This window comes from Streptomyces sp. NPDC039424 (genome assembly GCF_055639495.1).
In genome coordinates this window covers 293,839-350,024 of sequence record NZ_JBVKAI010000001.1, presented here as the reverse complement: position 1 = coordinate 350,024, position 56,186 = coordinate 293,839, and the positions used below count along the sequence as shown (strand labels likewise).

Annotated in this window: 48 protein-coding genes, 3 tRNA genes and 1 pseudogene (1 of these 52 running past the window's edge); 22 read left to right on the top strand and 30 right to left on the bottom strand. The window is 72.6% G+C overall.

The genetic code is table 11. From position 1 onward, the window contains the following. The 4 genes in view from ACZ7L0_RS01685 to ACZ7L0_RS01670 are tightly spaced (at most 53 nt apart) and all read right to left on the bottom strand, a layout consistent with a single transcriptional unit that may run on beyond the window. Window positions 1-27, bottom strand: the beginning of a protein-coding gene (locus ACZ7L0_RS01685) for a carbohydrate ABC transporter permease (protein ID WP_471240375.1). It extends 837 nt beyond the left edge of the window; the window shows 27 of its 864 coding nt (coding positions 1-27); it begins with the start codon at window positions 25-27; its stop codon lies beyond the left edge, outside the window. Window positions 28-41: 14 nt separating this feature from the next. After that, window positions 42-1,004, bottom strand: a complete 963-nt coding sequence (locus ACZ7L0_RS01680) for a carbohydrate ABC transporter permease (protein ID WP_471240374.1) — start codon at window positions 1,002-1,004, stop codon at window positions 42-44. Beyond that, on the bottom strand, window positions 1,004-2,290 hold the full coding sequence (locus ACZ7L0_RS01675; RefSeq protein WP_471240373.1) for an ABC transporter substrate-binding protein: 1,287 nt from the start codon (window positions 2,288-2,290) through the stop codon (window positions 1,004-1,006). Before ACZ7L0_RS01675 ends, ACZ7L0_RS01680 begins: the two co-directional genes overlap by 1 nt. 53 nt (window positions 2,291-2,343) lie before the next feature. After that, window positions 2,344-3,399: a carbohydrate kinase family protein gene (locus tag ACZ7L0_RS01670; RefSeq protein WP_471240372.1), complete on the bottom strand. Its 1,056-nt coding sequence runs from the start codon at window positions 3,397-3,399 to the stop codon at window positions 2,344-2,346. A 129-nt stretch (window positions 3,400-3,528) separates the two neighbouring features. Between ACZ7L0_RS01670 and ACZ7L0_RS01665 the strand changes: the two genes are divergently transcribed. Genes ACZ7L0_RS01665 through ACZ7L0_RS01650 form a run of 4 tightly spaced genes read left to right on the top strand, consistent with a single transcriptional unit; the run spans window position 3,529 to window position 9,988 of the window. After that, window positions 3,529-4,293 carry a DeoR/GlpR family DNA-binding transcription regulator gene (locus ACZ7L0_RS01665; protein ID WP_471240371.1) on the top strand — a complete coding sequence of 255 codons (765 nt, stop codon included), beginning with the start codon at window positions 3,529-3,531 and terminating at the stop codon, window positions 4,291-4,293. Beyond that, complete coding sequence (locus ACZ7L0_RS01660) at window positions 4,290-5,627, top strand: 6-phospho-beta-glucosidase (protein WP_471240370.1); 1,338 nt, start codon at window positions 4,290-4,292, stop codon at window positions 5,625-5,627. Before ACZ7L0_RS01665 ends, ACZ7L0_RS01660 begins: the two co-directional genes overlap by 4 nt. Window positions 5,628-5,680: 53 nt before the next feature. After that, window positions 5,681-8,734 (top strand): alpha-mannosidase, encoded by a 3,054-nt coding sequence (locus ACZ7L0_RS01655; RefSeq protein WP_471240369.1) that lies wholly within the window; start codon window positions 5,681-5,683, stop codon window positions 8,732-8,734. A 3-nt stretch (window positions 8,735-8,737) separates the two neighbouring features. Beyond that, complete coding sequence (locus ACZ7L0_RS01650) at window positions 8,738-9,988, top strand: alpha-L-fucosidase (protein ID WP_471240368.1); 1,251 nt, start codon at window positions 8,738-8,740, stop codon at window positions 9,986-9,988. A gap of 50 nt (window positions 9,989-10,038) precedes the next feature. Here the strand turns inward: ACZ7L0_RS01650 and ACZ7L0_RS01645 are convergent, their stop codons facing one another. Continuing rightward, the gene (locus tag ACZ7L0_RS01645) at window positions 10,039-11,724 is read right to left on the bottom strand and encodes a carbohydrate binding domain-containing protein (RefSeq protein WP_471240367.1); all 1,686 of its coding nucleotides are present in this window, start codon (window positions 11,722-11,724) and stop codon (window positions 10,039-10,041) included. A 143-nt stretch (window positions 11,725-11,867) separates the two neighbouring features. Further along, on the bottom strand, window positions 11,868-13,010 hold the full coding sequence (locus ACZ7L0_RS01640; protein ID WP_471240366.1) for an ATP-grasp domain-containing protein: 1,143 nt from the start codon (window positions 13,008-13,010) through the stop codon (window positions 11,868-11,870). A 306-nt stretch (window positions 13,011-13,316) separates the two neighbouring features. Here ACZ7L0_RS01640 and ACZ7L0_RS01635 point away from each other — a divergent pair, with 306 nt between their 5' ends. After that, the gene (locus ACZ7L0_RS01635) at window positions 13,317-14,225 is read left to right on the top strand and encodes a metallophosphoesterase family protein (protein ID WP_471240365.1); all 909 of its coding nucleotides are present in this window, start codon (window positions 13,317-13,319) and stop codon (window positions 14,223-14,225) included. Then, window positions 14,173-14,853 carry a 4'-phosphopantetheinyl transferase family protein gene (locus ACZ7L0_RS01630; protein ID WP_471240364.1) on the top strand — a complete coding sequence of 227 codons (681 nt, stop codon included), beginning with the start codon at window positions 14,173-14,175 and terminating at the stop codon, window positions 14,851-14,853. The genes ACZ7L0_RS01635 and ACZ7L0_RS01630 overlap by 53 nt, the downstream gene beginning before the upstream one ends. A 39-nt stretch (window positions 14,854-14,892) precedes the next feature. On the opposite strand, the gene ACZ7L0_RS01625 is transcribed toward ACZ7L0_RS01630, so the two are convergent. The 3 genes from ACZ7L0_RS01625 to ACZ7L0_RS01615 all read right to left on the bottom strand — a co-directional run bounded on the left by ACZ7L0_RS01625 (window position 14,893) and on the right by ACZ7L0_RS01615 (window position 16,550). Then, a complete protein-coding gene (locus ACZ7L0_RS01625; protein WP_471240363.1) occupies window positions 14,893-15,120 on the bottom strand; it encodes a hypothetical protein in 228 nt (75 codons plus the stop codon). A gap of 201 nt (window positions 15,121-15,321) precedes the next feature. Then, a complete protein-coding gene (locus tag ACZ7L0_RS01620; RefSeq protein ID WP_471240362.1) occupies window positions 15,322-15,861 on the bottom strand; it encodes a toxin-antitoxin system, toxin component in 540 nt (179 codons plus the stop codon). 32 nt (window positions 15,862-15,893) lie between these two features. Further along, complete coding sequence (locus ACZ7L0_RS01615; RefSeq protein ID WP_471240361.1) at window positions 15,894-16,550, bottom strand: helix-turn-helix domain-containing protein; 657 nt, start codon at window positions 16,548-16,550, stop codon at window positions 15,894-15,896. 223 nt (window positions 16,551-16,773) lie between these two features. Here ACZ7L0_RS01615 and ACZ7L0_RS01610 point away from each other — a divergent pair, with 223 nt between their 5' ends. Then, entirely contained in the window at window positions 16,774-17,445 is a 672-nt protein-coding gene (locus ACZ7L0_RS01610) for an MmyB family transcriptional regulator (protein ID WP_471240360.1), read from the top strand. A 189-nt stretch (window positions 17,446-17,634) separates the two neighbouring features. Next, the gene (locus ACZ7L0_RS01605) at window positions 17,635-18,822 is read left to right on the top strand and encodes an acyltransferase family protein (RefSeq protein ID WP_471240359.1); all 1,188 of its coding nucleotides are present in this window, start codon (window positions 17,635-17,637) and stop codon (window positions 18,820-18,822) included. A gap of 11 nt (window positions 18,823-18,833) precedes the next feature. Here the strand turns inward: ACZ7L0_RS01605 and ACZ7L0_RS01600 are convergent, their stop codons facing one another. Genes ACZ7L0_RS01600 through ACZ7L0_RS01590 form a run of 3 tightly spaced genes read right to left on the bottom strand, consistent with a single transcriptional unit; the run spans window position 18,834 to window position 21,018 of the window. After that, window positions 18,834-19,769 carry a PDR/VanB family oxidoreductase gene (locus ACZ7L0_RS01600; protein ID WP_471240358.1) on the bottom strand — a complete coding sequence of 312 codons (936 nt, stop codon included), beginning with the start codon at window positions 19,767-19,769 and terminating at the stop codon, window positions 18,834-18,836. Next, window positions 19,766-19,948 carry a hypothetical protein gene (locus tag ACZ7L0_RS01595; RefSeq protein ID WP_471240357.1) on the bottom strand — a complete coding sequence of 61 codons (183 nt, stop codon included), beginning with the start codon at window positions 19,946-19,948 and terminating at the stop codon, window positions 19,766-19,768. Before ACZ7L0_RS01595 ends, ACZ7L0_RS01600 begins: the two co-directional genes overlap by 4 nt. After that, window positions 19,945-21,018 (bottom strand): aromatic ring-hydroxylating dioxygenase subunit alpha, encoded by a 1,074-nt coding sequence (locus tag ACZ7L0_RS01590; RefSeq protein ID WP_471240356.1) that lies wholly within the window; start codon window positions 21,016-21,018, stop codon window positions 19,945-19,947. Before ACZ7L0_RS01590 ends, ACZ7L0_RS01595 begins: the two co-directional genes overlap by 4 nt. Before the next feature lie 483 nt (window positions 21,019-21,501). Here ACZ7L0_RS01590 and ACZ7L0_RS01585 point away from each other — a divergent pair, with 483 nt between their 5' ends. Both ACZ7L0_RS01585 and ACZ7L0_RS01580 read left to right on the top strand, forming a co-directional pair. Further along, entirely contained in the window at window positions 21,502-23,553 is a 2,052-nt protein-coding gene (locus ACZ7L0_RS01585) for a phosphocholine-specific phospholipase C (RefSeq protein ID WP_471240355.1), read from the top strand. A 66-nt stretch (window positions 23,554-23,619) separates the two neighbouring features. Next, entirely contained in the window at window positions 23,620-24,462 is an 843-nt protein-coding gene (locus tag ACZ7L0_RS01580; RefSeq protein ID WP_471240354.1) for an LURP-one-related family protein, read from the top strand. A gap of 90 nt (window positions 24,463-24,552) precedes the next feature. On the opposite strand, the gene ACZ7L0_RS01575 is transcribed toward ACZ7L0_RS01580, so the two are convergent. Then, a complete protein-coding gene (locus ACZ7L0_RS01575; protein ID WP_471240353.1) occupies window positions 24,553-25,533 on the bottom strand; it encodes a DMT family protein in 981 nt (326 codons plus the stop codon). Beyond that, entirely contained in the window at window positions 25,530-26,336 is an 807-nt protein-coding gene (locus ACZ7L0_RS01570; RefSeq protein WP_471240352.1) for a phosphatase PAP2 family protein, read from the bottom strand. The genes ACZ7L0_RS01575 and ACZ7L0_RS01570 overlap by 4 nt, the downstream gene beginning before the upstream one ends. A 215-nt stretch (window positions 26,337-26,551) precedes the next feature. Here ACZ7L0_RS01570 and ACZ7L0_RS01565 point away from each other — a divergent pair, with 215 nt between their 5' ends. Then, window positions 26,552-27,166, top strand: coding sequence for a TetR/AcrR family transcriptional regulator (locus ACZ7L0_RS01565; protein WP_471240351.1), 615 nt, complete (start codon window positions 26,552-26,554; stop codon window positions 27,164-27,166). A gap of 146 nt (window positions 27,167-27,312) precedes the next feature. On the opposite strand, the gene ACZ7L0_RS01560 is transcribed toward ACZ7L0_RS01565, so the two are convergent. Beyond that, window positions 27,313-28,332 (bottom strand): DUF2510 domain-containing protein, encoded by a 1,020-nt coding sequence (locus tag ACZ7L0_RS01560; RefSeq protein ID WP_471240350.1) that lies wholly within the window; start codon window positions 28,330-28,332, stop codon window positions 27,313-27,315. A 342-nt stretch (window positions 28,333-28,674) separates the two neighbouring features. On the opposite strand from ACZ7L0_RS01560, the pseudogene ACZ7L0_RS01555 reads away from it, so the two are divergent. Further along, a pseudogene (locus ACZ7L0_RS01555) lies at window positions 28,675-31,360 on the top strand (ATP-binding protein). 254 nt (window positions 31,361-31,614) lie between these two features. Here ACZ7L0_RS01555 and pcaDC read toward each other — a convergent pair. Genes pcaDC through ACZ7L0_RS01520 form a run of 7 tightly spaced genes read right to left on the bottom strand, consistent with a single transcriptional unit; the run spans window position 31,615 to window position 38,080 of the window. Continuing rightward, on the bottom strand, window positions 31,615-32,760 hold the full coding sequence (gene pcaDC / locus ACZ7L0_RS01550) for a bifunctional 3-oxoadipate enol-lactonase/4-carboxymuconolactone decarboxylase PcaDC (protein WP_471240349.1): 1,146 nt from the start codon (window positions 32,758-32,760) through the stop codon (window positions 31,615-31,617). Continuing rightward, on the bottom strand, window positions 32,757-34,088 hold the full coding sequence (gene pcaB / locus ACZ7L0_RS01545) for a 3-carboxy-cis,cis-muconate cycloisomerase (protein WP_471240348.1): 1,332 nt from the start codon (window positions 34,086-34,088) through the stop codon (window positions 32,757-32,759). Before pcaB ends, pcaDC begins: the two co-directional genes overlap by 4 nt. After that, a complete protein-coding gene (pcaG, locus tag ACZ7L0_RS01540) occupies window positions 34,085-34,690 on the bottom strand; it encodes a protocatechuate 3,4-dioxygenase subunit alpha (protein WP_471240347.1) in 606 nt (201 codons plus the stop codon). The genes pcaB and pcaG overlap by 4 nt, the downstream gene beginning before the upstream one ends. Before the next feature lie 5 nt (window positions 34,691-34,695). Beyond that, window positions 34,696-35,469: a protocatechuate 3,4-dioxygenase subunit beta gene (gene pcaH / locus ACZ7L0_RS01535; RefSeq protein WP_471240346.1), complete on the bottom strand. Its 774-nt coding sequence runs from the start codon at window positions 35,467-35,469 to the stop codon at window positions 34,696-34,698. A gap of 9 nt (window positions 35,470-35,478) precedes the next feature. Continuing rightward, window positions 35,479-36,681, bottom strand: coding sequence for a thiolase family protein (locus ACZ7L0_RS01530; protein ID WP_471240345.1), 1,203 nt, complete (start codon window positions 36,679-36,681; stop codon window positions 35,479-35,481). Continuing rightward, window positions 36,678-37,325, bottom strand: coding sequence for a CoA transferase subunit B (locus ACZ7L0_RS01525; protein WP_471240344.1), 648 nt, complete (start codon window positions 37,323-37,325; stop codon window positions 36,678-36,680). Before ACZ7L0_RS01525 ends, ACZ7L0_RS01530 begins: the two co-directional genes overlap by 4 nt. Then, window positions 37,325-38,080, bottom strand: a complete 756-nt coding sequence (locus ACZ7L0_RS01520; RefSeq protein ID WP_471240343.1) for a CoA transferase subunit A — start codon at window positions 38,078-38,080, stop codon at window positions 37,325-37,327. Before ACZ7L0_RS01520 ends, ACZ7L0_RS01525 begins: the two co-directional genes overlap by 1 nt. Window positions 38,081-38,271: 191 nt before the next feature. Between ACZ7L0_RS01520 and ACZ7L0_RS01515 the strand changes: the two genes are divergently transcribed. Next, window positions 38,272-38,736, top strand: coding sequence for a MarR family winged helix-turn-helix transcriptional regulator (locus tag ACZ7L0_RS01515; RefSeq protein WP_471240342.1), 465 nt, complete (start codon window positions 38,272-38,274; stop codon window positions 38,734-38,736). Window positions 38,737-38,748: 12 nt separating this feature from the next. Here the strand turns inward: ACZ7L0_RS01515 and ACZ7L0_RS01510 are convergent, their stop codons facing one another. Beyond that, window positions 38,749-39,732, bottom strand: a complete 984-nt coding sequence (locus tag ACZ7L0_RS01510; RefSeq protein WP_471240341.1) for a DUF3048 domain-containing protein — start codon at window positions 39,730-39,732, stop codon at window positions 38,749-38,751. Between the two features lie 124 nt (window positions 39,733-39,856). On the opposite strand from ACZ7L0_RS01510, the gene ACZ7L0_RS01505 reads away from it, so the two are divergent. After that, on the top strand, window positions 39,857-41,047 hold the full coding sequence (locus ACZ7L0_RS01505) for a zinc-dependent alcohol dehydrogenase (protein WP_471240340.1): 1,191 nt from the start codon (window positions 39,857-39,859) through the stop codon (window positions 41,045-41,047). Window positions 41,048-41,075: 28 nt separating this feature from the next. On the opposite strand, the gene ACZ7L0_RS01500 is transcribed toward ACZ7L0_RS01505, so the two are convergent. Next, window positions 41,076-42,140 carry an ATP-dependent DNA ligase gene (locus ACZ7L0_RS01500; RefSeq protein WP_471240339.1) on the bottom strand — a complete coding sequence of 355 codons (1,065 nt, stop codon included), beginning with the start codon at window positions 42,138-42,140 and terminating at the stop codon, window positions 41,076-41,078. A gap of 73 nt (window positions 42,141-42,213) precedes the next feature. Between ACZ7L0_RS01500 and ligD the strand changes: the two genes are divergently transcribed. Further along, window positions 42,214-43,233: a non-homologous end-joining DNA ligase gene (gene ligD / locus ACZ7L0_RS01495; protein ID WP_471240338.1), complete on the top strand. Its 1,020-nt coding sequence runs from the start codon at window positions 42,214-42,216 to the stop codon at window positions 43,231-43,233. On the opposite strand, the gene ACZ7L0_RS01490 is transcribed toward ligD, so the two are convergent. Further along, window positions 43,230-45,386, bottom strand: a complete 2,157-nt coding sequence (locus tag ACZ7L0_RS01490; RefSeq protein ID WP_471240337.1) for a HEAT repeat domain-containing protein — start codon at window positions 45,384-45,386, stop codon at window positions 43,230-43,232. The two genes, ligD and ACZ7L0_RS01490, sit on opposite strands and share 4 nt — an antisense overlap. A 97-nt stretch (window positions 45,387-45,483) precedes the next feature. Then, on the bottom strand, window positions 45,484-46,347 hold the full coding sequence (locus ACZ7L0_RS01485; RefSeq protein ID WP_471240336.1) for a hypothetical protein: 864 nt from the start codon (window positions 46,345-46,347) through the stop codon (window positions 45,484-45,486). Between the two features lie 141 nt (window positions 46,348-46,488). Here ACZ7L0_RS01485 and ACZ7L0_RS01480 point away from each other — a divergent pair, with 141 nt between their 5' ends. Further along, window positions 46,489-47,532, top strand: a complete 1,044-nt coding sequence (locus tag ACZ7L0_RS01480; RefSeq protein WP_471240335.1) for a LacI family DNA-binding transcriptional regulator — start codon at window positions 46,489-46,491, stop codon at window positions 47,530-47,532. Between the two features lie 74 nt (window positions 47,533-47,606). Here ACZ7L0_RS01480 and ACZ7L0_RS01475 read toward each other — a convergent pair whose 3' ends face one another. Continuing rightward, window positions 47,607-48,398 (bottom strand): VOC family protein, encoded by a 792-nt coding sequence (locus ACZ7L0_RS01475; protein WP_471240334.1) that lies wholly within the window; start codon window positions 48,396-48,398, stop codon window positions 47,607-47,609. Window positions 48,399-48,616: 218 nt separating this feature from the next. On the opposite strand from ACZ7L0_RS01475, the gene ACZ7L0_RS01470 reads away from it, so the two are divergent. The 5 genes from ACZ7L0_RS01470 to ACZ7L0_RS01450 all read left to right on the top strand — a co-directional run bounded on the left by ACZ7L0_RS01470 (window position 48,617) and on the right by ACZ7L0_RS01450 (window position 51,625). Further along, complete coding sequence (locus ACZ7L0_RS01470; RefSeq protein WP_471240333.1) at window positions 48,617-48,862, top strand: WhiB family transcriptional regulator; 246 nt, start codon at window positions 48,617-48,619, stop codon at window positions 48,860-48,862. A 66-nt stretch (window positions 48,863-48,928) separates the two neighbouring features. Continuing rightward, a tRNA-Ser gene (locus ACZ7L0_RS01465) sits at window positions 48,929-48,999 on the top strand. 11 nt (window positions 49,000-49,010) lie between these two features. Beyond that, window positions 49,011-49,082: transfer RNA gene (locus tag ACZ7L0_RS01460), tRNA-Glu, on the top strand. 27 nt (window positions 49,083-49,109) lie between these two features. Continuing rightward, on the top strand, window positions 49,110-50,438 hold the full coding sequence (locus ACZ7L0_RS01455) for an SDR family NAD(P)-dependent oxidoreductase (RefSeq protein WP_471240332.1): 1,329 nt from the start codon (window positions 49,110-49,112) through the stop codon (window positions 50,436-50,438). Beyond that, entirely contained in the window at window positions 50,435-51,625 is a 1,191-nt protein-coding gene (locus ACZ7L0_RS01450) for a leucine-rich repeat domain-containing protein (protein WP_471240331.1), read from the top strand. The genes ACZ7L0_RS01455 and ACZ7L0_RS01450 overlap by 4 nt, the downstream gene beginning before the upstream one ends. A gap of 17 nt (window positions 51,626-51,642) precedes the next feature. On the opposite strand, the gene ACZ7L0_RS01445 is transcribed toward ACZ7L0_RS01450, so the two are convergent. Further along, entirely contained in the window at window positions 51,643-53,478 is a 1,836-nt protein-coding gene (locus tag ACZ7L0_RS01445; RefSeq protein WP_471240330.1) for a P-loop NTPase family protein, read from the bottom strand. Next, complete coding sequence (locus tag ACZ7L0_RS01440; protein ID WP_471240329.1) at window positions 53,479-54,885, bottom strand: vWA domain-containing protein; 1,407 nt, start codon at window positions 54,883-54,885, stop codon at window positions 53,479-53,481. Between the two features lie 92 nt (window positions 54,886-54,977). Here ACZ7L0_RS01440 and ACZ7L0_RS01435 point away from each other — a divergent pair. Continuing rightward, window positions 54,978-55,053 (top strand) — tRNA-Trp (locus ACZ7L0_RS01435). A gap of 22 nt (window positions 55,054-55,075) precedes the next feature. Here the strand turns inward: ACZ7L0_RS01435 and ACZ7L0_RS01430 are convergent. Beyond that, window positions 55,076-55,915, bottom strand: coding sequence for a hypothetical protein (locus tag ACZ7L0_RS01430; protein ID WP_471240328.1), 840 nt, complete (start codon window positions 55,913-55,915; stop codon window positions 55,076-55,078). Between the last annotated feature and the right edge of the window lie 271 nt (window positions 55,916-56,186).

Genomic DNA, 56,186 nt, shown 5'->3' with positions numbered 1-56,186 from the left:
CCGCCGTGTGCTGTGGATGGATGCCATGGTGAGCGGCCTCCCTAGTCTTCGCCCCGGCGCTGCACCAGGCGCCAGTTGATGATCGAGAAGATGATGACGACGAGGAAGATGCCCCAGGCCACGGCGGCGCCGTAGCCGAAGTCGTTGTTGTCGAAGGTCTGCTGGAAGAAGTAGAGGACCATGGTCCGGCCCGCGTGGTCCGGGCCGCCGGAGAACGTCGAGTCGTTGGAGGTGTTCTGCAGCAGCACCTGCGGTTCGGAGAAGCTCTGCAGACCGGTGACCGTCGAGACGACGAGCACGAACAGCAGCACCGGCCGCAGCATCGGTAGCGTGATCCGGAAGAACGTCTGCACGGGCCCGGCGCCGTCCATGCGCGCCGCCTCGTACAGTTCGCTGGGGACGGTCTGCAGTCCGGCGAGGAAGATGATCGCGTTGTAGCCGGTCCACTGCCAGGTCATCAGCGTGGCGATGGCGATCTTGATGCCCCACGGCGTGTTCAGCCAGGCCACCTGGTCCAGGCCCACCGCCTGCAACAGGGCGTTGGCCAGGCCGAAGTTGGTGGAGAAGACCGAGCCGAAGATGATGGCGACGGCCACGACCGAGGTGACGTTCGGCAGGAAGTAGGCGAAGCGGTAGACGTTCTTGAAGCGGACCGCCGAGTTGAGCATCACGGCCGTCACCATCGCCAGGAAGATCATGGGGAAGGTGGCCAGCGCCCAGATGATGATCGTGTTCCCGATGGAGCTCCAGAAGTCGGAGTCGCTCAGCAGGTACGCGTACTGGGAAAAGCCCGCCCACTCCATCGAGCCGAGGCCGTCCCAGCGGTGGAAGGACAGATAGAGCGAGAAGCCGACGGGGATCAGGCCGAAGCCGAGGAACAGCAGATAGAAGGGGGAGATCGCGGCGTACAGGTGCCAGTACTTGCGCAGGCCCTGCCGGGACCGCACGACGGTCGCGTCCACGACGGCCGCCGGGGGCTTCTCCAGAGCGGGGGCGGTGGCCATCAGTGGCTCACCCCCAGGTGGTCCGCTATGCGCCGGCACTTGCTCATGGCGTCACTCCAGGCCTTCTTCGGGTCCTTGCCGAGGACGCCGACGTTCTTGATCTCGTCCTTGATGGGCTGCCCGAGCGCCACGTCGTACGGGCTGTTGTAGGCGACCGCGATCTTCTGCGCGGCGGGGCCGAAGACGTCCATCGTGACCTGGCCGCCGAAGAAGGGATCGGGTTCGCGTACCTGCTTCAGGTCGTAGGAGGCGGGGGTGGAGGGGAAGAGCCCGGCGTCGACGAAGCCCTGCGCCTGGTTCGCCGCGTCGAGGACCCAGGTGATGATCTCGAAGGCCTGCTCGGGCTCCCGGCACGCCTTGGTGATCGACAGGAACGAGCCGCCGTTGTTCGCGGGCCGCACGGGCATGTCGGCCACCCGCCATCTGCCCTTGGTCTTCGGCACACCGGTCTTGAGGTCACCGGTGGCCCACGAGGCGCCCAGCTGGCTGGGGAGCTTGCCGTCCTCCACCGCCGACAGCTGGTCGGGGGTGCCGGTGACGAGGTCCGAGACGATCTTGCGCCGCTTGGCCTCCACGGCCAGCGCCCAGGCGTGGCGCACGTGCTCCTGGTCGCCGATGAAGTGGCGGTCCTTGTCGACGTACCGCTTGCCGCCCTGCTGCACCGCGTTCTCGAAGACGGCGTTGACGTCGGTGAGCAGACAGGTCCCGGGGATCCGCTTCCTCAGCTGCTGGCCCGCCGCGAAGAACTTCTCCCAGGTGTTCAGCTCCTTGGAGACGTCGGCGGGTTCGTACGGCAGTCCCGCCCTGCGGAAGACCTCGTACTGGTAGAGGTGCGCGACCGGCCCGCAGTCGATCGGGAAGCCGATCATGCGGCCGTCGTCGGCGATGCCCTGGTCCCACTTCCATGACAGGTACTGGCTCTTGTACTTGTCCGCGCCCAGGGTCCGCAGGTCGACGAACTGGCCGGCGTTGGGCAGGTAGGACGCCATGTCCTCGCCCTTGAGGCCGGCGATGTCGGGGATATGGGCCCGGCCGGCCATGGTGGTGATCAGCTTGGAGCGGTAGTAGCCCCCGATCTGGATGGCCCGCAGGTTGACCGAGCTGTCGTAGCGGGCCTCGGCCCTCTTGACGACCGTGTCGCTCAGGCCGCCGGTCCAGTACCACAGGACCATGTTCCGGCCGGTCGAACCGGTCGGGACGGCGCAGCCGGACGCCAGGCCGCCGAGCGCCGTGGCGGCCGTACCGGCCAGCCCCGCGCGGAGCAGGCCCCTTCGTGAGAGCCGCACCGCTCCCACCGCCTTTCGGATCTCTTCGTTGTTTCGCACACGTACGGGTGGGATCAGTGCTGTCGTGCGGGAGGGGTGACGGGGGCGTATCCGACCGGAGGACCGGGGTCCTTCGGCAGCCGGTCCGTGAGGAAGCCGTACGCCCGTCTGAGGTCGGGGTCGGTCAGCGAGTGCCACCAGCGGTCGACGCCGTACCAGCCGGGGGCCGCGAGCGCCCCGCCGTGGTGCTGGACGGACAGCCCGGCGGCGAGCACGGCGAACCGCAGCCGTTCCTGGAGCGGCCAGCCGCCGAGCGAGGCCGCGACGAAGCTCGCGCCGAAGACGTCGCCGGCGCCGGTGGCGTCCAGGACCTCGAGGTCGAGTGCGGGCACCTCGGCGTACTCGCCGGTCGTCTGGTCGACGGCGACCGCGCCGTCCCCGCCGCGCGTGACCACGGCGACCGGCACCAGCTCGGCGAGCGTGCCGAGGGCCGCCACCGCGCTGTCGGTACGGGTGTATGCCGTCGCCTCGGTCTCGTTGGGGAGGAAGGCGTGGCACAGGGAGAGCTGGTCGAGGAGGTCGGAGGACCATCGCTGGGTGGGGTCCCAGCCGACGTCGGCGTAGATCTGCGTGCCGTTCGCGGCGGCCTTGGCGAGCCAGGCGCGCGGTTCGGCCTCGATGTGCACGAGGGCCGTGCGTGCCCCGGGCGGGTCGCCCATCAGGTCGTCCTGCGAGTACGGAGGCTCCTGGCCGTGGGTGACGAGGGCCCGGTCGTGGACGGGGGGCCCGCCGCTCGCACGGGGCCCGGGGTGGGGGAGGGCGAGGGAGACCGTGACGGGGGTGGGCCAGCCGTCGGCGGTACGGGAGAGTGTGAGGTTCACGCCTTCCCGGCCGGCCAGGACCTCGTGGCAGTGGACGCCGTAGAAGTCGTCGCCGAAGACCGTGGCCAGCGAGGTGTTCAGGCCGAACCGGGAGGCGGCCACCGCCAGGTTGGCTATGCCGCCGGGGCCGCAGCCCATCCCCGTCGTCCAGATCTCCTCGCCGGGTGTCGGCGGTTTGCCCAGCCCGGTGAGGACGAGGTCGTAGAAGAGCAGCCCGGTCAGCAGCACATCGGGCCGGTCGTCGTCCACGGATGCGTCCTCTCGTCAGAACTCTTCAAATTCGATGCCCGGAATCGTGCGCCGCTCCCGCGACTCTGGTCAATACTCGAGCAGAAGTGAGCATAGAAATGATTGAAGATGACGAGTAGTGTTCGTGGCGTGCTGGCAGAACGACGACACCAACTCATCCTGCGGGCCCTGCGCTCCGGCGGCCCCGCGGCCGTGACCGATCTCTCCGAGCAGCTGGGCGTGAGCCCGGCCACGGTCAGGCGTGACCTGGTCAAACTCGAGGAGGACGGGCTGCTCACCCGCGTCCACGGCGGCGCGGTCGTCGAGGAGGGCGACCAGCCGTTCGCCGAGGTCGCGGAAATGCGCGTGCCGGAGAAGGACGCGATAGCGGCGCGCGCGGCGGCGATGGTCAGGGACGGTCAGTCGGTGCTGCTGGACATCGGCACCACCGCCTACCGCCTCGCCCGCCAGCTGCACGGCCGCCGGCTCACCGTGATCACCAGCAACCTGGTGGTCTACGAGGAACTCGCCGACGACGAGGGCATTGAGCTGGTGCTGCTCGGCGGCATGGTCCGCCGTGACTACCGCTCCCTGGTCGGCTTCCTCACCGAGGACAATCTGCGCCAGCTGCACGCCGACTGGCTCTTCCTCGGCACCAGCGGGATGCGCCCCGGCGGGCAGGTGATGGACACGACGGTCGTCGAGGTGCCGGTGAAGCGGGCCATGATCAAGGCCGGTGACAAGGTCGTCCTGCTCGCCGACTCCGCCAAGTTCCCGGGTACCGGGATGGCGAAGGTCTGCGGTCCCGAGGACCTGGACGTGGTGGTGACCAACGCGCCGGTCGACCCGGCGACCCGTACCTCGCTGGAGGAGGCGGGCGTCGAGGTGGTCGTGGCAGGAAAGGTGCAAGCGTGAAGCTGACGATTCTGGGCGGCGGCGGGTTCCGGGTGCCGCTCGTGTACGGGGCGCTCCTGACGGACCGCGCCGAGGGGCGGGTCACGGAAGTCGTCCTGCACGATCTGGACGACAGTCGACTGTATGCAGTCGCCCGTGTACTGGATGAGCAGGCGGCCGGTGTGCCCGACGCGCCCCGGGTGACCGCCACCACCGACCTGGACGAAGCCCTGCGGGGCGCCGACTTCATCTTCTCCGCGATCCGGGTCGGCGGCCTGGAAGGCCGCGCCAACGACGAGCGGGTGGCCCTCGCGGAAGGCGTCCTCGGTCAGGAGACGGTCGGCGCGGGGGGTGTCGCATACGGTCTGCGGACGGTTCCCGTCGCCATGGACATCGCGCGACGGGTCGCCCGTCTGGCCCCCGACGCCTGGGTCATCAACTTCACCAACCCCGCCGGCCTCGTCACCGAGGCCATGTCCCGCCACCTCGGCGACCGCGTCATCGGCATCTGCGACTCCCCGGTCGGCCTCGGCCGCCGGATCGCCCGGGTGCTCGGCGCCGACCCGAAGGAGGCGTGGATCGACTACGTCGGCCTCAACCACCTCGGCTGGGTCCGCGGGCTGCGCGTCGCCGGCCGCGACGAACTCCCGCGCCTGCTCGCCGACCCGGACCTGCTCGGCTCCTTCGAGGAGGGCAAGCTCTTCGGCGTCGACTGGCTGCGGTCCCTCGGCGCGATCCCGAACGAGTACCTGCACTACTACTACTTCAACCGCGAGGCCGTACGGGCCTACCAGGGGGCCGAGAAGACCCGCGGCGCCTTCCTGTACGAGCAGCAGGCCGCTTTCTACCAGGAGATGAGGAACCCGCGGGCCTCGGCCCTGAAGGCCTGGGACCGCACGCGCGCCGAGCGGGAGGCCACGTACATGGCCGAGAACCGGGAGACGGCGGGCGCCGGCGAACGCGACGCCGACGACCTCTCCGGCGGCTACGAGAAGGTGGCCCTGGCCCTGATGCGGGCCATCGCCCGTGACGAGCGCACCACCCTGATCCTCAACGTCCGCAACCACACCACCCTGTCGGTGCTCGACTCGGAGGCCGTCATCGAGGTCCCGTGCCTGGTGGACGCCAACGGCGCGCATCCGGTGGCCGTCGACCCGCTGCCCGGTCACGCGACGGGGCTGGTCTGCGCGGTCAAGGCCGTCGAGCGCGAGGTGCTCGCCGCCGCCGAGTCCGGTTCCCGGACGACGGCCGTGAAGGCCTTCGCGCTGCACCCGCTGGTGGACTCCGTGAACGTGGCCCGCAGGCTCGTCGAGGGCTACACCGAGGTCCACCCCGGTCTGGCGTACCTTAGGTAAAGCCTCGCCGGAAAGCGCTTTCCCTCCGCTCTCTCCCTCCCTGGAGACCCCTCATGCACGACGAACGCCGCCGGATCGAGGAGCGCGTCGAACGCCTCCTCAACCAGCGCATCAAGCCCGCGGTCTACGCGGCCACCGTCCCCCTCGCGGTCGAGGCCTGGCAGGCGCCGGGCGAGCCGGTGCCGTTCGAGGAGGCCGCCGCCGCTCCGTACGAGCCCTTCGCGATGGGCACCCCGTGGGGACCGCCCTGGGGGACGACCTGGTTCCGGATGCGCGGGCAGGTGCCCGCCGAGTGGGCCGGGCGGCGCGTCGAGGCGGTCATCGACCTCGGCTTCGTGGGTGACTGGCCGGGCAACCAGGCCGAGGCCCTGGTGCACCTCACCGACGGGACGCCGCTGAAGGCGGTCAACCCGCTGAACCAGTACGTGCCGATCGCCAACCCGGCGTCGGGCGGGGAGCCGATCGACTATCTGGTCGAGGCGGCCTCGAACCCGGACATCCTGGCGAACGACTTCGCGGCGCCGACGCCGCTCGGCGATGTGCTGACGGCAGGCGACCGTCCACTGTATACATTCCGCCGCGCCGACCTCGCCGTACTGGACGAGCAGGTCTGGCACCTCGACCTCGACGTCCAAGTGCTGCGCGAGCTGATGCTGGAGCTGGGCGAGCACGACCCGCGCCGGCACGAGATCATGCACGCACTCGACCGCGCGATGGACCTGCTCGACCTGGACGACATCTCCGGCTCGGCGGCGGACGTACGTGCCGCGCTCGCGCCCGCCCTGGCCAAGCCCGCGAACGCCAGCGCCCATGTGATCTCCGGCGTCGGCCACGCGCACATCGACTCCGCCTGGCTGTGGCCCATCCGGGAGACCAAGCGCAAGACCTCCCGGACCTTCTCCAACGTCACCTCCCTGGCCGACGAGTACGAGGAGTTCGTCTTCGCCTGCTCGCAGGCCCAGCAGTACGAGTGGGTGCGCGACAACTACCCCCACGTCTGGGCCCGCATCCAGGAGTCGGTGAAGAAGGGCCAGTGGGCGCCGGTCGGCGGTATGTGGGTGGAGGCCGACGGAAACCTGCCCGGCGGCGAGGCCGTCGCCCGCCAGCTGATCCACGGCAAGCGGTTCTTCATCGAGCACTTCGGCATCGAGACCAAGGGCGTCTGGCTGCCGGACTCCTTCGGCTACAACGCGGCCTACCCGCAGCTCGCCAAGCTCGCCGGCAACGAGTGGTTCCTCACCCAGAAGATCTCCTGGAACCAGACGAACAAGTTCCCCCACCACACCTTCTGGTGGGAGGGCATCGACGGCACCCGCATCTTCACCCACTTCCCGCCCATCGACACCTACAACGCCCGCTTCAGCGGCGAGGAGATGTCCCGGGCGGTGCGCAACTACGCCGAGAAGGGCGGCGCCACCCGCTCCCTCGCCCCCTTCGGCTGGGGCGACGGCGGAGGCGGCCCGACCCGGGAGATCATGGAACGCGCACGGCGTCTGAAGGACCTGGAGGGCTCCCCCCGGGTCGAGGTCGAGCACCCCGACGCGTTCTTCGCCAAGGCCCGCGAGGAGTACCCGGACGCCCCGGTGTGGGTCGGCGAGCTCTACCTGGAGCTGCACCGGGCCACCTACACCTCGCAGGCCCGCACCAAGCAGGGCAACCGGCGCAGCGAACACAAGCTCCGCGAGGCCGAGTTGTGGGCGACGACGGCCGCGCTGCACGCGCCGGGCTACTCGTACCCGTACCGCGAGCTCGACCGGCTGTGGAAGACGGTCCTGCTGCACCAGTTCCACGACATCCTGCCGGGGTCGTCGATCGCCTGGGTGCACCGGGAGGCGGAGGCCGAGTACGCCCGCGTCGCGGGTGAGCTGGAGGAGCTGACGCGGGCGGCCGTGGCAGCGCTGGGCGGCGGCGGGACCCGCGTCTTCAACGCCGGCCCCTTCGACCGGGCCGAGGTCGTCCGCACGCCCGCCGGGGCACCGGCGTACGCCGAGGTGCCCGCGAACGGCAGCGCGCCCCTCGCGGGCGCCGGGGCGCCGCAGCCGGTGACGGTGAGCGGCCGGGTCCTCGACAACGGGCTGGTCCGCATACAGGTGGCGGAGGACGGCACACTGTCGTCCGTATACGACCTTCGTGTACAGCGCGAGGTCCTCGCCGACACCGGCAACCTGCTCCGTCTGCACACCGACCTCCCGAACTACTGGGACGCCTGGGACATCGACAAGCACTACAACAACCGCTACACCGACCTGCTCGACGCCGACACGGTGACGGTGGTCGAGGAGGACCCGCTGCTCGGCGCGATCCGCGTGGAGCGGAGCTTCGGCAAGGGTTCGAAGATCACCCAGACGATCACCCTGCGGGCCGGCAGCCCCCGTATCGACTTCGAGACCGACATCGACTGGCACGAGGCCGAGAAGATCCTCAAGGCGGGCTTCCCGGTGGACGTCCGCGCCCCGCACTCCAGCGCGGAGATCCAGTTCGGTCACGTCCAGCGGCCCACGCACACCAACACCAGCTGGGAGGCGGCCCGTTTCGAGGTCTCCGGCCACCGCTGGGTGCACATCGGCGAGCCCGGCTACGGTGTCGCGGTCATCAACGACTCCACGTACGGGCACGACGTCTCCCGCACGGTGCGCGAGGACGGCGGTACGACGACCACGGTCCGCCTCAGCCTGGTCCGCGCCCCGCGTGTCCCGGACCCGGAGGCCGACCAGGGCCGGCACCGCTTCACCTACTCCTTGCTGCCCGGCGCGAGCATCGAGGACGCGGTCGCCGAGGGCTACGCCCTCAACCTCCCCCTGCGGGTGGCGGACGCGGCGGGCGCGCCGGAGCCGGTCGTCTCCGTCGACGGCGCGGGCGTGACCGTGGAGGCGGTGAAGCTCGCCGACGACGAGTCCGGTGACGTCGTCGTCCGGCTCTACGAGTCCCTCGGCGGCCGTGCCCGGGGCGTGCTGCGCACCGGCTTCCCGCTCGCCGGCGCCCAGGTCACCGATCTGCTGGAGCGACCGCTGGAGGACGTGGAGACCGACGCCGACGGCGCGGTACCCGTCGCGCTGCGGCCCTTCCAGATCCTGACGCTGCGTCTGCGGCGTGCCGAGGTGAGCTGACCGATGCCCATGCAACCCTGGTTCACCGACGCCAAGCTGGGGATCTTCGTCCACTGGGGCATCTACGCCGTGGACGGCGTCCAGGAGTCCTGGTCGTTCTACGACGACATCGTGCCGCACGACCGGTACATGTCCCAGCTGGACCGCTTCACCGGCGCCGAGTACGACCCGCGCGCCTGGGCGGACCTGTTCGCCCGGGCCGGCGCCAGGTACGCCGTGCTGACCAGCCGCCACCACGACGGTGTGGCCCTGTGGGACACCGCGTACGGCGACCTGAACCTCGGCCGGGACTACCTCTCCGGCTATGCCGAGGCGCTGCGCGAGAAGGGCCTGAAGGTCGGTCTGTACTACTCCCACTCCGACTGGAACCACCCCGACTACGCCTCCACCCGCAAGCCGGGCCGCCCGCCGGAGCTGGAGGACAACCGCTACTCCGAGGTCGCGGCCGAGGACGAGGACCTGGAGGCCTGGGAGCGGTTCATCGCCTACCGTGACGGGCAGATCCGGGAGCTGGCCTCCCGCTACCGGCCGGACCTGATGTGGTTCGACGGCGAGTGGGACCGCAGCGAGGAGCAGTGGCGCATCCCCGAACTCGCCGCGCTCATACGGTCGTACGTGCCCGATGTCGTCTTCAACGCCCGCATGCTCAGCGAGGGCGACTACGCCACGCCCGAGCAGGGTGCCCCGATCGTGCCGCCGGAGGGTCCCTGGGAGCTGTGCCTGACGATCAACGACTCGTGGGGGTACCAGCACCACGACCACAACCACAAGTCGCTGTCGCAGCTCATCCGGTATTTCGCCGAGACCATCGGCGGCGGCGGGAACCTGCTGCTCGACGTCGGCCCGAGGGAGGACGGCACCATCCCGCGGCCGCAGGCCGAGCGCCTGGAAGGCCTGGGGGAGTGGATCCGCAAGCACGCGGGGGCCGTGTACGGGACCGTGCGCGGGCTGCCGGCCGGGCACCACTACGGGCCCAGCACCCTCTCCGCCGACCGCCGCACCCTGTACCTCACCCTGTTCGACGCCCCGCGCGCCGAGATCGGCGTCCGTGGCCTCGCCACCGGTGTGAGCAGGGTGAGCGTGCTCGGCAGCGGCACCGAACTCGGCCACCGGGTGGTCGGCGGGCTGCACGAGGCGGTCGGCGTGCTGTGGATCGATCCGCCGGCCGCGGCCGACCTCGATCCGTACGCCACGGTGCTGGCCGTGGAACTGGACGGCGAGCTGGAGCTGTACCGGGGTTCGGGGCGGTTCTGACGCGCGGCGGCGGCCGGCCCTCGGGGGACCGGCCGCCTCCGTGGGGGGACTCAGCCGGTGAACCCGGCCGTGATCGAGGTGAACTGCCATGTGCTCTGGCTGATGCCGGAGCAGTTGCTCACCACGCCGCCGCCCGGGCACGGCCGGTCGCGGTTGACCGCCCAGAACGCGAGCCGGGCGATGTGGTGGGAGTTGGCCCAGTCCCGGATCTGGGTCCAGATCGCCGGGGTGGTGTTCTCCTGCTGGTCGGACAGGCCGTTCATGCCGGAGATGCCGATGTGGGAGTAGGCGGTGGCGTCGTCCCAGCCGAACGTGGACTTCAGCTTGTTCTTCAGCCCCTCCGTCGCGTTCACCGTGTTGCCGTACATGTCGGAGCCGCCGCCGAAGTCGAACGGCATGATGGTGAAGACGTCGATGCCGGCGCCCAGCGACTGGGCCTGCTCGATGAGCCGGTTGCCCCAGTAGGTGGGGCCGGTGGTCGAGGTGCCGAAGGTGACGATCGTCTTCAGGCCGGGGTTGCCCGCTTTGACGGTCTTCAGGGCGGTGAGGATCCTCGCCTGCACGGCCTCGTTCTCGAACTCGTCCGTGTTCTCGATGTCCATGTCGATCGCCTTCAGGGAGTAGGCGTCGATCACCTTCTGCAGGGCCCCGGCGAGCGCGCTCGCCGAGGAGCAGTTGGCGCCGAGCTTGCTGCCCTGCCAGCCGCCGAACGAGGGGACGATGTCACCGCCCGCGGAGCGGATCTGGTTGATGGCGGTCTGGTCGGCGCCACCGGTGAGCGGCCGGCTGCCGTCCCAGGCGGGGGTGCAGCCGCCGGAGTCCAGCACGAACGCCATCGTGAACCACTTGACGCCGGTCGCGCTCATCACCGTGGCCGGACTCGGCGGGTCGCCCCAGCCCTCGTACAGGTAGGGCGCGGCCTGCTTGAAGCCGGTGCCGCCGCTGCCCGCGTCCGTGGTGACGCCGACGGCGTTGGAGGCCGCCGAGACGTTCCCGGCCGCGTCCCGTGCTTTCACGGTGAAGGTGTAGCCGGTGCTCGGCGACAGCCCGCTCACCGTGGCGGTCGTACCGGAGACGCTCAGCACCCGGTTCGCGCCGCTGTAGACGTCGTACGCGCTCACGCCCACGTTGTCGGTCGAGGCGTTCCACTTCAGCGACACGCTCGAGGACGTCTTGCCGGTGGTGGCGAGGCCGGTGGGCGCGGTAGGCGCCTGGGTGTCGGAGCCGCCGCCCCCGCCGCCGGGTCCGTCCAGGCTGATGTCGTCGGCGTGGTAGGTGCCCTGGGCGTACCAGCCGTGGACGTAGATGGTGGCGCTGGTCTGTGTCGCGCCGGTGGTGAAGGCCACCGACAGCTGGCTGTAGGCCGAGGGGGACGTGGTCCAGGTGGAGGCGCCGCCGTCGACGCCGAGGTAGACGTAGGAGCCGCGCACCCAGCCGCTGAGGGTGTACGTCGTGTTCGGCTGGACGGAGACGGTCTGGCCGCACCGGGCGATGTCGCTCGAACTCACCGCTCCCGCCAGGGCCTTGGTGCCGCCGTGCACGGGGGAGGAGACGACCGAGCCGAGGCCGCCGGTACAGGTCCAGGGGGAGAGGCTCCCCGACTCGAAGCCGGGGTTGGTGAGGATGTTGGCCGCGTGGGCGGTGCCGGGGAGGGCGATGGCCCCGGCGAGTGCCAGGGCCGCGGAGCCGAGCAGGGCGAGGAAACGGCGTCTGGTACGCCGGAGTGTGTTGCGCACGCGATCTCCCTGAAGTGATGGGGGTGTTCGGGAGTGCACGGGGTGTGCGGGGAGTGCGGAAAGCGATGCGCAACCAAGTTGGTATGGACCAATCACGGTGTCAAGGGGCTACACCAAGATTGGTCCAGACCGGTGGGGTGAGGCTAGGCCGGTGCGACGGCGGGGGCTCCCGCCTCCGCCGCGACCTCGGCGGCGGGTCCGGCGGGCGCCGGGACCGCCGGAAGCAGCGGCTCGGTCTCCTCCGTACGCTGCTGAGGCAGCGTCACCGGGCGCACCTGACGCGGCCCGGACACCACCGCGTAGTCCTGCCCCAGGAACGGCGGCACGATCTCGCCCGGGTCCTCGCCGAGCGCCAACTGCACGGCCGCCCAAGGGGCGTTGACCCCGCACAGCGACAGCTGGTGCAGGCCGCCGGCCGGGCGAGTGTTGATGTCGAGGAGCACCGGCTGCTCGCCGAACATCCGGAACTGGATGTTGGACAGGTAGTGCAGCCCGAAGCCCTCCGCGATCAGCCGCGCGGGCGCCAGCCACCGCTCGTCGAGGGTGAAGCCGCGACGGCGGCCGTTCTTGGTGCGGCCCACGGCCATCCGGACCCGGTTGTCGGGGCCGGTCAGGCAGTCCACCGACACCTCCGGCTCGGTCAGGCGCGGCATCACCAGCCAGTCCACCGGCTCGTCGGCCTCCCGCACCGCCGCCACCACCATCTCCAGCGGCACGTACGGCCCCGGGAACCCGCTCAGGTGCGCCAGGGAGAAGGGCGCGCGGGTGATCACGCGGAAGCCGACTCCGCCCGCACCGGCGGCGGGCTTGAAGCAGGCCTTGTGTCCGGCCGCCTCCAACTCGTCGACCGCGGTGAGGAGTTCGTCCGCCGTGCGCACCCGCCACCACGGCGGCACCGGCACGCCGACCGAGCGGACCGCCTCGTACGCCGTCGCCTTGTCCTCGAACACGGCGACCGCCTCGGGGGTCGGCGCCAGCAGCGCCGTACCGGCGGCCTCGAACTCGGCCCGGTGCGCCACGATCGCCGCCTGGTGCAGCCGCGGCACGAACACGTCGATGCCGCGCCGCGCGCACTGGTCCAGGGCGTACTCGACGTACCCGGCCGGGGACAGGCCCCCCGGCTCCAGGTCGGCGGTGTCGGCGGCGGCCAGCACGGGGGAGTCGGGGTCGCCGTGCGTGGCATGGATCTCGACCGCCCGGTCGCTGGGATTTCTCCGCAGCTGATCCATGAAGAACACGTTCTCCGCGTACGTGCGGTTGAGCCAGACGCGTACGCGAGAGAGCATGCAGGCCGCCTTTCGGGGGTTTTCGGGCAGGGCTCAGCGACCCGTGCCCGGGCAGGAGGGAAGGAGGTACACCAAACCGCCCTGTGCGAAGGGCGTTCGTGGCGGTGGTGTTGGGGCGATCATACGGCTTTCAAGGGGACCGGCGTGCAACGCGTGTGTTACGGATTCACCGGCCCTGTCCACCCGCTCGGCCGGTACCGTGAACCAGGAGCTCCGGGGCGCGTACCGCGCTGTCGCGGATTGTCCTTGTCCGGTGACGGCGAATGTGTTCTCGTAAGGTCACTGACGTGATCGGAAGGGGCCAGGGTGGAGTCGACGGCCGGCCGAGCGGGGCGGTTGCTCGCCATCAGCGACCTGCACATCGGATACCCCGAGAACCGCGCGCTCGTCGAACAGATGCACCCCGAGTCGGACGAGGACTGGCTGATCGTGGCCGGCGACGTGGCGGAGACCGTCGCCGACATCCGCTGGACGCTGGAGACGTTCACCGGCCGTTTCCGCAAGGTCCTGTGGGTGCCCGGCAACCACGACCTGTGGACCCACCCGCGCGACACCGTCACCCTGCGCGGCGTCCCCCGCTACGAGCACCTGGTCGAGATGTGCCGCGAGCTGGGCGTGACGACCCCCGAGGACCCCTACCCCGTCTGGAACGGCCCCGGCGGCCCGGCGGTCGTGGCACCACTGTTCCTGCTGTACGACTACTCCTTCCTGCCGGCCGGGTGCGCGACCAAGGAGGAGGGGCTCGCCTACGCGCACGGCACCGGCATCGTGTGCAACGACGAGTACCTGCTGCACCCCGACCCCTACCCCAGCCGCGAGGCCTGGTGCCGCGCCCGGGTCGCCGCGACGGAACGCAGGCTCGCCGAGCTCCCCGAGGACCTGCCCACCGTCCTGATCAACCACTATCCGCTGGACCGGCATCCGACGGACGTCCTGTGGCACCCCGAGTTCGCCATGTGGTGCGGCACCGCCCTCACCGCCGACTGGCACCGCAGATTCCGCGTCGCCACCATGGTCTACGGTCATCTGCACATCCCGCGGACCACCTGGCTCGACGGCGTCCGCTTCGAAGAGGTGTCCGTGGGATACCCCCGCGAATGGCGCAAGCGCCCGGAACCTCCGGGAAGGCTGCGCCGCATACTGCCGATGGAGGTCGGATCCGGTGATGGAGGAGCTGCTTCCGGACTCGGTCGTGACCGTGGAACTGCACGGTGACGACCCGCTCCTGGACGCCCCGCTCTACCCAGAGGAAGCGGCACTCATGACCCGGGCGGTGGCCAAGCGCCGCCGCGAGTTCTCCGCCGTGCGCGCCTGCGCCCGGCTCGCCATGGAGAAGCTCGGCGTGCCCGCGCAGCCCGTACCGACCGGCGAGAGCGGGGCGCCGCGCTGGCCGGCCGGACTGGTCGGCAGCATGACCCACAGCGACGACTACTGCGCCGCCGCCCTCGCCCGCGCCGCCGACCTGGCCTCCCTCGGGATCGACGCCGAACCGCACGCCGTGCTGCCGCAGGAGGTCGTCTCCTACGTCTTCCTGCCCGCCGAGGCCGGCCGGCTGCGCCGGCTCACCGAGGAACGGCCCGACGTGCACTGGGACCGGATCCTGTTCAGCGCCAAGGAGTCCGTCTACAAGGCGTGGTTCCCCCTCACCGGCGAGTGGCTGGACTTCGCCGAGGCCGACATCGAGATCGTCCCGGATCCCGGAACGGCCCCGCAGGGCCGCCTGCGGGCCGAACTCCTCGTCCCCGGGCCCTGGGTGGGCGGCCGGCGCGTCGACGCGTTCGAGGGCCGCTGGTGCGTCCGGCGCGGCGTGGTGACCACGGCCGTCGTCGTGCCGCACTCCTGACGCGCGCCGCCCGGGCGGCCCCCGGCCGCGCCGCCCGGTTCAGGGCCGCGGGCACCAGCCGTGCAGCAGCCGGAAGAACTCCTCCTCGTTGCCCGCGAGTCCGGCGTCCGCCAGCGCCCGCTCCGCCTCGGCCAGCACGGCGGGCGGGACGACGACCGGACCGGCGCCGTCCGGCGGGCCGTCCAGGGCGGCGCGCACGGTGTGCAGCAGGCGCAGATAGGCCTGGACGGCGGTGCGCTCGCGGTCGGTCAGTACGGCGGTCGGCATCACTCGGCTCTCCCCGTTCGGTGGCACGGTCCACGCACCCTCGGGCACGTACGCCGCACACGTAGGCGGCGCACTTCCAGCTTGCCGCCCGCCACTGACAACGCCGTCCCGCCCGGCTCCGGTTCGCCCGCTCGGCCGATGCGCCGCGCCCGGGGCGGACCGCGCGCTCCCGCCCTCCTCGGCCACGGCGGCCGGGAGCGCTCAGCCCTGCGGCCCGAGATACCCCAGCGACGCCTCGATGCGGCCCGCCACGTCGTCCCGCCGGCCGGGGCCCCGCAGGGACGAACCAGCGAGCCATGTACGGCACTTGCTGGCCAGGAGCAGGCCGAAGGTCTCGGCCTCGCGCTCCTCGGCGAGGTCGAAGCGGGTCCGGGCGGCCACCTTGTGCACGGTGGCCTCCAGGGCCTCCGGGTCCGGGTCGTCGCCCAGCAGCCGCGCGGCGACGCCGACGCCGTCGACGTGGTGGCCGCTGTGGTCGGCCTGCATGTGCCACAGCTCGTGTCCCAGGATGACCAACTGGTGGTCGGGCGCGGTGCGTTCCTCCAGGACGACCAGGTCGCGGTCGGTCATGTCCAGCCACAGCCCGCTGGCGGTGCCGGACGGGAAGGCGGCCGTGCGGAAGAGGACCGGCCGGCCGCGGCGGCGGCTCATCGCGTCGCACAGCGCCGTGTACAGGTCGTGCGGTCGCGCCGGTGCGGGAAGGGTCAGCTCAGCGACCAGCTCGCCGCTCAGGCGGCGCATTTCCCTGCCGATGCCCACTCTTCTCCCCCGGTTCACGACTCGGGCCGCTTGACGCTCTCCAAGAGCATGTCCAGCCACTCCGCGACCTTGTCGCGGTGCTGGTCGGTGGGCAGCTGCGCGGCCCGCCAGGCGATCCCGCGGACGCCGTGGTCCTGCAGCAGCCGCTCCAGCGGATCCTGCGCGGCCCCGGCCGCCGCCCGCTCGCGGTCGGCCAGTTTCTGCAACAGCTCCTGCTCGATGCGCTGCAGAGCGCCCGCGAGGGCCTCGGGGTCCTCCGCCGTGAGGAAGCCGGCGTGCACGCGGAAGAAGCGCTGCAGCGCGTCGCAGTGCTCCATCGTGGGACGCCGGTCGCCGTTGATGAGGGCGCCCGCCTGCTGCCGGGACATGCCCGCGCCGTCGGCGATCTCCTGCTGGGTGTATCTGCGCCCGTTGGGCTTCAGCCGGGTGCGGCGCAGCAGGTCCAGCCGCTGCAGGAACCTGGCCTGCACATCGGGCTCCCCGGCGGGCCGGCCGCCGAGCAGGGCCCGGACCACGGGATCGGGGACGCCGCAGGCGACGGAGAGCCGTCTGATGTCGAAGACCTCGGCGTGCGGCACACCGAGCCGGTCGGCGAGCGCGGTGACGCGGGCGACGACGGCCGGCAGCTGGGCGGTAGCCGTGGCGCCCGGATCCTCGTAGCCATCCGTCACCGACAGATCTCCTACGTCTCTCAGAGGCTCATCACCAACAGTTGCCGTGAACTTCCCGGAGAGTAGCGGGTGCCTCGAACTCACATCCAGGTCTCGCCACAACTGTGGCCAATTTCAGCCGTCAACCGGCATGAAATGCCACGATAGTTGACATCGCTCTTGTCGGGGCAGCAGGATCAGGGCGCCGCGTGAAGGCCGCATAGGCAAGAGGGGTGACCTCCCGATGGCACATCAGGCAGGAGGGCAGCGGCCGGCGCCGCGGCCCGTCCCCGAGGGTCTCGAGGCCCAGGCGTATCTCCAGGACTACGCCTCGCTCGTGGAGGCCGTCCCCTTCCCGTCCTTCGTCGTGGACCACCGCTGGGACGTGGTCCTGGCCAACAACGCGTTCGCGGCGCTCTTCCGCGGCGTCGGCCCGCATCCGACGGCCATGCCGGGCGACAACTTCCTCCGGTTCGTCCTCTTCCACCCGGACGCGGCCACGGTCCTCGGCGAGCACGAGCCGAGCTGGTGCCTGCCGATGCTGGCGCACTTCAAGGCCGCCCTGGAGCGCAGCGCGCACGACCCCGGGCTGCAGGCGATCCGCCGGGACATCGCCCAGGACCCCCTGATGGAGGCCGCCTTCCGCCAGGGCCTGCCGCACTGGATCCGCGCGGTCGGCGAGGGCGCCGCCGAGCACGACGGCGCCGTCCGTCCGCTGCTGCACCCCGATCCGCGCTGGGGCGCCACCGAGTGCCGGATCGTCGCCGAGACCCCCCGGACGCTTCAGGAACTGGGCTACACCCGCCTCACCCTGGTGCTGCGCGACTCCCGCCGCACCGCCGCGGCCCCGCGCCGCCCCCGCCGCGGCCGTGGCGCCGCGAGTCATCTGACGGTCGTTCCGTCCCCGGAGATCTGACCCGGCTCCGTCGGCGTTCAGGTCGCCGACGGCGCCGGGCCGTACCCCGCCGGGCCGGCCGTCCGCCGGTCTCGGCACACGCTGTGCCCGCCCTTTGAACCTTCCGGCCGTGTTCGACGTACTGCACCCGGTGGGTGACGTTGCGTCACCCATGGGGCACTTACGAGAACCCATGCCGGAAAGGGCGTAATGAACTCACTGAAGCCGAACCAGGCCGTCAGGAGCGTCGACCCCGACTTACCCGTCGCGGCGCGCGAAGAGGGCGAGAGAGGGGACGCGCGCCGTCGCGACGATGTGCCGGGCCTCGATGGGCTCCGCGGCCTGGCCGCACTGTACGTGGTCCTGTTTCACTGCTGGCTGTCCGTCTTTCCGGGTTTTCCCCGCAACTCGGGTCCCTCCTGGCTGGGCTGGCTGATGTACGGGCGTCTCGCGGTCGTCTTCTTCCTGGTGCTGTCCGGTTTCTCCCTGGCGATCTCCCCGGCGCGCAACGGCTGGCGGCTCGGCGGCACGGGCCGCTTCCTGCGTCGGCGCGCCTGGAGAATCCTGCCTCCGTACTGGGCGGCACTCGCGGTGAGCCTGCTGATCGCCTGGTTCGTGGTGCCCGCCTCGCATCTCGGACCGCCGACCGGCAGATCGGCCGTGGTCTACGGTCTCGTACTCCAGGACGTTTTCGACGCCGCGACGCCGAACGGCGCGTTCTGGTCGATCGGCGTGGAGGCGGAGCTCTATCTCGCCTTCCCGCTTCTCCTGTTGATCCGGCGGCGGCTGGGGGCGGTGACCCTGCTCGCGGGGGTGACGCTCCTGGTGGTCGCGCGCGGCCTGTCGGCGCCGCACGCCTCCCCGGTGGAGGGCGTGAACGGGCTGACTCCGCATCTCGCCCCGGTGTTCGTCGCCGGTGTGGTGGCCGCGGGAATCGTCGTCGCGCCGCGGAAGGTCCGGCTCCTGCCGTGGCACCGGCTCGCCGCCCTGGCCGCGGTGCCCGTTCTGGCGCTCGTCGTCGCCGAGGGCCCGGTGTGGACGGTGCACCACTACTTCTGGGTGGATCTCGCCGTCGTACCCGCCATGACGATGCTCCTCGCGGCGGTCGCCACCGGCAGGCCCGCCCTCCTCATGCGGCTCCTGGCCGCGCGGCCCGTGCGCGGTCTGGGCGCCTGCTCATACAGCCTCTACCTCATTCACCTGCCGGTCGTCATGGTCGTCACCCGGAAGGTCGCCCCGCACTTCGTGTCGCCCGGCCTGCCGGTCTTCTGGTTCACACTCCTGCTGGGACTGCCCGCTTCGGTGCTGGGCGCGCACCTGTTCGCGAGGACCTTCGAGCTGCCCTTCCAGCGCAACCGGTCCTGGCGGGCCATGCTCGTTGCCGGGCGGCCGGTCTGATGGGCACCGGGTCACAGGTCGAGCACGAGCCGCCCGTCCCGGCACCGGGACACGCAGATCATCATCGTCTCGCCCGTCTCCCGTTCCTCGTCGCTGAGCACCGAGTCCCGGTGGTCCGGGGTGCCCTCCAGCACATCGGTCTCGCAGGTGCCGCAGGTGCCCTCGGTGCAGGAGTAGAGCACCTCGACGCCCGCGGCGCGCACGGTGTCGAGCACGGAGACGCCCGCCGGGACGGTCAGGGTGTGCCCGCTCCTGGCCAGCTCGACCTCGAACTCGCTCTCCTCACCCACCGGTTGGGCCTTCGGCTGGAACCGTTCCACGCGCAGGATCCCGGCCGGGCAGCGCTCCTCCACCGCGTCGAGCAGCGGGCCGGGGCCGCAGCAGTAGACGAGGGTGCCCTCGGGCGGGGCGTCGAGCAGCGGGCCGAGGTCGAGCAGGCCCGTCTCGTCCTGCGGGGCGATCGTCACCCGGTCCCCGTACCGGTCCAACTCGCCGGTGAACGCCATGGACGCACGGGTCCGTCCGCCGTACAGCAGCGTCCACTCGGCGCCCGCCGCCTCGGCCGCGGCCAGCATCGGCAGGATCGGGGTGATGCCGATGCCGCCCGCGACGAACCGGTAGCGGGTGGCCGGCTCCAGCGGGAAGTGGTTGCGCGGCCCGCGCACCCGCACCTTGTCGCCCGGCCCCACCTGCTCGTGCACATACGCCGATCCGCCGCGCCCGTCCGGCTCGCGCAGCACCGCGACGCGCCACACGGCGCGGTCGGCGGGGTCACCGCACAGCGAGTACTGCCGCTCCAGGCCCAGACCGAGGAGCACGTCGACATGGGCGCCCGGCTCCCAGCCGGGCAGCTCCTCGCCCAGCGGATGGCGCAGGGTGAGGGAGATGACGCCGTCGGCGGCGAACTCCCGCCTATCGACGACGAGTTCGGCTTCATACACGTTCATGAGGGGGATCCTTGCGGCTGGTGTCCTTCGGGGTGGGCGAGCATCCACTCCCACATCGCGACCGGGTCCTGGGCGCGGTGCTCGGCGCCGCAGTGGCAGGTGCCGTGCAGGGTGTCGGTGCCCGGTAGCCAGTCGACGCGGTACACCTCGCCGGTGCCGGCCGGGTGGGCGGACGTCACTGGACCTTCTCCACCGGCTTGTCGCCCTCCTCGGCCAGCCGGGCGAGGATGCGGCGGGCGGCCAGGCCGCCGGTGTCGATGTTGATGCTCAGCTCCTGGTAGCCGGTGCGCTCGGTGCCGAGCGTCCTCTGCAGCAGGTTGAGCGCGTCCACGTCCTGCATGACGACGGTGTGGTTGTTGCCCCGCAGGAACTCGGTGACCTCGTCGTCGTCGGTCGCCCAGTCGCGGGAGACCATCCAGAAGTCGTACACGTGGCCGTCGCCGGACGGCGTGATCGCGTACGTGATCTCGGTGTGGAAGCCGCTGGGGTCGCTGCCGTCCGGCTCGGGCAGTACCCCGACCGGGGCGATACGGCTGTGCAGCAGGTAGAGGCAGGGGGCGTGGTACTCGATGTCCTGCCAGCGGGTGATCCTGCCCTGGATGCCGGTGGACCGGGCGTAGAACGGCGGACAGGCGGCGTCGTCCATGTGCCGGCTGACCCGTACGATCCCCGCGCCCTCGTCGACCTCCGTGGTGATCGGCGTCTCGGCGACCTCGGGGGTGCCGATGTAGCCGCCGTGCAGATACGTCTCGTGGGAGAGGTCGAGGAGGTTGTCGACGAGGAGGCCGTAGTCGGCGTCGATCGGCTCCATGCCGCGGACGGTGACCCAGCCGGGGGCGTCGAGGTGCCGGGCGCGGGGGATGGTCAGCGGGTCCGCGAGGGCCGGGTCGCCGATCCACACCCACACCAGCGAGTCCTGCTCGACCACCGGGTAGGAGGCGACGCGGGCGGTGCGCGGGACGCGCTTCTGCCCCGGCACGTAGACGCAGGTCCCGGAGGTGTCGTACGTGAACCCGTGGTAGCCGCACACGAGCCGGTCCCCGTCGAGCCGGCCGGGCTTCTCGTGCAGCGGGAAGCGGCGGTGGACGCAGCGGTCGTGCAGGACGACCGGCGTGCCCTCCTCCTCGGTGCGGTAGAAGACGAGCGGCTCACCGAGGATCGTGCGTCCCAGCAGCTCCTCGCGCCCGACCTCGTGGCTGTAGGCGGCGACGTACCACTGGTTCCTGGCGAAGGCGGTCATGTGCGGCATGGCTGCGGCTCCCGTGTGTGGTGGTGGCCACATCATGGGAAGGCGCGGGAGGGCACCACAACGGCGCTTCCGTCCCACGGAAGGGCTTCGGCCGGGCCGGGCCGGCACTCCACCCCGGCCGGCGCGGGCATCAACCCCGCCCAGGGGATGGGGGGTTCGCCCGTGGCCGGGCCGCGGAAGGCGGAGACGCACGCCGACCAGTGGCCCTCGAAGGCGACGTTCGGGTCGGCGAGGCCGTCCCTGCCCGCTTTGGGGCGGCGGTCGCCGCAGGCGGGGGCGGGGAGGTTCTCGGCCGGCCGCCGATTTGCGGCCCGGTGTCCGGCGCGGGGTTTCTTGGCGAGGTCTTGGTCTCGCGTACCGCCGCCCGTCACATGGGCGCCACCGGACCCTTCCCTGACGTTCGGTGCTCTTGGAACACTCGCACCGCGCATCATCCGTCACGTTCCGGCCATCCCGTACGCCAGGATGAGAGGTCCCTCAGCCATGCCCGAAGTCAACCGGCGCCGATTCCTCCAACTCGCGGGCGCCACCACGGCGTTCACCGCTCTGTCCAACAGCATCGAGCGCGCCGCCGCGCTGCCCGCCAACCATCGCACCGGGTCGATCGAGGACGTCGAGCACATCGTCGTCCTGATGCAGGAGAACCGTTCCTTCGACCACTACTTCGGCTCGCTCAGAGGTGTCCGCGGCTTCGGTGACCCGCGCCCGGTGAGCCGCCCGGACGGAAAACCGGTCTGGTACCAGTCGGACGGCACCAAGGACCTGCTGCCGTTCCACCCCGACGCCGACGAGCTGGGCCTGGCGTTCATCCAGGACCTGCCGCACGGCTGGAACGACGGACACGCCGCCTTCGACCAGGGTAAGTACGACAAGTGGGTGCCCGCCAAGTCGTCCACGACCATGGCCTACCTGACCCGCGACGACATCCCGTTCCACTACGCGCTCGCCGACTCCTTCACCATCTGCGACGCCTACCACTGCTCGTTCATCGGCTCCACGGACCCCAACCGCTACTACCTGTGGACGGGATACACGGGCAACGACGGCACCGGCGGCGGCCCGGTCCTCGGCAACGACGAGGCGGGCTACTCCTGGACGACCTACCCCGAGCGCCTGGAGAAGGCCGGGATCTCCTGGAAGATCTACCAGGACGTCGGCGACGGCCTCGACGCGAACGGCTCCTGGGGCTGGATCCAGGACGCCTACCGCGGCAACTACGGTGACAACTCACTCCTCTACTTCAAGCAGTACCAGGACGCGAAGCCGGGCGACCCGCTGTACGACAAGGCCCGCACCGGCACCGACGCCCGCAAGGGCGAGGGCTTCTTCGACCAGCTGAAGGCCGACGTCAAGGGCGGCAAGCTGCCGCAGGTGTCGTGGATCGTCGCGCCGGAAGCCTTCACCGAGCACCCCAACTGGCCCGCCAACTACGGCGCCTGGTACGTCGCCCAGGTCCTGGACGCCCTCACCTCCGACCCGAAGGTGTGGGCGAAGACGGCCCTGTTCATCACCTACGACGAGAACGACGGCTTCTTCGACCACCTGGTCCCGCCCTTCCCGCCGGCCTCCGCCGCGCAGGGCCGGTCGACGGTCGACGTCGGGCCGGACCTGTTCAAGGGCGACGGCAGCCACGTCGCCGGCCCCTACGGGCTGGGGCAGCGCGTGCCGATGATCGTGGTCTCCCCGTGGAGCAAGGGCGGTTACGTCTGCTCGGAGACGATGGACCACACCTCCGTCATCCGGTTCATGGAACGCCGCTTCGGCGTGCACGAGCCCAACATCTCGCCCTGGCGGCGCGCCGTCTGCGGCGACCTGACCTCGGCCTTCGACTTCTCCCGCACGGACACCCGGCCGGTCGCCCTGCCGGGCACCGACGGCTACCGGCCGCCGGACCACGACCGCCACCCCGACTACGTGCCGACCCCGCCCGCCCACCCCGTCCTGCCCCGGCAGGAGCGCGGCCACCGGCCCACCCGCCCGCTCAAGTACGCGCCGGCGGTGGACGGTTCGGCGGACGCGGCGGCGGGGAAGTTCACGCTCACCTTCGCCTCGGGGGCGAAGGCCGGCGCCGCCTTCCTCGTCACCTCCGGCAACCGCTCCGACGGCCCCTGGAGCTACACCACCGGCGCCGGCGGCTCGGTCTCCGACACCTGGAACTCGGCGTACTCCGGCGGCGCCCACGACCTGACCGTGCACGGCCCCAACGGCTTCCTGCGCGTCTTCAAGGGGCCGGGGAAGACCGCGGGCCCCGAGGTCACGGCCCGGCACTCCGGCGACGACCTCGCGCTCACCTTCACCAACAAGGGCGCCGGCACCGTGCGGTTGAAGCTGACCGACGGCTACGGCGGCCGGCCGCGGACGGTCACCGTGCGGCCCGGGGCGAGCGTGAGGCAGACCGTGGACCTCTCGGCGAGCCACCGGTGGTACGACCTCACCGTCACGTCCGAGGCCGACCCGACGTTTCTGCGGCGGTTCGCCGGACATGTCGAGAACGGGTGCCCCGGCGTCAGTGACCCGGCGATCGTCACGGAGTAAACGGACGATGAATACCGCAACGTGGGGACTGGTCAGGTACCGGTCAGCTCAGGGTAGTGTGCCCCGGTGACCACGCAATCGAACACTCCTGCAGGCTGGTACCCCGATCCGCACGGGGCGGCCCAGACGCTCCGGTACTGGGACGGCGTGCAGTGGACCGACCACACCAGCCCGGACCAGCAGGGTGCCCAGCCGGCCGCGCCGCAGGCCGCCGCACAGGCGGCCTTTCCGCAGCAGCCCACCGGTGACGCCCGCGTGCAGCGTCAGGTGCAGCAGCAGGCCGGGGTCGCCGCCGGCGGTCCCGGCGGCGGCACCCTGTTCACCGAGCCGGTCCTGGTGGTGAACCAGAAGGCCAAGCTGATCGAGGTGACCAACGAGTACAAGGTCATGGATCAGAACGGCAACCAGATCGGCTCGGTCATCCAGGTCGGCCAGGGGATCATCAAGAAGATCCTGCGCTTCGTCTCCAGCCTCGACCAGTTCATGACGCACAAGCTGGAGATCCGCGACGCCTACGGCCAGCCGCAGCTGCTGCTGACCCGGCCGGCCAAGATCTTCAAGTCCAAGGTGATCGTGCAGCGCCCGGACGGCTCGCCGGTGGGCGAGATCGTCCAGCAGAACATGATCGGCAAGATCAACTTCGCCATGAACGCCAACGGCCAGAAGGTCGGCGCCATCAAGGCGGAGAACTGGCGGGCGTGGAACTTCGCCATCGTCGACCACGCGGACAACGAGGTCGCCCGCATCACCAAGACCTGGGAAGGCCTCGCCAAGACACTGTTCACGACCTCGGACAACTACGTCCTGCAGATCCACTACCAGCTTCCCGAGCCGCTGCTGAGCCTCGTGGTCGCGACGGCGCTGACCGTCGACACGGCGCTGAAGCAGGACGCGCGGGGTCTGGGCTGACGCCTGCCTGCCATATTCGGCATACGGCATACGGCAGCAACGGCGGCCGGTGCGCGCGGAGTTCCGCGCGCACCGGCCGCCGTTTTCTGTCTACAGCGGACTGAGGCGCTCCGACTCCGACGGCGGTGGCACCGTCGGCCGCGCCACCGTCGGCCGCGGCACCAGAGCCGGTTCGAGCGAGGCCGTCCCCGGTGCCAGCGCCAGTACCGCGGCCACGGGGTGCTCCTCGTCGCCCCCGGGGGCGGTCTGAGCCGGGGGTGTCACCCGGGTCAGCAGCACCACGCCCCAGGACGCCACCCCCGCCCCGGCCAGCGCCAGCAGGGCACCGGCCGCGCCGCCCTGGAGGCCCTGCCCGAGCAGGGTCAGCCCGATCACCGCGGCGGCCACCGGGTTGGCCAGTGTCACCACCGCCAGCGGGCCGCCGAGCCCGCCCCGGTACGCCGTCTGCGACAGCAGCAGCCCGCCCGTGGCGAACCCGGCGACGAGCAGCGCGACCACGGCCTCCCCGACGCCGAGCCCGGACCCGGAGTGGTCCGTCGCCGCCACCGTCACCGTCTGGGTGAGCGCGGAGGCGACTCCCGCGGCGAAACCGGACGCCGTCGCGTGCCGCAGGCCCGGCCGGGCCCCGGGCCGGGCCAGTACGCCGATCAGCGCCGCCGTCGTCCCGGCGACCGCGAGCGCCTGCGTCAGGCTCAGCACCTGCTCGGGCGCCGGGCCCGAGGCGGTGACCAGCAGGGCGGCGAGCCCCAGAAGCGTGAGCGCGGTGCCCCGCCACTCGACCGCGCTGACCCGCCGCCCGGCGGCCCGCGCCCCCATGGGCACGGCCGCGACCAGGGTGAGCGCGCCCAGCGGCTGGACCACGGTCAGGGGGCCGTACTTGAGGGCCACGACGTGCAGCAGCGCGCCGCCCGCGTTCAGCCCGACCGCCGACCACCACGCCCCGCTGCCCAGGAGCCGCAGCAGGCCCGCGCCGGAGTCGCGGGAGGCGAGGCGCTCCTGGGCGACGGCCGCCGCGGCGTAGGCCACGGCCGAGACCAGGGACAGGGCGACGGCGACCAGATCGGCGTTCATCGGCCCGCTCCGACCAGGACCGGCTCCTCGGGGGACACGAGCCCGCGCCGGCCGCGTGCCGGGGGACTCGTCGTGGTCGCCGTGCGGTGCGGCGGGTGGACCAGAGCGAGCGCCGCGCCGAGCATGGCCGTCGCCACGATCGCGTCGAGCCAGTAGTGGTTCGCCGTGCCCACGATCACCAGCAGGGTCACCAGCGGGTGCAGCAGCCACAGCAGGCGCCAGCGCGACCGGGTCGCCACGATCAGGCCGATCGCCACCATCAGGGCCCAGCCGAAGTGCAGCGACGGCATCGCCGCGTACTGGTTGGAGAGGTGGTCGGTCTGCGGTGGACCGTATACAGAAGGCCCGTACACACGCGCCGTGTCGACCAGCCCGGTGGCGGCCAGCATGCGCGGCGGAGCGAGCGGGAACGCGAAGGGCAGTACCAGGGCGGCGGCCGTCACCGCCGCGAGGACCCGGCGGGCCCAGACGTAGTGCGCGGGCCGCCGCAGGTACAGCCAGACCAGGAAGGCGGCGGTGGCCGGGAAGTGGACGGTCGCGTAATAGGTGTTCGCCAGGTGGACGAGGGTGTCACCGTGCAGCAGCGCGGACTGCACCGCGCCCTCGCCCGGAAGGTGCGCGGTCCGTTCCAGGTCCCACACGCGGCGGGCGTTGCGCAGGGCCTCGCCGGTGTGGCCCGTGGCCAGTTGCCGGCCGAGCTTGTAGACGAGGAAGAGCCCCGTGACGAGCAGGAGCTCACGGACGAGCGGCGGCCGCGCTATCGCGTCGGACTCCGATTCTGCAGGCTCGGTTCGGGCATTCATCCCCCGGCCCCTTCGCTGACGGTGGTGCGAACTCATCGATACGTCCCCGTACCGATACGACAGTGTACCGATACGTCAGTGTACCGATACGCTCGTGTACCGGTACACTGACGTATCGATTGACGTAGGCCACACTGGATACGGGTTTCGGCAACCGCCGTCACCTGGGTGACCGCGTACATGGGTGACCGCGACACGAGCGAGGGGAAGAGCACATGACGTCGCAGGCCGCGGACGGACCGGAGACGGTCGCCGCCTCGCGCCGCTCCAAGATCACGCCCGAGCGTGAGCGGGAGTTCTTCGACGCCGTGCTCGAACAGATCCGTGAGTGCGGCTACGACTCGGTCACCATGGAGGGCATCGCGTCCAGCACCCGGTGCAGCAAGTCCACGCTGTACCGGCAGTGGAAGACCAAGCCCCAGTTCGTGGCGGCGGCGCTGCGGGCCAGCCGCGAGGTGCGCTTCGCCGGCATCGACACCGGCTCGCTCGCCGAGGACCTGCGCCAGGCCGCGCGGGCCGCGGGCGACTGGTCGGGCAAGGACACCCGGCTGCTGCAGGCCCTCGGGCACGCGATCACGCAGGACCACGAGTTGCAGCAGGCGCTGCGCGAGGCACTCGTCGACCCGGAGATCGCAGCGCTCCAGGAGATCCTGCGGCGCGGTGTCGAGCGGGGCGAGGTGGCGGCCGGCCACCCGGCGCTGGAGTACGTGCCCGCGATGATGTTCGGCGTGCTGCGCGTGCGGCCCGTACTGAACGGCCAGTACGCCGACTCCGGCTATCTGGTCCGGTTCGTGGAGGCCGCGGTGCTGCCGGCACTCGGGCTGACCTAGACCCAGGCCGCCGTCCACGGGATGACTGGACGGTGACCTGCCTGCGCCGCACCGTGGGGACGGGGGCGGCGCACACCCCCCGGCCGGGTGGGGTTCCTCTGGAGCGGAGGGGCGCCCCGCCCGGCCGGCTCATGTGCCGGGGTGGATCAGACGTTCTGCCCGTTGCCGCCGCCCGACGACACCTTGATGCCCTTGGTGATGTCGTCGATGACCGACACCTTCTTGCCGACGTCGATGCCGAAGCGCACCACGACGATCTGCTTCGGGTTCGAGGGCGCGGGGAACGCGAGCGACTCCACATAGCCGTCGGCGCCCTTGCTGGTGACCGCCTTCCAGCGGACCAGATAGCCCTTCTGCCCCGCGACGGTCACCGCCTTGGAGGCCAGCACCTGGTGCGAGGTGATGCTGCCGTAGGTGGTGCCGCCGTAGGACTCCTTGGCGTTCGCCGAGACGTCCGCCTTGGCGACCTCCTCGGCCGTGTCGCCCTTGGTGCCGAGCACCAGGGCGGGCGCCGAGTAGGCGCCGCCGGCGGTGCAGTCCTTGGAGGTGTCGCCGGGGCACTTGTAGGAGTCGTTCGAGCTCACCTGTGCGCCCACGCGGAGCGCCTGCCCGGTCCAGCCGTCCGGGACGGGCATGCTGATCCCGTTGACCGGGTCGCTGACCGTGCCGCCGCCCTTGATCTTCGGCGCCTCGGACTCGCCGGGCGAGGGCGACTGGCCGCCCGGCCCGCCCCCGCTGCCGCCGTCCGAGCCCCCGCCCGGACCGCCCTGGCCACCGGAAGCGCCCTGGCCACCGGAACCGCCCTGGCCGCCGGGCCCGCCGGGGCCCTGCTGCGAACCCGCCCGGTCGCCACCGCCGTCGCCACCGTCGCCGGAGAGGGCGTACACGCCGACCCCGATGCTCGCGAGGACCGCGGCCGCCACAGCGACGGCTATGCCCGTGCGCAGTCCGCGCCGGGGGCCGGACGGCGGCTGGGCGGGATATCCCGGAAAGGCCGGATACGCCCCGGGGGCCGGAGCATGTGCCGGGGGACCCCATACCGCGGCCGACCCGGCGGGACGGGTCTGGTCCGTCCATGCCTTGCCGTCCCACCAGCGCTCGGTGGCGGGACCGTCATTTGTCTGCCCGGGGTCGGGGTACCACCCGGGAGGAGTCACCTGCGTCATGCCCCCACCGTATGAGGCGTCGGTTAAAGAGGGATGAGAGGCCCCGGCGACAGCGTGTCGATCCGGTCACTCCGGCTCCGGCCGTACCGTCCCCCCGCCGACGGGCGACGGCGGCCGCGCCCCCTCCCGGCCCGGCGGCGGCCTTCGTGAACCCGGCTCCTCGCACCCCTTGTTGACGGTTCGTCGGCCCGACAGCGGCTGGTCGGGGCCGGTGCGCGTCGCCCCTTTGCACCGCGGTTCACCCGTCACGGCAACAGCTGTCCGGACGGCCCTCCACTCGGCCCACAGGACGGCTACGCTCGAGGTCTGTACGTCGTTCGGGCGACTTGGGGAGGTAACGGGATGACGGAGGCACGGCCCCCTGCGGCCGGCGCGGCTTCCCTGTGGGAGCGCGACGCGGAGATCGCCACCGTCACGCGGGCGCTCGACGCCCTGTGCGCGGACCGCTCGTCCTCCGGGGGCCTGCTGGTGTTCCGGGGCGACGCGGGCCTCGGCAAGACCGCGCTGCTGGCCGAGATCCGCCGCATCGCCGAACGCCGCGGCTGCACCGTGTGGTCCACCCGCGGCGGCGAGACACTGCAGTCCGTCCCCTTCAACGTCTTACGCCAACTGCTGCAGCCCGCGCTGGTCTCCCTGCTCCCCGAGGAGGCCCGCGAATACCTCGGCGACTGGTACGACATCGCCGGCCCCGCCCTCGGCATAGCCGAACCCGGCGAGGGGCACGCCGACCCGCAGGCCGTGTGCGACGGCCTCGTCGCCGCCGTCCGCAGACTGGCCAAACGGTGGTGGCCGCTCGTCCTGCTGATCGACGACGCGCACTGGGCCGACCAGGAGACCCTGCGCTGGCTCGCCGCGTTCACCGAACGCCTCGACGACCTGTCCGTGCTGGTCGTCGTCGCCCGCCGGCCCGGCGAGGCCGGCGGTGACAGCGCCCGCCACCTCGACACGGTGGCCGCCGCCGCGGGCCGCCCCGTCAGCAACCTCAGCGCCCTCACCCCGGACGCCACCGCCGGCATCACCCGCGCCACCCTCGGCCGGCACGCCGACGCCCCGTTCTGCCGCGAGGTCTGGGCCGTCACCGGCGGCAACCCGTACGAGACCGTCGAACTCCTCGCCAAGGTGCAGGACGGCGAGTTCGAACCGGTCGAGTTCCCGGGCCGGCGAACTGCGCGCCATGAACCGCTCCGCCCGCGGCGGCGGACTCGTCGCCCGCCTGGAGGACCTCGGCATCGACGCCACCCGGTTCGCCTGGGCCGCCGCCATCCTCGGCACCGGCATCACCGTCGACCTGGTCGCCCAGCTCGCCACCATGGGCGACGACGACGCCCGGCGCTGCGCCGAACAGCTGGTCGGCTCCCGCATCCTCACCGAACCCGACCCGGCCGGCGCCCGCGCGGACGACGGCGACCTGGAGTTCGTCCACCCGCTCATCGCCACCGCCGTCTACAACTCCATCCCGCCCGCGATGCGCACCGCCATGCACGGCATCGCCGCACAGGTCGTCACCGAGTCCGGCCGGGGTGCCGCCGCGGCGGCCCGGCACCTCCTCGAAGTACACCCGGACGACGACGAGGAACTCGTCGAGCAACTGCGCGAGGCCGCCCGCGAACACCTCGCCGTAGGCGCGCCCGACGCGGCCCGCCGCTGCCTGGAACGCGCCCTCGTCGAGCCGCCCCGGCCCGAGGTGCACGCGCACGTGCTGTACGAACTGGGCTGCGCCACCCTCCTGACCGCACCCGCGACCACCATCGACCATCTCCAGACCGCCCTCGCCATGCCCGGCCTCGAAGGCGACGCCCGCATCGACGCCGTCGTCCGCCTCTCCCAGGCGCTGCTCCACAACGACCAGCTGGAGGAGGCGGTCCGCACCGTCGAGGCTGAGGCCGCCCGGCAGGAACCGGGGCCCGCCAAACTGCGGCTGCAGGCAGTGCACTTCATGTGGGAGGGCATCCACGCCGGAGAGGCGGCCCCGCCCGGCCGCTCCGAGAGCCTCGCCGCGCTCGCCGGGACCTGCACCGGCCGCGACAACTCCGAGCGTGCGCTGCTCATCCTGCGCGGCTTCGACGCCCTGACCCACGGCGAGAGCGCCGAGGAGGTCGTCGAGCTGTGCGACCGGGCGCTCGTCAACGGCCGCCTCGCCCCCGGACTCGGCTGGACCGACTCCGAGTGGGGCATCGAACTGCTGCTGATGCTCGCCAACGCGTACGCCTACACCGACCGCCTCGACCGCGCCGAAGCCCTGTACACGGAAGGCCTGCGCGCCTACGAGACCGCGGGCTGGAGCGGCGGCCACCTCGCCCTGGCCCACGCCTACGTCGGCCTCGGCCACCGCAGGCGCGGCCGGCTCCGGGAGGCGGAGGCGTCCCTGCGGGAGTCGCTGCGCATCGCCGAGCGCGTCGGCCGCGGCCTGCCCCTGTACTGGTCGGCCACCTGCAACCTGGTCGACACCCTGCTCGCCCGCGGCCATGCCCAGGAGGCCTGGGAGGTCGCCGAGCAGTACGGGTTCGCCCCGCCCTACCCGTCCACCATCGTGCTGCCCGACCCGCGTTCGGTACGCGGCCGGCTGCTCCTCGCGGTCGGCCGCACCAAGGACGGCGTCAACGAACTGGAGGCAGCGGAGAAGGCGGCTGCCGCGCGCGGCCACCACAACCCCGTGATGGTCCCGTGGGCCGTCGACCTGGCCCGGGCGCTGGCCAAGGAGGATCCGGCCCGCGCCGCCCGGCTCGCCACCGACGCCCGCCGGCAGGCCGAGCGGTTCGGCACGGACACCGCCATCGGCGAGGCCCTGCGCTGCGCCGCCGCCCTGGAGACCGGCCAGCGCGCCGTCCGCCTCGCCGCCCAGGCCGTCGCCTACCTGGAGGCCTCGCCCTGCCAGTACGAACACGCGGCGGCCCGCGTCGAATACGGCATCGCATCCCGCTCGGTCGCCGAACTCAACCGCGGTCTGGCACTGGCGCGGTCGTGCGGCGCGGACGGGCTGGTGGAGCGGGCGCGGGTGGCGCTGGAGACGGGGCGGGGGCTCGGGTAAATCCGGTCGTCGGTCGTCGGTCGTCGGTTGCTGGTCGTCGGTCGTCGGTCGCCGGTCGCCGGTCTTCGGTCGACCATCGACCGTGCCGGTATGCGATCGACGGTGGCTGTATGCGATGCCGTATCCAATCGGCACCCAGCCGACGTTCAGTCGACGGATATCGCATACAGAGGGCATCGCATACTGCGGGGATCGCATACGGCGGGAACTGCATGCAGCGGGTATTGCATGCAGTCGTCCCCCGACCGGCGGCGTCACCCGGTGCCGTCCTCCGCCGCCTCCGCCGCCTCCTCCTCCGCGAGCACCCGCTGGGCCGTGGCGAACGCCGAGTTGGTCGCCGGCACCCCGCAGTACACGGCCGTCTGCAGCAGCACCGCGCCGATCTCCTCCGGGGTGAGCCCGTTGCGCCGCGCCGCGCGGATGTGCATCGCGAGCTCGTCGTAGTGGCCGTGCGCGACCAGTGCCGTCAGCGTGATCATGCTGCGCTCGCGGCGGGTGAGCGTCGGGTCGGTCCAGATCTCGCCCCAGGCGTAGCGGGAGATGAAGTCCTGGAAGCGCGCGGTGAACGGGGTCTGCCGGGCCTGGGCCCGGTCCACGTGGGCGTCGCCGAGAACTTCGCGCCGTACCGCCATGCCGCGCCCCGCCGCCCGGTCGAAGTGGGTGCGCAGGGCGGTCAGTACGGCCTCGGGGCACTGGGCGGGCGCCAGGTGCGAGGCCCCGGGGAGTTCGACGAGCGCGGCGCCCGGCACGGCGTCGGCGATCTCCCGCAGGTGGGCGGGGGGCGTCGCGGGGTCCTGGCGGCCCGCGACGAGCAGGGTCGGTACGGCGATCCCGGGGAGCCGGTCGCGCAGGTCGAAGGCGGCCAGCGCGTCGCAGCAGGCGGCGTACGCCTCCGGGGCGGCGTTCCGGTGGTCGGCCACGAGCCGTGGCACGGTGAAGCCGGGCGTGAACCAGCGGGCGTCGGCGTTGTCGGCCAGCCGGCCCAGGCCCTCCCGGCGGACCCGCTCGGCCCGCTCCCGCCAGGGCTGTTCGCCGCCGAAGTGGGCCGAGGAGCAGATGACGGCCAGGGATGTGAGCCGTTCGGGGTGGTGCACGGCGAGGTGCAGACCCACCGCGCCGCCGAGGGACACGCCCGCGTAGCCGAACCGGTCGATGCCGAGGGAGTCGGCGAGCGCGAGCACCAGTCCGGCCAGGTCGCCGACGCTCGCCCCCGGCCCGATCAGGTCCGCCGCCGAACCGCCGTGGCCCGGCAGGTCCCAGCGGACCACTCGGTGGGTGATGGACAGCTCGGGGGCGACGGCGTCCCACAGGGCGTACGAGGTGCCGAGGGAGGGGCCGAGCAGCAGCGGGGGAGCGGAAGCGGGCCCTTCGGTGAGGTGGTTGAGGAGTGTGTGGGTCAACGTCGCTCCAGCGCACGGTCGGTGAGAGCTCCGGCGGAGCCGGTGTAGCGGGCGGGGTCGGTGAGCTCGTCGAGGTCGGCGTCCTTCAGCTCCGGTACCTCGGAGAGGAGTTCGCGAAGACCGCGGTCCTCGGTGTGCGCGCGGCGGGCGAGTTCGGTCAGCAGTTTTTTGGCGCGGGCGCGACCGAGGAGGGGGGCCAGTTCGGCGGACAGCCGCTCGGAGACGATCAACCCGTGGGTGAGGCCCAGGTGTTCGCGCATGGTGTCCGGGTGAACCCGCAGGCCCTCGGCCAGTTCGGCGGCATCCCGGGCGGCGCCGCCGACCATCCGCAGCAGGTCCCGCAGCGGCTCCCATTCGGCGTGCCAGGCCCCGGCCGGCCGTTCGTCCTCGGCCGTCAGCGAGCCGTACAGGGTGGCGGTGAGCTGCGGTGCACGCCGGGCCACGGCCGCGAGGAGCGTCGCCCGCACGGGGTTCGCCTTGTGCGGCATGGCCGAGGAACCGCCACCGCTGCCCTCGGTGACCTCGCCGATCTCGGTGCGGGACAGGGTGAGCACGTCCGCCGCGATCTTGCCGAGCGCCCCGGCGGTGAGGGCCAGGCACCCGGCGAGGTCGGCGATCGGTGTGCGCAGGGTGTGCCAGGGCAGCAGGGGTTCGCGCAGGCCGAGTTCCCTCGCGTAGGCGGCGGGCAGGGCGACGGGGTCCTGGGCGCCGTACGCCGCGAAGGCCGCCAGCGTTCCGGCGGCTCCGCCGAGCTGGGCCGGCAGTGAGTCCCGTACCGCCGTCGCCCGGTCCCGGGCGTCCAGGACCAGCGACCGCCATCCGGCCGCCTTCAGCCCGAACGTCGTCGGCACGGCGTGCTGGGTCAGCGTCCGCCCGGGCATCGGGGTGTCGCGGTGCTCCGCGGCCAGCGCGGCCAGCGCCTGCTCCGCGCGTGCCAGGTCGGCCCGGATGAGGTCGAGGGTGCGGGTGGCCACCAGCATCGTCGCGGTGTCCATGATGTCCTGGCTGGTCGCGCCCCGGTGGACGTACGGCCCGTACTCCTCGCCGACCGCCTTCGTCAGTTCCTCGACCAGGGGAATGACGGGGTTCCCGCCGTTGCGGGTGCGTGCCGCCAGCGTCCGTATGCCGAAGCCCGCCGGGTCGGCCGCCTCGGTCACCGCGACCGCGGCCCCCTCGGGGGCGAGCCCCAGGGCGGCCTGGGCCCGGGTCAGGGCGGCCTCCGCGTCGAGCAGCGCGCGCAGATACGCGTGGTCGCTGGTGGCGCCGGCCGCGGCGGCACCGGTCCACTCGGGGGCGAGCAGACCGGTGTCGGCGTAGGGAGCTGTCACTGGAACTCCAGGAAGACCGTTTCGCCTTCGCCCTGAAGGCGGATGTCGAAACGGTACGTGCCGTGGCCCTCGTCGGCGGCGATCAGCGTGCCGCGCCGCCGCGGGTCCAGCCCGGCGAGCAGCGGGTCGGCGGCGAGGGCGGCCTCGTCGCCCGGCAGGTAGATCCGGGTGAACAGGTGGGTGAGCAGGCCGCGCGCGAACACGCACACGCTCAGGCAGGGGGCGCTGTGCCCGCGCGCGCCGGGCCGCAGTGTGCGCGCGTACCAGTGGCCGCCCGCGTCGGTCTGGATCCGGCCCCAGCCGGTGAACTCCACGCCGTTGCGGCCGAGGAACCCGCCGCTCGCCGGGTCGCGGCGCATGGAGCCGTCGGTGGTCGGCACCCGGCCGTCCGGGTCCGGTCCCCACAGTTCCACGAACGCGTCCGGCAGCGGCTTGCCCTCGCCGTCGTACACGTACCCCTGGAGGGTGATGGTGTCCGGGTGGCCGAGCGGGGCGATGTCACCGCCGCCGGGGAAGGGCAGCGCGTAGCCGTAGAAGGGGCCGACCGTGTGCGAGGGGGTGGGCAGCACGCTCTCCGGCCGGCCGGTGTCGATCTTCGTCATCGGGGTCAGCGTCCTTCTTCGATCCAGGTGGCGTCGGGCCCGTCCAGCACGATGTCCCAGTGGTAGCCGAGCGAGAACTCCGGTACGGACAGGCTGTGGTCGTAGGTGGCGATCAGCCGCTGCCGGGCCGCGTCGTCCGTGACGGACTGCAGGATCGGGTCGTAGGGAAAGAGCGGGTCATTGGGGAAGTACATCTGCGTCACCAGCCGCTGGGTGAACGCGGTGCCGAAGACGGAGAAGTGGATGTGGGCCGGGCGCCAGGCGCCCATGTGGTTGCGCCAGGGGTAGGGGCCGGGCTGGATGGTGGTGAAGCGGTAGAAGCCGTCGGTGTCGGTGAGGGTGCGGCCGACGCCGGTGAAGTTCGGGTCCAGCGGGGCGTCGTGCTGTTCGTGCTGGTGGGCGTAGCGGCCGGCCGAGTTGGCCTGCCAGATCTCGACCAGCTGGCCGCGCACCGGGCGGCCGTCGCGGTCGAGGAGGCGGCCGGAGACGGTGATGCGCTCGCCGATCGGCTCGCCGGTGTGCTGCCGGGTGAGGTCGTTGTCGGTCTCGGTGATGTCGCGTTCCCCGAAGGCGGGGGAGTGCAGCTCCATCAGCTCGGGGTCCTTGGTCACGTCGATGGTGACCGGCGGCTGCTTCGGGTGGCGGAGGACGGAGGAGCGGTAGGGGGCGTAGTCGCGGCGCGGGTGGTGCTCGACGGGCGCGCCGTCGGCCACGCGCTTCTCGTACGCGGCGTGCTCGGCCGCGATCTCCTGGTCGATGTCCTGCTGGGTGAGGGTCATGCGGGGTTCCTAGCGTTCGAGGACGAGGGCGAGGCCCTGGCCCACGCCGATGCAGAGGGTGGCGACGCCGGTGCCGGAGCCGCGCCGGGCGAGCTGGTGGGCGACGGTGCCGGCGAGGCGGGCACCGGAGGCGCCGAGCGGATGGCCGAGCGCGATGGCTCCTCCCTGCGGGTTGAGGACCGCCGGGTCGAACTCGGGCCATTCGGCGAGGCAGCCGAGGACCTGGGCGGCGAACGCCTCGTTCAGCTCCAGGAGCGAGAGGTCGCCGAATCCCTTGCCCGCCTTGGCGAGGGCGCGGCTCACGGCCTCGACGGGGGCGAGCCCGAAGTAGTGCGGGTCGGTCGCCGAGACGCCGGTGGCGGTGATCCGGGCGAGGGGTTCGCGGCCGGTGGCCCGCAGGCCCTCCTCGTCGGTGAGGAGCAGTGCGGCGGCGCCGTCGTTGAGCGGTGAGGCGTTGCCCGCGGTGACCGTGCCTTGCTCTGTGCGGAAGGACGGCTTCAGCTTCGCCATCGCGGCGAGGGAGGCGTCCGGCCGTACGCACTCGTCGGCGGCGAAGACGACCGTGTCGCCCTTGCGCTGCGGGACGGGCACGGGGGCGAGTTCGGCGTCGAAGAGGCCCTCGGTCTGGGCGCGGGCGGCCTTGTGGTGGCTGTGCAGGGCGAACTCGTCCTGCTGCTCGCGGCTGATCTTGTGCTTGTCGGCGATGAGTTCGGCCGACTCGCCCAGCGGGATGGTCCACTGCGGGTTCATCGCCGGGTTGACCATGCGCCAGCCCAGGGTGGTGGAGTACAGCTCGGCGTGCCCGGCCGGGAAGGGCCGGTCGCTCTTGGGCAGCACGTACGGTGCCCTGGTCATGGACTCCACCCCGCCGGCCAGGGTGATGGAGGCGTCTCCGACCGCGATGGCGCGGGCGGCCTGGACCACGGCTTCCAGCCCCGAGGCGCACAGCCGGTTGACGGTCACGCCGGGCACGGAGGTGGGCAGGCCCGCGAGCAGGGCGGCCATGCGGGCGACGTTGCGGTTCTCCTCGCCCGCCCCGTTGGCGCTGCCGAAATAGACGTCCTCGATGCGGGACGGGTCCAGCTCCGGTGTGCGGGTGAGGAGTGCGCGGATGGCGTGGGCGGCGAGGTCGTCCGGGCGGACGCTCGCCAGGGCGCCGTTGTAGCGGCCGACCGGGGTGCGGACGGCGTCGACGAGGTAGACGTCCCTCATGACCGGGTCTCCTCCGGGATGCGCACCTTGGCCGCGGTCCGCGCGGTGATCTCCTCGGCCGTCACGCCCGGGGCGCACTCCACGAGCACCAGGCCGTCCTCGCTCACGTCGAGGACGCCGAGGTCGGTGATGATCCGGTTCACGCACGCCCGGCCCGTGAGCGGCAGCGCGCACTCCTCGAGGATCTTCGGTGAGCCGTCCTTCGCGGTGTGCGTCATCACGACGACGACCGTACGGGCGCCGTGGACGAGGTCCATGGCGCCGCCGATGCCGGTGATCAGCTTGCCGGGGACGGCCCAGTTGGCGAGGTCGCCTCGGGCGGAGACCTGCATGGCGCCGAGGACGGCGACGTCGATGTGCCCGCCGCGGATCATCGAGAAGGACAGCGCCGAGTCGAAGAAGGAGGCGCCGGGCAGGACGGTGACGGTCTCCTTGCCGGCGTTGATCAGGTCCGGGTCGACCTGGTCGTCGGTGGGGTAGGGGCCGGTGCCCAGGATGCCGTTCTCCGACTCCAGGATCACCTCGACGCCCTCGGGGAGGTGGTTGGGGATCAGTGTCGGCAGGCCGATGCCGAGGTTGACGTACTGGCCGTCCTCGAGTTCGCGGGCCGCGCGGGCGGCCATCTGCTCGCGTGTCCAGGCCATCAGCCGCTCACCGTCCGCTGCTCGATCTTCTTGTCCGCCGCCTGCTCGGCGGTGAGGGCCACGACCCGCTGTACGAAGATGCCGGGCAGATGCACCACGTCCGGGTCGATCTCCCCGGGTTCCACGAGCTGTTCCACCTCGGCGATCGTCACCCGGCCCGCCATGGCGGCGAGGGGGTTGAAGTTCCGGGAGGACTTGTTGAAGACGAGGTTGCCGTGCCGGTCGCCCTTCGCGGCCCGCACCAGGGCGAAGTCGGTGCGGATGCCGCGCTCCAGGACGTACTCCTCGCCGTCGAACTCCCGTACCTCCTTCGGCGGCGAGGCGAGCGCGACTCCGCCGGAGCCGTCGTAGCGCCAGGGCAGCCCGCCGTCGGCGACCTGGGTGCCCACGCCCGCGGGGGTGTAGAAGGCGGGGATCCCGGCGCCCCCGGCCCGCAGCCGTTCGGCGAGCGTGCCCTGCGGGATCAGCTCCACCTCCAGTTCCCCGGCCAGGTACTGGCGGGCGAACTCCTTGTTCGCGCCGATGTAGGAGCCGGTGACCCGGGAGATCCGGCCGGCGGCCAGCAGGACGGCGAGCCCGGACTCCATCGCCCCGCAGTTGTTCGACACCACGCTCAGACCCGTCGTGCCGCGCTCGTACAACGCCTGGATCAGCACGTTCGGCACGCCGCTCAGCCCGAAGCCGCCGACCGCCAGCGACGCGCCGTCCGGCACATCGGCCACCGCCTCCAGGACCGTGGCGACCACCTTGTCCATCCGCGAAGCCCCCTCTCTGGAATTAATCAGGGCACTGAGTATTTCAGCGAGGTTCCTCACGCTGCCACCGCGGGCGCGCAAGCGTCAATACCTCGGACGATGGCGGTCTTGTGCACAGACAGGCGGGCGTGCGCCGGGTATTGTTCAGTGCACCAACGAATACGATCACGCACACGACCAGGGGAGCGCACATGGCCGCGGTGGACCTCACCACCCACCCCGGGCACCTGGCCCGACGGCTGCAGCAGGCGCACTACCTGCTGTGGAACACGATGGTCTCGGAGGAGATCACCTCGCCGCAGTTCGCGGTCCTGAACGCGCTCGTCGCCGAGCCCGGCCTCGACCAGCGCACCGTCGGGGAGCGGGTGGGCCTGGACCGGTCGACGATCGCCGAGGTCATCAGCAGGCTCTCCCGCCGGGGACTGCTGGACAAGGTCCGCGACCCGCAGGACGGCCGCCGCTTCCTGCTGCGCCTGACCGAGGACGGCGCGCGCACCCACCGCAAGCTGACCGTGCGCACCGCCCGGATGAACCAGGTCTTCCTCGCGCCGCTCTCCGCCGACGAGCAGCGGCTCTTCTTCGACCTCATCCGCCGGGTCTCGGACGCGGCGGAGGGCCTGCGCAACCCGGCGGAACCCCTCGTCGCGCAGCCCTGAGCCCCGACCCGGTCAGCCGGGCGCGGGGGCGAACACCACCCACACCTGGCCGGGGGCGAAGTTCACGGCGGCGCCGTCCTCACCCGTGAACCCGGTGCCGTCGGCCGCCGTCGCACGCTTCCACGTCGCGTCGAACACCTTTCCGTCGCGCAGCACTTCCGCCCGGCCCGAGCCGACCGTCTCGGTGTACGGCGTCAGGTTGCCCAGCACGTCCTGGTACGCCGAGTCGCGCACCCGCACGTACTGCACGACGACCGTCGCGGGAGCCACCCGCTCGCCGTCGGCCGTCACGGTGGGCGTGCCGTCCATCGCGACCAGCCAGCGGCCCCGCTCCGCGGACCAGGTGAAGGTGAAGCGGGCGGCCGGGTAGCGCACGGTGCGGGTCGTCTCGGGCGTGCCGCCGGAGGGGGCCGGGCCGTAGTGGAAGCCCGTGTTCAGCGCCGCCCGGCCCGGTGCCGACGGCAGCAGTACGGCCGGGCGCAGATAGAGGTTGTGCGGCGCGGCCCGGTCGGTGCCGCGGCGGTAGGCACCGGCCGCGTCGCCGGGGGTCGCCTCCCGCAGGGGCGCCCGGTCGATGAGCGGCAGCAGCCTGTGCTGCGCGCCAGAGAAGGCGAGGACCGGCCGGTCGAACTGGCGCAGCAGTTCCAGGTCGGACTCGCGGGCGCTGCGCACCGGCCCGACCGACTCCGGCAGCCGGGTGGCGTACACCGCCATCAGGCGGCTCAGTCCGCCCTCGACCTGCTCGGCGTAGATCACGTCCGCGGCCTGCAGTCCCGTCTGCGGCCGGGCCGCCGGCACGTTGTCGATCTTCACGGCGAGCACCGAACCGCTGCTCGGGGTGGGGCTGTGGCCACGGGTGTTGTCGTCGGGGCGGTGCGCGGTCGTGCAGCCCGCCGCGAGGGCCGCCGTGAGCACGGCGGCCAGCACCGCCGCCGGCACCGCCCTCGCCGTGGCGCGCCGCGTGCGCGCTCTGTGCCGTATGCCCACCGTCGCCACCCCGTTTCCGGTCTTCGGTTGTTCTTCGATTGTTCTCCGAATGCGTGCTCATCGGCTCATCGATGCGCATAGCCGATCGAATCGGGTACCCGGGGGCCACACGCGACGGAGGGAGCGCGACGCGATGAAGGCAGTTACCTGGCAGGGAAAGCGGGACGTACGGGTGGAGGACGTGCCCGATCCCCGGATCGAGGAGCCGACCGACGCCGTCATCCGCATCACGTCCACCGGGCTGTGCGGCTCGGACCTGCATCTGTACGAGGTGCTCACCCCGTTCATGACCCCGGGCGACATCCTCGGTCACGAACCGATGGGCATCGTGGAGGAGGTCGGCCCCGATGTGCCCGATCTCAGGCCGGGCGACCGGGTGGTGGTGCCGTTCCAGATCTCCTGCGGGCACTGCTTCATGTGCTCGGCCGGACTGCAGACCCAGTGCGAGACCACCCAGGTCACCAGCGAGGGCATGGGCGCCGCCCTGTTCGGCTACACCCGGCTGTACGGCGCGGTACCGGGCGCCCAGGCCGAGTACCTGCGGGTCCCGCAGGCGCACTACGGCCCGATCAAGGTGCCCGAGGGACCGCCCGACGACCGTTTCGTCTACCTCTCCGACGTGCTGCCCACCGCCTGGCAGGCGGTCGCCTACGCCGACGTCCCGCGCGGCGGCAGCGTCGCCGTGCTCGGCCTCGGACCCGTCGGCGACATGGCCTGCCGGATCGCCCTGGCGCGCGGCGCCGGGCGGGTGTTCGGGGTGGACCTGGTCCCGGAGCGGCTGGCCCGGGCCCGTCGGCGGGGCGTGGACACGTACGACCTGCGGGGCTTCGACGGGGAGAAGGAACTGGTCGAGGCGATCCGCGACGAGACCGGGGGGCGCGGCCCCGACGCGGTGATCGACGCCGTCGGCACCGAGGCGCACGGCAGCGCGGCCGCCCGCCTCGTCCAGCAGGCCGCCGCCGTGATGCCCCGCAAGCTCGGCGGGCCGCTCGCGGAACGCTTCAGCGTGGACCGGCTCGCCGCCCTGCACACCGCGATCGACCTGGTACGACGCGGGGGTACGCTCTCCCTCATCGGCGTCTACGGCGGCATGGCGGACCCGATGCCGATGCTCACCCTCTTCGACAAGCAGATCCAGATGCGGATGGGCCAGGCCAACGTGCGCCGCTGGAGCGGCGACATCCTGCCCTACCTGACCGACGCGGACCCGCTCGGCGTCGACGACTTCGCCACCCACCGGGTGCGGTTGTCCGAAGCGCCGCACGCGTACGAGATGTTCCAGCGCAAGCAGGACGGCGCGGTCAAGGTCCTCTTCCAGCCCTGACCCGCAGGGCGGCCCGCACGCCGGGCGCCTACGGTCCCAGGATCTCCCCGAGGTCGTAGCGCACCGGCTCCTCCAGCTGGGCGTATGTGCAGCTCTCCGGCGTCCGGTCGGGGCGCCAGCGGCGGAAGCGGGCCGTGTGCCGGAAGCGGGCACCGTTCTCCATGTGGTCGTAGGCCACCTCGGCGACCCGCTCCGGCCTGAGCGGTACCCAGGACAGGTCCTTCTTGCCCGACCAGCGGCTGGGCGCCCCGGGCAGCCGGGCCGTCTCGTGGGCCGCCTCGTCGGACCAGGCCGCCCACGGATGCCCGGCGACCTCGTCCATGCGCAGCGGTTCGAGCTCTTCGACCAGTTCGGCGCGCCTCTTCATGGGAAAGGCGGCGGACACGCCCACATGCTGCAGGCGGCCCCCGTCGTCGTAGAGGCCGAGCAGCAGCGAGCCGACCACGGGTCCGCTCTTGTGCAAGCGGTAGCCGGCCACCACGACGTCGGCGGTGCGCTCGTGCTTGACCTTGAACATCACCCGCTCGTCGGGCCGGTAGCGCAGGGTGAGCGGCTTGGCGATCACCCCGTCCAGTCCGGCCCCCTCGAACCGCTCGAACCATTGCCGCGCCACCTCGATGTCCGTCGTCGCCGGCGCCAGGTGCACGGGCGCGGTCACCCCGCCCAGCGCCTGGACGAGCAGCGCCCGCCGGTCGGTGAGCGGTACGTCCATCAGGGACTCGCCGTCCAGCGCCAGCAGGTCGAAGGCGACGAGGGAGGCCGGGGTCCTCTCGGCCAGCATCCGCACCCGGGAGTCCGCCGGGTGGATGCGCTCGGTGAGGGCGTCGAAGTCGAGCCGCCCCTCCCGGGCGATGACGATCTCGCCGTCCAGCACACAGCGCTCCGGCACCCGCTCCTTCACGGCCGCCACCAGCTCCGGGAAGTACCTGGTGAGCGGCTTGCCCGTACGGCTGCCGAGCTCGACCTCGTCCCCGTCGCGGAACACGATCGCCCGGAACCCGTCCCACTTCGCCTCGTACTGCATGTCCGGCGGGATGCTCGCCACCGACTTGGCGAGCATCGGCTTCACGGGCGGCATCACCGGCAGGTCCATGTTCCGATTCTGCTCGCATACGCCACCGGTCGCCCGGTGTGCGAGGTATGCGCCCCGCGCCTACCGTGGCCGCATGGGCGAAGCGGTGGAACTGGAGGTGGGCGGCCGGACCGTGCGGCTGTCGAGCCCGGACAAGGTGTTCTTCCCGGAGCGCGGTTTCACCAAGCTGGACGTCGCCCGGTACTACGCCGCGGTCGGCCCCGGCATCCTGCGTGCCCTGCGCGACCGCCCCACCACCCTGGAGCGCTATCCGGACGGGGTGAGCGGCGAGTGGTTCTTCCAGAAGCGGGCGCCCAAGGGCATGCCCGACTGGATCCCCACGGCCCACATCACCTTTCCCAGTGGCCGCAGCGCCGACGAGATGTGCCCCACCGAGGAGGCCGCCGTGGTGTGGGCCGCCCAGTACGGCACGCTCACCTTCCACCCCTGGCCCGTGCGCCGCACCGACGTCGACCGCCCGGACGAACTCCGCCTCGACCTCGACCCGCAGCCCGGCACCGACTACGACGACGCCGTCCGCGCCGCCCACGAACTGCGCGCCGTCCTCGACGAGTTCGGCGGCCTGCGCGGCTGGCCCAAGACCTCCGGCGGCCGGGGCCTGCACGTCTTCGTCCCCATCGAACCGCGCTGGACCTTCACCCAGGTGCGGCGCGCCGCGATCGCCGTCGGCCGGGAGATGGAGCGGCGGATGCCGGAGCACGTGACGATCAAGTGGTGGAAGGAGGAACGCGGGCGCCGTATCTTCCTGGACTACAACCAGACGGCCAGGGACCGCACCATCGCCTCCGCCTACTCCGTACGGCCCCACCCGCACGCCCCGGTCTCGGCACCCCTGCGCTGGGAGGAGGTGGCTGCGGCCCGCCCCCGGGACTTCGACCTCGCGACCATGCCCGCCCGGTTCGCCGAACTCGGCGATGTGCACGCCGACATGGACGGCCACGCCTTCTCCCTCGACGCCCTGCTGGAACTCGCCCGCCGCGACGAGCACGACCACGGCCTGGGCGACCTGCCGTACCCGCCCGAGTATCCGAAGATGCCGGGGGAGCCCAAGCGGGTGCAGCCGAGCCGGGCGCGGCGCGAGGAGACCTCCTAGCGCGGGCCGTCCTCGTCCGCCCCGCACTCCTTCCTGACCGCCTGTGCGCCGAACGCGGCGAGGACGCGGCGGCAGTCGTCGAGCAGGGCCACGTCGCCGTGGACGTGGTAGCGCATGTTCCCCGGACCGCCGGTGTTGTCGTGGCGGCGCGGCGAGGCCAGTTCCGCGCGTATCAGCGGCAGGGCGGGCGCGGCAGCCGGACCCAGCCCGGCGAGCCACCGGGCGGTCCCGGGGCGTGTCCCCGGTGCCGCCGTCCACTGGGCGAGCAGGACCGGCAGCACCTCGTCGGTCGCCCCGGTCACCCGCCACAGGGCGATCGCCGCCCGCGCGGGTTCCTCACCGGCCGCGATCAGCTCACGCAGCCGGGGTGCCAGCGGCGCGCCGGACGGGCCGAGCGCCTCGGCCAGCCGCAGTGCGGCGGACCGCTCGACCCACCGCCCGGACATCAGGGCGTCACCGGCGGCCGTCAGCGCGGCCTCGGCGGCCCCGGCGTCCCGGGTCAGCGCCCACAGGGCCTCGGCAACGTGGACGCGGTCCTCGTCGGGCACGGTGCCGCTCTCCCACAACTCCCGTGCGCGCGGTGCCGCTTCGGCGCCGCGGCGGCCGTAGGCGGTGAGCCCCCGCAGCACCTGGAGGCGTGTGCGGCGGTCGTCCGTGCCGCCGAGCATCGCCGCGAGCAGCGGCACCGACCCGGGGTGGGCGAGCGCGCCCAGGCCCTGGACGAGGCGGTCCCGGGCCTCGCCGGGCACCTGGTGGCCGAGCGCGGCGAGTCTGTCGTGCAGCACCGGGCCCAGCGGGGCCGCCGCCTCGGCGCCGAGCGCCCCGATCCATCTCACCAGGTTCTCGGGGACCTCGATCGTCTCCAGGACGGAGGTGAGCGCGGGCACGACCCGCTCGTCGCCCTGCAGCGTCAGCACCTCGAACGCCAAGCCGACCGCCGTGTCCCGCCAGGCCGTGCCGGTCTCCGGCTCCCGGTCCTCCCAGCTCTCGATGTACGCCACCAGGCCCTCGGCCGCGCAGTGCGCGACCGGTGCGAGGTAACGGAGTTCGCGCAGGACCGACTTGTGCAGCCGCACATCGTCCTCGGCCAGCAGCCGGGCGAGCGCCAGCACCGGCTCGTCGTCCGGGGCCCGCCACCCCGTCAGCAGCCGCCCGGCCATCCCGACGGCCTGGGCCCGCTGCACCCGGTCGGGGCTGCGCAACTGGGCGACGAGCAGCGGCAGGCGTACGTCGACCCGGTCGCGCAGCTGCCGGTGCAGCTCGGTGAGGAGCTCGTCCGCGTCGTCGACGCCCAGACTCCGGCGGTGCTCGGCGTGCAGCTCGCGCACGTGCGAGATCAGGGTGTCCGTGCGCGGCCGGTCCGGCTCGGCCGGGGGCGGCCCCAACTCCTTGGCCTCGCGGGCCAGACGCATCACCTCCAGGGCGATCTCCACGGCGTCGTCCGGCAGACGGCCGGGCGCGCAGCGCGCCAGCTGGATCAGCGCGGTCAGCCGCAGTTCGGGATCGGGCGTGCCGGACACGACATCCCGCAGGGCGCGGCCCGCCTCCGCGCCGAGGACGTCGGCGTGCCGGACGGCCAGCGTGCCCAGGGCACGGACCAGCGACCGGGCGGCCTGCGGATCGGGTTCGGCGGGCAGCCGCTCGCCGAGGGCGCCGAACACCCGCACCGGATCGGGATGCAGCTGCGCCAGCGCGCCCGGCAGCGCCGCACGCACCCCCGGGTCCGGGTCGTCCAGCAGGTCCAGGAAGACACCGGCGCGGGCCCGGACCATCGCGTGGGCCTCGCGGTGGTGCCGCGACCAGTCCTCGTCGTCGTCCCCGTACTCGTCGAAGGCGTCCGCCGGGTCGCCGTCGTCGTCCTCGTCCTCGTCGTCCGGCCGTCCCGCGATGCTGCACAGCAGTCCGACGACGGCGCCCCGGTCGGCGAGCGCCGAGGTGGTGACCAGCTCGAACAGAAACGGTATGCACGCCACGGTGCTGTCGTAGACGTCACCCTGGTGGTGCACCGCGCCGTACATCCCGTCCAGCGCGATCTCCCGCCGCTCCGGATCGTCCGACGCCAGCCCCCACAGCAGGTCCGGAACGTCCGTCGCCGAGTCGGTGTACGCATGCCCGAGCGACGCCCAGTCGATCTCGTCGATCCCCGTGAACACCCCTGCTTCCCCCTTGCCCTGGCGTGCGGTCCGCCACTGATCACAGCATGCCGCACGCCACTGACAACGGGCCCCGACGACGGGTCGGAGCACGGACTCAGGCGAGGTCCAGGACGGTCCACTCCTCGTACGGCTCCTCCTGGACGTGGAGACGGGCGCCCCGGCAGACCACCCGGCACCGCCCGAGCATCGCCCCGTCGGGGCGGGCCAGGTGCCCTTCCGACACCGCCTCGACCGCCGTCTCCGTGAGGCGGCAGTCGACGATCCGGTCGCGGTCGTCGCCGTACCCGCCGAAGAACACCACCCGGTCTCCGTGCACCGCGAGGCCGTCCGCGCCCTCCACCGGGTTCCGCCGCACCCGGACCACTCCTTCGCCGCTTATCTCCAGGAGCGGGAAGTCGTCGTACGGGCAGGCCCAGGCGGCCCGTCCGGTCACGTTCAGGGCGTAGCAGTCGTCGATCGGGCCCGCTCCGGGCACCGGCTCGTACTGCCACAGCGGTTCACCGGTGCTGCTCCAGCGGCGCAGACCCGGACGGCCCAACTCGTCGGCGAACACGCCTTCGTCGAAGTGGGCGACCCACAGATCGCCCGCCTCGTCGGCCAGCAGATGTTCGATGCCGTCACCCACCTCGAACGACCACGACGGCCGGCCCAACGCGTCGAAGACCTGCACATGGTCGTCGTCGTCGCGCCTGCGCATGTCCGCGACGACGAAGCCGCCGTCCGGCAGGGCGTCGAGCGCGGGGAAGCGCGGCAGCACGGCGCTCAGCTGCGTCTCGTGCGAACGGCCGTCGTCGACGGTGACCACCACGGCGTCGTAGGGGTCGGCAAGCGGGCGGCCGGGCCGTCCGGCGAACAGCCAGTGGGCGCGGCCGAAGGCGTCGACGGTGCTGTGCAGAACCTCGCGGCCCCGGTACGCGCGCGGGAGACGGGCGTACGGGGTCAGGCGGTCAGGCGTCATGGGCCCTTCTCGTGGTCATGCGGCGATCATCGGCCCGCCCGGACCGGGTGCGCAACCGGTTTTCCCGGCGCCGAGAGCGCTCTCATCAGGGACTCGCGGCGGGGCTATCCTGATCCGCACCCCCCGGTGAGGAGCCCCGAAGTGACCGAGACAGCGCCGCGTCCCACACTGGAGGCCGTGGCCGCGCGGGCCGGGGTGTCACGGGCCACGGTGTCGCGGGTGGTCAACGGCGGGGACGGGGTCAGGGAGACCCTCGTCGAGCGGGTCCGGCTGGCCGTCGAGGAACTCGGTTACGTCCCCAACCAGGCGGCGCGCAGCCTGGTGACGAAACGGCACGACGCCGTCGCCGTCGTCATCGCCGAACCGGAGACCCGGGTCTTCGCCGACCCCTTCTTCGGGCTGCAACTGCGCGGCATCAGCAAGGAGCTGACAGCGCACGACAACCAGCTGGTGCTGCTGCTCACGGAGGGCAGGGACGACCACGCGCGCGTGGCCCGCTACCTCGCCGGCGGCCATGTCGACGGCGCGCTCGTCTTCTCCCTGCACCTGGACGACCCGCTGCCCGGGCTGATCCAGAAGGCCGGCGTGCCCACGGTGTTCGGGGGCCGGCCCGGGTGGAGCGACGGCACGGGCGGCGCGGTGGTGTACGTCGACAGCGACAACCGGGGCGGGGCCCGTACCGCCGTACGGCATCTCGTCGGCCTCGGCCGCGCACGGATCGCGCACATCACCGGCCCCCTCGACCAGACGTCCGCGGCCGACCGGCTCGACGGCTACCGGGACGTCATGGGCGACGCCGATCCCCGGCTGGTCGTGGAGAGCGACTTCACCCCGGCCGGCGGCGAGCGGGCGATGCGCGAACTGCTCGACCGCTGCCCGGACGTGGACGCCGTCTTCGCCGCCAACGACCTCGCCGCCTCCGGTGCCCTGCGCGTGCTGCGCGAGCGGGGGCGGCAGGTGCCCGAGGACGTGGCGGTGATCGGCTTCGACGACATGCTGCCCGTCGCCGAACAGACCGACCCGCCGCTGACGACGGTCCGTCAGGACATCGAGGAGATGGGCCGGCTGATGGCCCGCCTGCTGCTGAACGGCCTTGAGGGCCGCAACCGCGACGAGACGACCGCGGACCGGGCACCGGCCGGCGTGGTCCTGCCGACGACACTGGTCCGGCGCGCCTCCGCGTAGGACCGTCCGGCCGATCACCTGGGGAAAGCAGCGGCACCCTCCTGGGCCGCGGGCGGAGGAGGGCGCGTGGCGCCTCAGGCCGACGGCGCCACGCTCTTGATCACCGCGAAGCGGGCGCCGTAGGGGTCGGTGAGCTTGGCGAGGCGGCCGACGCCCTCCACGTCCGTGGCGGGCACGCTGACCGTGCCGCCCAGTTCCCGCGCCCTGGCGACCACGGCGTCGGTGTCCTCGACCTCGAAGTAGGGCAGCCAGTGCGGTCCGGCCTCCGCCTCGGCGGGGGCGGAGGCGAGCGGGACGACGCCGCCGAACATCGCGTCCTCCCCCGCACCGGCCGGATTGACGCAGGTGTAGGTGCCGCCGGGGAACGGCACGGCGGAGGTCTCCAGACCCAGCACCTGGTGGTAGAACGCGGCGGCGGCGGCCTCGTCCGGTGTGTACAGCTCGACCCAGCACAGCGACCCGGGTTCGCCCGCGACGTCCACGCCCTTGGTCTGCCCGGGCTGCCAGATGCCGAACGGCACGCCTGCATTGTCGGCGAGGACGGCCATGTGTCCCTGCCCCATCACGTCCGTCGGCTGGAACAGCACGCGGCCGTGCGCCTGCTCGGCGGCCTTGGCGGTGGCCTGGGCGTCCGCGCTCTGGAAGTACACGGTCCAGGACGGCGGGCCCTGCTCGGGCGTGGTCTGCATACCGCCGGCGACGGTTTTGCCGTCCAGCTGGAAGAAGCCGTACCCCCCGGCCTCGGGGCCCGCCGACTCGAACCGCCAGCCGAAGAGACCGCCGTAGAAGGAGACGGCGCCGTCGATGTCGGGCGAGCCGACGTCGAGCCAGTTGGGGGCGCCGTCGACGAAACGGGTGGTGAGCATGTCCGCCCTCCTCGCAAGGGTCCCGTGGTCTACTGCCGAGTCTGGCACCGCCCACTGACAATCGCTGCCCGGACACCGCCGCCCGCCGGACCGGCCCAGCCGTCACCCTGAGTGACTTTGTAGGTTCTCCCAGTCTCGTCGTGGCCGGGCGCGCCGCCGTGCGCCGCGTTGACCCGGCGTTGATCGAACGTTTTTCGCCGTCCGGAACGATCCTGGCCATGCACATCGAAACGATCACCCCGGCCGACTCCACTTGGCAGACGCAGGCGCTGTGCGCGCAGACCGGGGCGGACTTCTTCTTCCCGGAGCCGGGCAGCTCGGTGCGTGAGGCGAAGCGCATCTGCGGTATGTGCGAGATGCGCTCCGCCTGCCTGGAGTACGCGCTCGACAACGACGAGCGCTTCGGCGTGTGGGGTGGCCTGTCGGAGAAGGAGCGGCTGGAACTCCGGCGCACCTCCTCCTGATCCTCCTGATCGTCCTGATCTCTGGTCCGCGGGGGTGGGGTGCGGGGTTAGGATCCGGGGGCGCATCCGGACGTAGCGCAGAGGCAGGCGCACGCCTTGCTCAGGCGGATACGCCGGTTCGAATCCGGTCGTCCGGGTGCGTTCGCGGGGCCCTGTAGAGCAGAGGCAGACTCGCCGCCTTCTCAGGGCGGATACGCCGGTTCGAATCCGGCCGGGGCCACGGCACGGCGGACACGGGGCGGGGCGGATGGGCGAGACGGTCACCGAGGCGGAACTGGCGGCCTTCCACGAGGTCGTGGGCAAACTGCGGGCGCTGCCCGTCGACGACCCGGTGCGGCTGAGAGCCGAGCAGGTCGCCGCCTCCTTCGCCCGGGACGGACGGCTGCGCCGGCGCAAGACGCGCGGTGCGGCGGTCTCGGCGGCCGACGCCGCGGCCATGGCCGCCACCGCGACCGGCGCCCCGGACCGCCGGGAGGACGCGCCGCTGGCCGTGCCCGGCACGGGCGGCGTCTTCCACAAGCCGCGCACCTGCTACGTCTGCAAGTCGCCCTATCGACAAGTGGACTCCTTCTACCACCGGCTGTGCCCCGCGTGCGCCGCTGACCACACGGCCCGCCGCGCCCTGAGCACCGACCTGGCCGGGCGCCGGGCGCTGCTCACCGGCGGCCGGGTGAAGATCGGCTTCCAGCTGGCGCTGATGATGCTCAGGGACGGCGCCGAGGTCCTCGTCACCTCGCGCTTCCCGCACGACACCGTGCGCCGCTTCCGGGCCGCACCGGGCAGCGAGAAGTGGCGGGACCGGCTGACCGTACTCGCCGTCGACCTGCGCGACCCGCGCCAGGTGCTGGGCCTGTGCGAGGAGTTGCGGCGGGAGGGCAGGCCGCTGGACATCCTCGTCAACAACGCCGCCCAGACCGTACGGCGCCCGCCCGAGTCGTACGCGCTGCTGACCGCCGGGGAGTACGACGCGCTGCCCGAGGGCGCTCGGCAGGCGCCCGGGTTCACCCCGATGCGGATGCTGGCGGGCTCGGCCGCCGCCCTGCCCGCCGTGCTGCGCGAGGCCGACGAGGCGGGGCTGCTGCCCGATCCGTCCCCGGAGAACTCCTGGTCGGCCCGGCTCGGCGCGCTCGACGCGGCCGAGGTCCTGGAGACCCAGCTGGTCAACGCCCTCGCCCCGGCCCTGCTGTGCGACCGGCTGCTGCCGCTGCTGCTCGCCTCGCCGCACCCGCGCCGCTACGTGGTCAACGTGACGGCGGTCGAGGGCCGGTTCGCGGTCCGCAACAAGATGGCGGGCCATCCGCACACCAACATGGCCAAGGCCGCCCTCAACATGCTCACCCGCACCAGCGCCGCCGAACTCGCCGAGCGGGGTGTGCACATGTGCGCCGTCGACACCGGCTGGATCACCGACGAGAACCCGGCCCCGAAGAAGGCCCGCATGGCGGGCGCCGGGTTCCGCACCCCGCTGGACGTGGTGGACGGCGCCGCACGGGTGTACGACCCGATCGTGCGCGGCGAGGCGGGCGACCCGGTGTCCGGGGTGTTCCTGAAGGACTACCGGGAGGCGGCGTGGTGAGCGGGGAACCCCACCGGGAGGAATCCGGGTTCGCGGGTGTGCCGCACGTCGTCCCGCGCCCGCCCGCCGATCTCGCCCCGCTGCTGGCGTGGCTGCGGGCCGGGCGCCCGGCGGGCGAGCGCCTGGACTTCGCGGCCGGTACGGCGCTGCCGGACGGGAGGCTCGACCTGTGCAAGCAGGGGGTCGGCGCCGAGGGTGCCGCGCTGATCGCCGACGCCCTCGCGCAAGGGGCGTCCCCGGTACGGCATCTGCTGCTCGGCACGGACGGGCTCGGTGACGACGGAGCCGCCGCCGTGGCCGGGACCGGCGCGGACGTGGAGACGCTGTACCTCGGCTGCAACGGCATCACCGCGGGCGGCGCCTGCCGGATCGCCGACCAGCTGCGCGCCTCCCCGCAGGTGGTCACCGGCGTGTGGCTCAAGCGGAACCCGCTGGGCAGCGGCGGCGGCCGGGCGGCGGCCGACCTGGTCGAGTCCGCGCGGGCGTTGCGCACCCTGGACCTCGTACAGACCGGACTCGACCCGGCGGGCGCCGCCGTCCTGGCCGACGCGCTGCTCGCCGCCGCCGCGGGCGGACGCCGCGTCGAGCGGCTCTTCGCGGGCGGCAACCCGCTGGGGGAGGAGGGTGCGCGGGCGCTGGCCGCCGTGATCGCGGGCGGAGCGGTCGACGAACTGTACGTGTCCGCCGCCCGGTTGGGGGACGCGGGCGCGCTCCGCCTCGCCGAGGCCCTGGACGCGGCGCCCTACGGCCGGCTCGCCCGGCTGTCGGTGGCCAGCAACGGCATCGGCCCGCGCGCCGCCGCCCGCCTGGTCACGGCCGCGGCCACGGCCGGTGTCACCCTGCTCGATCTCGGCCGGGTCAGGGCGGCGGCCGTCCTCGGCGCGTCCGACAACCGGCTCGACCTGACGGCCGCCGACACCATCGCCCGCGCCCTCGCGGCCGGCGAGCACCGGCTGGCCCACCTGGTCCTCACCCACACCGGCCTGCGCAGCCGCGAGGCGCACCGTCTCCTCGACACCGCGCCCACCGCCGCCACGCCCACCCGCTTCCGCCTCGGCAGCGGTGTCGCCGCCAGCGTCAAACGCCGCCTGGACGCCCTCAGCGCCCATGTCCCCGCGCCCGCGGTCCCGGCCGACGTGGCCGCCGTACGCAGCGTGCACCGCACTTCGCCGCCTCCCGGGCCCTGACCTCGGGCGCGCTGTGCTCAGCCGCGCCGCATCCCGGTGAACACCTCCATCCAGAACCGCTGCTGCCGCTCCGACGCCCCCACCAGATACGTGGCCCGCAGCTTGGCCGGGAGGTGGGCCACCAGGCGGGTCACCACCGCCCGGTGCTTGCGCAGCTGGGACAGCTCCGCGTTGGCGAGGATCTGGTGGACCACGTCACTGTCGTTCCCGCCCTCGTCGGACTGTTCGGCCGCCCGGCGCAGCCGGGCCTCCCACGCGCCCGCGTCCCGGGCGAGCTCACCGAGGCCCGTGACCGGGCGGCCCCGCAGACGCTCGGTCAGCGCCGTGAGCGGCACGGGCGCGTACTCCCCGTCGCCGAGGTAGACGGTGCCCATCTCCAGCGGCAGCCCCCGCCGGTGCAGCTTGATCAGCCGCTCCAGGGTGCGCTTGGTGATCCAGGCGCGGCCGTCGTCGTCGATGTCGTGCTTCCACCACTCCAGGACGGTCTCGGCGTCCGCGCCGTACCGGGCGAGCAGCCACTCGTTGGCCGGGATGTCCTCCGGTTCCACGGTGAGCGAGGCGGTGAACCGGGTGGCCTGGGCGATGTTGTTCCGCGACACCAGCAGCTTGCGGCCCAGGTGGTAGGGCGGGTTCTGCACGGCTATCTGCGCCCGCAGGTTCTCGATCCGGCGTCCGGCCAGCGACCACTCCTGGGTGATCTCCATGAGCTTGGCGAACGCCGCCTTGTCCTTGGGCCGGTTGTACTCGTCCCAGACGACCGCCTTCGGCTCGGGCCCGGTGAACGGCGCGGCCAGCAGGTTGTCCAGCGTGCCGTCCGGCGACGGGACCGGCGCGCACAGGTCCTCGACGTTCGTCACCGGCAGCGAGAAGTACAGCGGATCCCGGCCCAGGTCCTCGCGCAGCGTCTCGCGCACCACCTCCGTCTTGCCGCAGCCCGGCGGTCCCTGCAGCAGCACCGTCCACCGATTGCGCAGCGCGGCCCGCACCACCTGCCGGACCGGGTCGGGGACCGTCGCCGGGTTGGGCACGCCCAGCGCCCCGGCGATCCGGTCGAGGATCTCGGCCGTACGGTCCTGGCCCGGCCGCCCGTCCGGGCGCGGCTCCGCCAGCCGCAGCCGCTCGCCGCCGACCAGGGGCAGGCCCCAGCGCAGCGGGAAGCCCTCCCGGGCGTTCGCCAGGACGTGGTCGAGGGTGCGCGGGGAGAGCAGTTCGCGCAGGGCGGGGGAGAGCGACGCCCACAGGGAGAACACCGGGCGCAGGTCCCACGGGCGGTACCGGGCCGCCAGGTGGCGCCGCCAGGAGGTGTCGTCGGCCGTGATCCGCAGCGTGACCATGCGGTCGAGCAGGGCGAGGTCGCCGCGCCGGGCCGACGTCTCGGACAGCGACTCGTTGTCGGTCAGGAACACGCCGACGCAGCCCAGGGCGCGCAGATCGTGCTCGCCGAGCGTCCAGTCGCAGGCGATCTGCATCAGCTGCGACTGGATCGTGTCGCCCGCCTGCAGCGAGTCGTCGATGAGCAGCACGAACGGCCGGCCCGGCTTCAGCCGGCTCATCACGAGCTGGCGCAGGACCAGTTCGCCGGTGCGGCCGTCGCGTACGGGGGCGTTGACGAGCAGGTCGTCCGGTGTCAGGTTCGCGGCCGGCACGTACACCAGTGCCGTGTCCGGGTACGCGCGGGCGAGGTGGGAGAAGAACGTCGACGTCTTCCCGATGCCGTGCTCGCCGAAGACCTGGCCGGTCTGGCCCATGTCGATCATCGCGTCGATGAACGACTCGAGGCGGGAGGCCGCCGACTGCCCTGTGCCCGACCGCTGTGTGCCCGGCTGCTGTGGGTCCGTGGTGTCCGTGGTCATCTACCGTGATCCTGTGGTGACGCGATGGCAGTCCATCGCCGGGGTGTGCGTCTCGGGCCACTCGCTGCCGCCCTCGGTGATCAGCCAGATCCATTTCTCCGGCTCCTCGGGCGTGATCGGCGGTGCGTAGCCGTCGGTGAGGACGACGACGGCGTCCGGGGTCTCCTCGAAGCGGCGGCCGTTCACCTCCGTACGGCCCTCCACGTAGTCGGCGACCGCCTGGAAGCTGGTGCCGCCGCCCCCGTACACCCGCTCGCCCGGTGTGAACGGCATGACGACGGCGTCGAAGGACAGCCAGTGCGCCTCCACCGCGTCGATCCGGCCGACGAGTTCGGTCAGCCACCGGATCACGTGGTCCGGCATGGAGCCCGAGGTGTCGTAGGCGACGACCAGCACTTTGTGGCGCACCGGGCCGCGCCGCGACAGCGTCGGGTCCTGGCCGAGGGCCATGAGCAGGGCGCCCCGCTTCTTGGGGTACACCAGCCGCTCGCCGTCGCGCAGTTTCGAGCCCAGGACGTCGGCCAGCCAGCGCTGCCACCAGTCGACGGTACGCGTGCGCGTGGTCTCGCCGCGCAGCTTGCCCGCGCCCAGGTTTCCCCAGATCCGGCCGGCCCGCGCCGAGCCGTCCTCGGTACGGCCCATCAGGTCCAGCAGCTCCCGCTCCGCGCCCGCGTGCCCGCGCCGGGCCGCGAGGAGGGAGTTGAGCAGCGCCGAGGAGGTCACCGCGTCGACGGTCTCCTGGTCGGCTGGCACCCCGTCCTCCGTCAGGTGCACGCACAGCCGGGGCTCGGGGACCGGTGGGTGCCGCATCCGCTTCAGCTCGCCGTACACCCGCATGTCCGTGTCGGTGAACTCCTCGTACGTCACCGGTTCCAGGCCGTGCGTCGTCAGGTCGTCGACATAGGCGTCGTACACCGTGCGGGGGTCGATGCCCGTGGGCCGGCCGTCCAGCAGCGGCAGCCGCGCACGGCCGAGCCGGACCAGGGCCACATGGTTGATGGCCACCTCGGCCGCCAGCGTGAACACCGGGTCATCGCGCAGGCCGGGGCCGGCGAACAGATGCCGGTGCACCAGGTGCCGCGCCTCGTGGAACAGCACGAACTTGACCCCGTCCAGGCCGAGGCCGACGAAGAAGTCCGGGTTGTACAGCAGCAGACAGGAGCCGTCGCCGGAAGCGACCACGGCCGCCGTGTCCACCGCGGTCGTCGGGATCTGGTGGTGGCACTTCGCGTACAGCCAGGACGCCACCGCCGACTCGGTCAGCCCGAAGTCCAGCAGCGCGGCCTCCTTCAGCCGCCGCGCCTTCTCGACGACCGCCCCGTCCGCCGGGCGGTACCGCTCCAGCGCCCTGCGGTCGGCCAGGTCGACCACCGGGGGGCGTCGTCGCCCCCGCTCCCCGTACGCCATCCCACGCCCCCCCGTGCCGTGCCTCCCCCAGTGCCTCATTGGTACCAGGCCCCACTGACAACCGGCCAAGGCATTACGCTTTGCCCTCAAGGGCGGGGTCGTAGCGCAGAGGCAGGCGCACCGGTCTCCAAAACCAGAACACGCTGGTTCGAATCCAGCCGCCCCGCCCCCTTCCCGGCAGCCGTACGGCTCAGGCGATCGCGCCCGCCGTCATCACCAGCTCTCGGGTGGTCCCGTGGAACGTCTCGATCAGCTGGGCCAGCACCGCCCAGGCCTCCTCGCGGTCGCCCAAGTGGTCGCGGACGAGCGGGCGCAGGGCGTTCTCGGCCTCGCGGATCCGTGTCGGGAACAGCAGGTGACCCATCGCCAGCACCTCCAGCACGCGTACGGCGGGGCCGTGGGCCGTCGCGTAGTCGGCCGGGCCGTCGAGCACGCCCGCCCGCCGCACCCGGTGGGTGAACTTGGGGTGCGAGCCGAACTGCGCACGCAGCGCGGGCGGGCAGTCCGGACGGACGGACAACGCCCAGCGCGCGTAACCGGGCAGCGGACGCTCCCCGTCCGCCTCCACCACCGTCTCCCAGTCGGCACGCGTCAGCACCATGGACGCGGCACCGCGCCCGGCGCTCATGGAGTCGGCCGTGCGCAGGGCGCCGACGAGGCCGTGGCGGACGTAGTTCTCCGGCACCTCGGGTTCCTGGCCGCTCAGGGCGCCGTCCACCGGCACGGGCTCGGTGCGCCCGGGCCCGAAGGGCACGCCCCGGGCGACGGCCCTGCGCAGGCCCGCGTCGGTGCCGATGGCCCACCACACGAGGGCGTTGAGCTCGGGGTCGTCCTGCTCCAGGATCCACAGCGCCACGGAGGCCGGCAGCTCGCCCGCCCACAGCCACGGCCGCAGCGTCCGGAGCCGGGTCATGGCCGGGTCCTCGGGCTCGGGCAGGCCGATCCGCGCCCGGACCCGCCCGGCGGTCTCCTCCTCGGCCAGGCCCAGCAGAAACCCCACCGCCTGTTTCGCCCTGGTGTTGTCACGCATGGCGGCATGATGCCGCAGCCCTCCGACAAGCCGCACCGGCAAATCGGCACCACCTGCCGAGCCCCTGTGCCGTCTTGCCCGCGGCAGCGTGTGCCGGCCCTGGCGGCAGGTGCGCGCGGTCGGGCGCCCGGTGGGGCTGGGCCGCCGTGCGGCTGATGGTCCGTGTCTTGCCCGGCCGGGGGCGCGGCCTATTCGTCGTTCAGTCCTCGGTCCGCACCGGGGTGGGTGTCGCACGGCCTGCGGGTGGCTCGTGGCTGCTGGACGCGTGTGC

Bases quoted from the DNA above. Each gene is read 5' to 3' on its own strand.
- ACZ7L0_RS01680 (WP_471240374.1), bottom strand. From the start codon at position 1,004: ATGGCCACCGCCCCCGCTCTGGAGAAGCCCCCGGCGGCCGTCGTGGAC.
- ACZ7L0_RS01655 (WP_471240369.1), top strand. From the start codon at position 5,681: ATGCACGACGAACGCCGCCGGATCGAGGAGCGCGTCGAACGCCTCCTC.
- ACZ7L0_RS01650 (WP_471240368.1), top strand. From the start codon at position 8,738: ATGCCCATGCAACCCTGGTTCACCGACGCCAAGCTGGGGATCTTCGTC.
- ACZ7L0_RS01640 (WP_471240366.1), bottom strand. From the start codon at position 13,010: ATGCTCTCTCGCGTACGCGTCTGGCTCAACCGCACGTACGCGGAGAAC.
- ACZ7L0_RS01625 (WP_471240363.1), bottom strand. From the start codon at position 15,120: ATGCCGACCGCCGTACTGACCGACCGCGAGCGCACCGCCGTCCAGGCC.
- ACZ7L0_RS01620 (WP_471240362.1), bottom strand. From the start codon at position 15,861: ATGCGCCGCCTGAGCGGCGAGCTGGTCGCTGAGCTGACCCTTCCCGCA.
- ACZ7L0_RS01610 (WP_471240360.1), top strand. From the start codon at position 16,774: ATGGCACATCAGGCAGGAGGGCAGCGGCCGGCGCCGCGGCCCGTCCCC.
- ACZ7L0_RS01605 (WP_471240359.1), top strand. From the start codon at position 17,635: ATGAACTCACTGAAGCCGAACCAGGCCGTCAGGAGCGTCGACCCCGAC.
- ACZ7L0_RS01600 (WP_471240358.1), bottom strand. From the start codon at position 19,769: ATGAACGTGTATGAAGCCGAACTCGTCGTCGATAGGCGGGAGTTCGCC.
- ACZ7L0_RS01590 (WP_471240356.1), bottom strand. From the start codon at position 21,018: ATGCCGCACATGACCGCCTTCGCCAGGAACCAGTGGTACGTCGCCGCC.
- ACZ7L0_RS01585 (WP_471240355.1), top strand. From the start codon at position 21,502: ATGCCCGAAGTCAACCGGCGCCGATTCCTCCAACTCGCGGGCGCCACC.
- ACZ7L0_RS01575 (WP_471240353.1), bottom strand. From the start codon at position 25,533: ATGAACGCCGATCTGGTCGCCGTCGCCCTGTCCCTGGTCTCGGCCGTG.
- ACZ7L0_RS01570 (WP_471240352.1), bottom strand. From the start codon at position 26,336: ATGAATGCCCGAACCGAGCCTGCAGAATCGGAGTCCGACGCGATAGCG.
- ACZ7L0_RS01565 (WP_471240351.1), top strand. From the start codon at position 26,552: ATGACGTCGCAGGCCGCGGACGGACCGGAGACGGTCGCCGCCTCGCGC.
- ACZ7L0_RS01560 (WP_471240350.1), bottom strand. From the start codon at position 28,332: ATGACGCAGGTGACTCCTCCCGGGTGGTACCCCGACCCCGGGCAGACA.
- pcaG (WP_471240347.1), bottom strand. From the start codon at position 34,690: ATGACGAAGATCGACACCGGCCGGCCGGAGAGCGTGCTGCCCACCCCC.
- pcaH (WP_471240346.1), bottom strand. From the start codon at position 35,469: ATGACCCTCACCCAGCAGGACATCGACCAGGAGATCGCGGCCGAGCAC.
- ACZ7L0_RS01530 (WP_471240345.1), bottom strand. From the start codon at position 36,681: ATGAGGGACGTCTACCTCGTCGACGCCGTCCGCACCCCGGTCGGCCGC.
- ACZ7L0_RS01525 (WP_471240344.1), bottom strand. From the start codon at position 37,325: ATGGCCTGGACACGCGAGCAGATGGCCGCCCGCGCGGCCCGCGAACTC.
- ACZ7L0_RS01520 (WP_471240343.1), bottom strand. From the start codon at position 38,080: ATGGACAAGGTGGTCGCCACGGTCCTGGAGGCGGTGGCCGATGTGCCG.
- ACZ7L0_RS01515 (WP_471240342.1), top strand. From the start codon at position 38,272: ATGGCCGCGGTGGACCTCACCACCCACCCCGGGCACCTGGCCCGACGG.
- ACZ7L0_RS01505 (WP_471240340.1), top strand. From the start codon at position 39,857: ATGAAGGCAGTTACCTGGCAGGGAAAGCGGGACGTACGGGTGGAGGAC.
- ACZ7L0_RS01500 (WP_471240339.1), bottom strand. From the start codon at position 42,140: ATGGACCTGCCGGTGATGCCGCCCGTGAAGCCGATGCTCGCCAAGTCG.
- ligD (WP_471240338.1), top strand. From the start codon at position 42,214: ATGGGCGAAGCGGTGGAACTGGAGGTGGGCGGCCGGACCGTGCGGCTG.
- ACZ7L0_RS01485 (WP_471240336.1), bottom strand. From the start codon at position 46,347: ATGACGCCTGACCGCCTGACCCCGTACGCCCGTCTCCCGCGCGCGTAC.
- ACZ7L0_RS01475 (WP_471240334.1), bottom strand. From the start codon at position 48,398: ATGCTCACCACCCGTTTCGTCGACGGCGCCCCCAACTGGCTCGACGTC.
- ACZ7L0_RS01470 (WP_471240333.1), top strand. From the start codon at position 48,617: ATGCACATCGAAACGATCACCCCGGCCGACTCCACTTGGCAGACGCAG.
- ACZ7L0_RS01455 (WP_471240332.1), top strand. From the start codon at position 49,110: ATGGGCGAGACGGTCACCGAGGCGGAACTGGCGGCCTTCCACGAGGTC.
- ACZ7L0_RS01445 (WP_471240330.1), bottom strand. From the start codon at position 53,478: ATGACCACGGACACCACGGACCCACAGCAGCCGGGCACACAGCGGTCG.
- ACZ7L0_RS01440 (WP_471240329.1), bottom strand. From the start codon at position 54,885: ATGGCGTACGGGGAGCGGGGGCGACGACGCCCCCCGGTGGTCGACCTG.
- ACZ7L0_RS01430 (WP_471240328.1), bottom strand. From the start codon at position 55,915: ATGCGTGACAACACCAGGGCGAAACAGGCGGTGGGGTTTCTGCTGGGC.